General features: G+C 52.6%; 57 protein-coding genes and 3 tRNA genes (1 of these 60 cut by a window edge). 21 read left to right on the plus strand and 39 right to left on the minus strand.

The annotated features are described in order from the left end of the window. The first annotated feature begins 105 nt into the window (after window positions 1–105). Window positions 106–987: a DNA/RNA non-specific endonuclease gene (locus DBY68_RS23205; protein WP_304598574.1), complete on the plus strand. Its 882-nt coding sequence runs from the start codon at window positions 106–108 to the stop codon at window positions 985–987. A 2-nt stretch (window positions 988–989) separates the two neighbouring features. Next, on the plus strand, window positions 990–1,604 hold the full coding sequence (locus DBY68_RS02450) for an SMI1/KNR4 family protein (RefSeq protein WP_108474396.1): 615 nt from the start codon (window positions 990–992) through the stop codon (window positions 1,602–1,604). 166 nt (window positions 1,605–1,770) lie between these two features. On the opposite strand, the gene DBY68_RS02455 is transcribed toward DBY68_RS02450, so the two are convergent. Next, complete coding sequence (locus DBY68_RS02455) at window positions 1,771–2,235, minus strand: hypothetical protein (protein ID WP_108474395.1); 465 nt, start codon at window positions 2,233–2,235, stop codon at window positions 1,771–1,773. 447 nt (window positions 2,236–2,682) lie between these two features. Then, a complete protein-coding gene (locus tag DBY68_RS02465; protein ID WP_108474394.1) occupies window positions 2,683–3,318 on the minus strand; it encodes a TetR/AcrR family transcriptional regulator in 636 nt (211 codons plus the stop codon). Window positions 3,319–3,567: 249 nt separating this feature from the next. Here DBY68_RS02465 and bhsA point away from each other — a divergent pair, with 249 nt between their 5' ends. Further along, window positions 3,568–3,825: a multiple stress resistance protein BhsA gene (gene bhsA / locus DBY68_RS02470; protein ID WP_015964235.1), complete on the plus strand. Its 258-nt coding sequence runs from the start codon at window positions 3,568–3,570 to the stop codon at window positions 3,823–3,825. 100 nt (window positions 3,826–3,925) lie between these two features. Here bhsA and DBY68_RS02475 read toward each other — a convergent pair whose 3' ends face one another. Beyond that, window positions 3,926–4,891 (minus strand): L,D-transpeptidase family protein, encoded by a 966-nt coding sequence (locus DBY68_RS02475; RefSeq protein ID WP_108474393.1) that lies wholly within the window; start codon window positions 4,889–4,891, stop codon window positions 3,926–3,928. Between the two features lie 453 nt (window positions 4,892–5,344). On the opposite strand from DBY68_RS02475, the gene DBY68_RS02480 reads away from it, so the two are divergent. Then, window positions 5,345–5,641, plus strand: a complete 297-nt coding sequence (locus tag DBY68_RS02480; protein ID WP_108474392.1) for a hypothetical protein — start codon at window positions 5,345–5,347, stop codon at window positions 5,639–5,641. 127 nt (window positions 5,642–5,768) lie between these two features. Here the strand turns inward: DBY68_RS02480 and DBY68_RS02485 are convergent. From DBY68_RS02485 to DBY68_RS02495, 3 genes are all read right to left on the minus strand, one after another. Continuing rightward, window positions 5,769–5,845 (minus strand) — tRNA-Val (locus DBY68_RS02485). Window positions 5,846–5,849: 4 nt separating this feature from the next. Beyond that, window positions 5,850–5,926: transfer RNA gene (locus DBY68_RS02490), tRNA-Val, on the minus strand. A 4-nt stretch (window positions 5,927–5,930) separates the two neighbouring features. Continuing rightward, window positions 5,931–6,007: transfer RNA gene (locus DBY68_RS02495), tRNA-Val, on the minus strand. A 239-nt stretch (window positions 6,008–6,246) separates the two neighbouring features. On the opposite strand from DBY68_RS02495, the gene zinT reads away from it, so the two are divergent. Further along, the gene (gene zinT / locus DBY68_RS02500; RefSeq protein WP_108474391.1) at window positions 6,247–6,900 is read left to right on the plus strand and encodes a metal-binding protein ZinT; all 654 of its coding nucleotides are present in this window, start codon (window positions 6,247–6,249) and stop codon (window positions 6,898–6,900) included. A 33-nt stretch (window positions 6,901–6,933) separates the two neighbouring features. On the opposite strand, the gene mdtK is transcribed toward zinT, so the two are convergent. Continuing rightward, entirely contained in the window at window positions 6,934–8,307 is a 1,374-nt protein-coding gene (gene mdtK, locus DBY68_RS02505) for an MdtK family multidrug efflux MATE transporter (protein ID WP_108474390.1), read from the minus strand. A gap of 237 nt (window positions 8,308–8,544) precedes the next feature. Between mdtK and DBY68_RS02510 the strand changes: the two genes are divergently transcribed. Beyond that, entirely contained in the window at window positions 8,545–9,189 is a 645-nt protein-coding gene (locus tag DBY68_RS02510) for a riboflavin synthase (protein WP_015964246.1), read from the plus strand. A gap of 33 nt (window positions 9,190–9,222) precedes the next feature. On the opposite strand, the gene cfa is transcribed toward DBY68_RS02510, so the two are convergent. After that, a complete protein-coding gene (gene cfa, locus DBY68_RS02515) occupies window positions 9,223–10,371 on the minus strand; it encodes a cyclopropane fatty acyl phospholipid synthase (protein ID WP_108474389.1) in 1,149 nt (382 codons plus the stop codon). A gap of 297 nt (window positions 10,372–10,668) precedes the next feature. After that, window positions 10,669–11,853, minus strand: a complete 1,185-nt coding sequence (punC, locus tag DBY68_RS02520) for a purine nucleoside transporter PunC (protein ID WP_108474388.1) — start codon at window positions 11,851–11,853, stop codon at window positions 10,669–10,671. 109 nt (window positions 11,854–11,962) lie between these two features. Here punC and punR point away from each other — a divergent pair, with 109 nt between their 5' ends. Further along, window positions 11,963–12,895: a DNA-binding transcriptional activator PunR gene (gene punR, locus DBY68_RS02525; RefSeq protein ID WP_108474387.1), complete on the plus strand. Its 933-nt coding sequence runs from the start codon at window positions 11,963–11,965 to the stop codon at window positions 12,893–12,895. On the opposite strand, the gene purR is transcribed toward punR, so the two are convergent. Beyond that, a complete protein-coding gene (purR, locus tag DBY68_RS02530) occupies window positions 12,892–13,917 on the minus strand; it encodes an HTH-type transcriptional repressor PurR (RefSeq protein WP_108474386.1) in 1,026 nt (341 codons plus the stop codon). The two genes, punR and purR, sit on opposite strands and share 4 nt — an antisense overlap. A 294-nt stretch (window positions 13,918–14,211) precedes the next feature. Between purR and DBY68_RS02535 the strand changes: the two genes are divergently transcribed. Both DBY68_RS02535 and DBY68_RS02540 read left to right on the plus strand, forming a co-directional pair. Next, window positions 14,212–14,301, plus strand: a complete 90-nt coding sequence (locus DBY68_RS02535; RefSeq protein WP_015964251.1) for a YnhF family membrane protein — start codon at window positions 14,212–14,214, stop codon at window positions 14,299–14,301. Between the two features lie 161 nt (window positions 14,302–14,462). Beyond that, window positions 14,463–15,629, plus strand: coding sequence for an MFS transporter (locus tag DBY68_RS02540; protein WP_108474385.1), 1,167 nt, complete (start codon window positions 14,463–14,465; stop codon window positions 15,627–15,629). Window positions 15,630–15,668: 39 nt separating this feature from the next. On the opposite strand, the gene sodB is transcribed toward DBY68_RS02540, so the two are convergent. Further along, window positions 15,669–16,250: a superoxide dismutase [Fe] gene (sodB, locus tag DBY68_RS02545; protein WP_108474384.1), complete on the minus strand. Its 582-nt coding sequence runs from the start codon at window positions 16,248–16,250 to the stop codon at window positions 15,669–15,671. A gap of 122 nt (window positions 16,251–16,372) precedes the next feature. Then, entirely contained in the window at window positions 16,373–17,230 is an 858-nt protein-coding gene (locus DBY68_RS02550; protein ID WP_108474413.1) for a C40 family peptidase, read from the minus strand. Window positions 17,231–17,570: 340 nt separating this feature from the next. On the opposite strand from DBY68_RS02550, the gene DBY68_RS02555 reads away from it, so the two are divergent. Further along, on the plus strand, window positions 17,571–17,918 hold the full coding sequence (locus DBY68_RS02555; protein ID WP_015964255.1) for a Grx4 family monothiol glutaredoxin: 348 nt from the start codon (window positions 17,571–17,573) through the stop codon (window positions 17,916–17,918). A 70-nt stretch (window positions 17,919–17,988) separates the two neighbouring features. Here DBY68_RS02555 and rnt read toward each other — a convergent pair whose 3' ends face one another. The 4 genes from rnt to DBY68_RS02575 all read right to left on the minus strand — a co-directional run bounded on the left by rnt (window position 17,989) and on the right by DBY68_RS02575 (window position 20,979). Continuing rightward, window positions 17,989–18,633, minus strand: coding sequence for a ribonuclease T (gene rnt, locus DBY68_RS02560; RefSeq protein WP_108474383.1), 645 nt, complete (start codon window positions 18,631–18,633; stop codon window positions 17,989–17,991). Window positions 18,634–18,737: 104 nt separating this feature from the next. Further along, window positions 18,738–19,145 (minus strand): lactoylglutathione lyase, encoded by a 408-nt coding sequence (gene gloA, locus DBY68_RS02565; RefSeq protein WP_015964257.1) that lies wholly within the window; start codon window positions 19,143–19,145, stop codon window positions 18,738–18,740. Window positions 19,146–19,229: 84 nt separating this feature from the next. Then, window positions 19,230–20,327, minus strand: a complete 1,098-nt coding sequence (locus DBY68_RS02570; RefSeq protein ID WP_108474382.1) for an alkene reductase — start codon at window positions 20,325–20,327, stop codon at window positions 19,230–19,232. Between the two features lie 55 nt (window positions 20,328–20,382). After that, window positions 20,383–20,979, minus strand: a complete 597-nt coding sequence (locus DBY68_RS02575) for a TetR/AcrR family transcriptional regulator (RefSeq protein WP_108474381.1) — start codon at window positions 20,977–20,979, stop codon at window positions 20,383–20,385. Window positions 20,980–21,080: 101 nt separating this feature from the next. Here DBY68_RS02575 and DBY68_RS02580 point away from each other — a divergent pair, with 101 nt between their 5' ends. From DBY68_RS02580 to sodC, 3 genes are all read left to right on the plus strand, one after another. After that, window positions 21,081–21,347 (plus strand): DUF1289 domain-containing protein, encoded by a 267-nt coding sequence (locus DBY68_RS02580; RefSeq protein ID WP_199538645.1) that lies wholly within the window; start codon window positions 21,081–21,083, stop codon window positions 21,345–21,347. A gap of 48 nt (window positions 21,348–21,395) precedes the next feature. Then, window positions 21,396–22,292, plus strand: a complete 897-nt coding sequence (locus tag DBY68_RS02585) for an aldo/keto reductase family oxidoreductase (protein WP_108474379.1) — start codon at window positions 21,396–21,398, stop codon at window positions 22,290–22,292. 76 nt (window positions 22,293–22,368) lie between these two features. Continuing rightward, window positions 22,369–22,890, plus strand: coding sequence for a superoxide dismutase [Cu-Zn] SodC (sodC, locus tag DBY68_RS02590; protein ID WP_108474378.1), 522 nt, complete (start codon window positions 22,369–22,371; stop codon window positions 22,888–22,890). On the opposite strand, the gene DBY68_RS02595 is transcribed toward sodC, so the two are convergent. From DBY68_RS02595 to DBY68_RS02605, 3 genes are read right to left on the minus strand one after another with little or no spacing between them, the layout of a single operon-like run. Continuing rightward, a complete protein-coding gene (locus tag DBY68_RS02595) occupies window positions 22,883–24,907 on the minus strand; it encodes an FUSC family protein (RefSeq protein WP_108474377.1) in 2,025 nt (674 codons plus the stop codon). The two genes, sodC and DBY68_RS02595, sit on opposite strands and share 8 nt — an antisense overlap. After that, window positions 24,904–25,761 (minus strand): HlyD family secretion protein, encoded by an 858-nt coding sequence (locus DBY68_RS02600; protein ID WP_108474376.1) that lies wholly within the window; start codon window positions 25,759–25,761, stop codon window positions 24,904–24,906. Before DBY68_RS02600 ends, DBY68_RS02595 begins: the two co-directional genes overlap by 4 nt. 10 nt (window positions 25,762–25,771) lie before the next feature. Further along, entirely contained in the window at window positions 25,772–26,008 is a 237-nt protein-coding gene (locus tag DBY68_RS02605; RefSeq protein ID WP_108474375.1) for a DUF1656 domain-containing protein, read from the minus strand. Window positions 26,009–26,203: 195 nt separating this feature from the next. Between DBY68_RS02605 and slyA the strand changes: the two genes are divergently transcribed. Continuing rightward, window positions 26,204–26,644 (plus strand): transcriptional regulator SlyA, encoded by a 441-nt coding sequence (gene slyA / locus DBY68_RS02610; RefSeq protein ID WP_108474374.1) that lies wholly within the window; start codon window positions 26,204–26,206, stop codon window positions 26,642–26,644. A 46-nt stretch (window positions 26,645–26,690) separates the two neighbouring features. Here slyA and DBY68_RS02615 read toward each other — a convergent pair whose 3' ends face one another. Both DBY68_RS02615 and slyB read right to left on the minus strand, forming a co-directional pair. Next, window positions 26,691–28,055, minus strand: a complete 1,365-nt coding sequence (locus DBY68_RS02615) for a GGDEF domain-containing protein (RefSeq protein ID WP_108474373.1) — start codon at window positions 28,053–28,055, stop codon at window positions 26,691–26,693. A 244-nt stretch (window positions 28,056–28,299) separates the two neighbouring features. After that, window positions 28,300–28,767, minus strand: coding sequence for an outer membrane lipoprotein SlyB (slyB, locus tag DBY68_RS02620; protein WP_108474372.1), 468 nt, complete (start codon window positions 28,765–28,767; stop codon window positions 28,300–28,302). Between the two features lie 283 nt (window positions 28,768–29,050). Between slyB and anmK the strand changes: the two genes are divergently transcribed. From anmK to tyrS, 4 genes are all read left to right on the plus strand, one after another. Next, window positions 29,051–30,166 (plus strand): anhydro-N-acetylmuramic acid kinase, encoded by a 1,116-nt coding sequence (gene anmK / locus DBY68_RS02625; RefSeq protein ID WP_108474371.1) that lies wholly within the window; start codon window positions 29,051–29,053, stop codon window positions 30,164–30,166. Between the two features lie 97 nt (window positions 30,167–30,263). Beyond that, window positions 30,264–30,587 carry a C-type lysozyme inhibitor gene (gene mliC / locus DBY68_RS02630; protein ID WP_015964270.1) on the plus strand — a complete coding sequence of 108 codons (324 nt, stop codon included), beginning with the start codon at window positions 30,264–30,266 and terminating at the stop codon, window positions 30,585–30,587. A gap of 57 nt (window positions 30,588–30,644) precedes the next feature. Continuing rightward, window positions 30,645–31,301, plus strand: a complete 657-nt coding sequence (gene pdxH, locus DBY68_RS02635) for a pyridoxamine 5'-phosphate oxidase (protein ID WP_108474370.1) — start codon at window positions 30,645–30,647, stop codon at window positions 31,299–31,301. 124 nt (window positions 31,302–31,425) lie between these two features. After that, window positions 31,426–32,700, plus strand: coding sequence for a tyrosine--tRNA ligase (tyrS, locus tag DBY68_RS02640; protein WP_108474369.1), 1,275 nt, complete (start codon window positions 31,426–31,428; stop codon window positions 32,698–32,700). A gap of 105 nt (window positions 32,701–32,805) precedes the next feature. Here the strand turns inward: tyrS and gstA are convergent, their stop codons facing one another. The 13 genes from gstA to blr form a co-directional block, all read right to left on the minus strand. Further along, on the minus strand, window positions 32,806–33,411 hold the full coding sequence (gene gstA / locus DBY68_RS02645) for a glutathione transferase GstA (RefSeq protein WP_108474368.1): 606 nt from the start codon (window positions 33,409–33,411) through the stop codon (window positions 32,806–32,808). Window positions 33,412–33,562: 151 nt separating this feature from the next. Beyond that, window positions 33,563–35,068, minus strand: coding sequence for a dipeptide/tripeptide permease DtpA (gene dtpA, locus DBY68_RS02650; RefSeq protein WP_108474367.1), 1,506 nt, complete (start codon window positions 35,066–35,068; stop codon window positions 33,563–33,565). Between the two features lie 593 nt (window positions 35,069–35,661). After that, on the minus strand, window positions 35,662–36,297 hold the full coding sequence (gene nth / locus DBY68_RS02655; protein ID WP_108474366.1) for an endonuclease III: 636 nt from the start codon (window positions 36,295–36,297) through the stop codon (window positions 35,662–35,664). After that, the gene (locus DBY68_RS02660; RefSeq protein WP_108474365.1) at window positions 36,297–36,992 is read right to left on the minus strand and encodes an electron transport complex subunit E; all 696 of its coding nucleotides are present in this window, start codon (window positions 36,990–36,992) and stop codon (window positions 36,297–36,299) included. Before DBY68_RS02660 ends, nth begins: the two co-directional genes overlap by 1 nt. 3 nt (window positions 36,993–36,995) lie before the next feature. Further along, complete coding sequence (rsxG, locus tag DBY68_RS02665) at window positions 36,996–37,616, minus strand: electron transport complex subunit RsxG (protein ID WP_108474364.1); 621 nt, start codon at window positions 37,614–37,616, stop codon at window positions 36,996–36,998. Window positions 37,617–37,625: 9 nt separating this feature from the next. Next, window positions 37,626–38,678 (minus strand): electron transport complex subunit RsxD, encoded by a 1,053-nt coding sequence (gene rsxD / locus DBY68_RS02670; protein WP_108474363.1) that lies wholly within the window; start codon window positions 38,676–38,678, stop codon window positions 37,626–37,628. Beyond that, window positions 38,679–40,811: an electron transport complex subunit RsxC gene (gene rsxC / locus DBY68_RS02675; protein WP_108474362.1), complete on the minus strand. Its 2,133-nt coding sequence runs from the start codon at window positions 40,809–40,811 to the stop codon at window positions 38,679–38,681. Beyond that, the gene (rsxB, locus tag DBY68_RS02680; RefSeq protein WP_108474361.1) at window positions 40,804–41,379 is read right to left on the minus strand and encodes an electron transport complex subunit RsxB; all 576 of its coding nucleotides are present in this window, start codon (window positions 41,377–41,379) and stop codon (window positions 40,804–40,806) included. The genes rsxC and rsxB overlap by 8 nt, the downstream gene beginning before the upstream one ends. Continuing rightward, on the minus strand, window positions 41,379–41,960 hold the full coding sequence (gene rsxA, locus DBY68_RS02685) for an electron transport complex subunit RsxA (RefSeq protein ID WP_015964281.1): 582 nt from the start codon (window positions 41,958–41,960) through the stop codon (window positions 41,379–41,381). The genes rsxB and rsxA overlap by 1 nt, the downstream gene beginning before the upstream one ends. Before the next feature lie 77 nt (window positions 41,961–42,037). Next, a complete protein-coding gene (locus tag DBY68_RS02695; protein ID WP_108474360.1) occupies window positions 42,038–42,478 on the minus strand; it encodes a DUF2569 domain-containing protein in 441 nt (146 codons plus the stop codon). A 76-nt stretch (window positions 42,479–42,554) separates the two neighbouring features. Then, on the minus strand, window positions 42,555–42,770 hold the full coding sequence (gene ydgT / locus DBY68_RS02700; protein WP_108474359.1) for a transcription modulator YdgT: 216 nt from the start codon (window positions 42,768–42,770) through the stop codon (window positions 42,555–42,557). A 276-nt stretch (window positions 42,771–43,046) separates the two neighbouring features. Then, window positions 43,047–44,447: a GH1 family beta-glucosidase gene (locus DBY68_RS02705; protein WP_108474358.1), complete on the minus strand. Its 1,401-nt coding sequence runs from the start codon at window positions 44,445–44,447 to the stop codon at window positions 43,047–43,049. A gap of 116 nt (window positions 44,448–44,563) precedes the next feature. Further along, a complete protein-coding gene (gene blr, locus DBY68_RS02710; protein WP_108474411.1) occupies window positions 44,564–44,701 on the minus strand; it encodes a division septum protein Blr in 138 nt (45 codons plus the stop codon). A gap of 251 nt (window positions 44,702–44,952) precedes the next feature. Between blr and DBY68_RS02715 the strand changes: the two genes are divergently transcribed. Then, entirely contained in the window at window positions 44,953–45,993 is a 1,041-nt protein-coding gene (locus tag DBY68_RS02715) for an oxidoreductase (RefSeq protein WP_108474357.1), read from the plus strand. A 49-nt stretch (window positions 45,994–46,042) separates the two neighbouring features. Here the strand turns inward: DBY68_RS02715 and add are convergent, their stop codons facing one another. From add to malX, 3 genes are all read right to left on the minus strand, one after another. Continuing rightward, the gene (gene add, locus DBY68_RS02720; RefSeq protein ID WP_108474356.1) at window positions 46,043–47,044 is read right to left on the minus strand and encodes an adenosine deaminase; all 1,002 of its coding nucleotides are present in this window, start codon (window positions 47,042–47,044) and stop codon (window positions 46,043–46,045) included. Window positions 47,045–47,141: 97 nt separating this feature from the next. Then, window positions 47,142–48,314, minus strand: a complete 1,173-nt coding sequence (locus DBY68_RS02725; RefSeq protein ID WP_108474355.1) for a MalY/PatB family protein — start codon at window positions 48,312–48,314, stop codon at window positions 47,142–47,144. A gap of 66 nt (window positions 48,315–48,380) precedes the next feature. Then, entirely contained in the window at window positions 48,381–49,973 is a 1,593-nt protein-coding gene (malX, locus tag DBY68_RS02730) for a maltose/glucose-specific PTS transporter subunit IIBC (protein ID WP_108474354.1), read from the minus strand. A 172-nt stretch (window positions 49,974–50,145) separates the two neighbouring features. Between malX and DBY68_RS02735 the strand changes: the two genes are divergently transcribed. Next, window positions 50,146–51,174, plus strand: a complete 1,029-nt coding sequence (locus DBY68_RS02735) for a Mal regulon transcriptional regulator MalI (RefSeq protein ID WP_108474353.1) — start codon at window positions 50,146–50,148, stop codon at window positions 51,172–51,174. 137 nt (window positions 51,175–51,311) lie between these two features. Here DBY68_RS02735 and DBY68_RS02740 read toward each other — a convergent pair whose 3' ends face one another. Beyond that, window positions 51,312–52,871 carry a YdgA family protein gene (locus DBY68_RS02740; protein WP_108474352.1) on the minus strand — a complete coding sequence of 520 codons (1,560 nt, stop codon included), beginning with the start codon at window positions 52,869–52,871 and terminating at the stop codon, window positions 51,312–51,314. Between the two features lie 99 nt (window positions 52,872–52,970). Next, complete coding sequence (gene manA / locus DBY68_RS02745; protein ID WP_108474351.1) at window positions 52,971–54,149, minus strand: mannose-6-phosphate isomerase; 1,179 nt, start codon at window positions 54,147–54,149, stop codon at window positions 52,971–52,973. A gap of 228 nt (window positions 54,150–54,377) precedes the next feature. Here manA and fumA point away from each other — a divergent pair, with 228 nt between their 5' ends. After that, window positions 54,378–55,630 carry the 5' portion of a class I fumarate hydratase FumA gene (gene fumA / locus DBY68_RS02750; protein WP_108474350.1) on the plus strand. The gene runs 394 nt beyond the window's last position, so the window shows 1,253 of its 1,647 coding nt (coding positions 1–1,253); it begins with the start codon at window positions 54,378–54,380; its stop codon lies beyond the right edge, outside the window.

Below are 55,630 nucleotides of genomic sequence, written 5' to 3' on the forward strand. Positions count from 1 at the left end.
AGCTACGACGCCTTTGGCAGACGAACTGCAAAACGCTGCGTTATCCGGGCGGCGTGGAAACGAAGCCCGCACGCCATCAGCGAAGTACGCTACCGGTGGCTGGGCATGGCGCTTTCCGCCAGTGAGAAACGGTACGCGGACGGCAGCCTGGCGCTGCGGGAACAGTGGCACTACCGTGGCGGGTTTGAACTGCGGGCGAAGGAACGCCGGGCGGCGAATGATGACAGAAGCTATTTTTACCCGATAGTGACCGGCCCGGACGGCGCACCGCAGGAGATGTACAGCGCGAACGGGCAGAAGGTGTGGACGAAACACCGCAGCCTGTGGGGGCTGGCAGCGAACGACTCGCCGGATAACGGGCGTGAAAGCTGCGATGCGGGTTTTGCAGGGCAATGGCAGGATGAGGAGAGCGGGCTGTGGTATAATTTACACCGCTACTACGACGCCGGAACGGGGCAGTATTTAAGTCCGGATCCGCTGAAACTGAGCGGCGGGCTGAACACGCAGTCGTATGTGCATGACCCGGTGGGCTGGTGTGATCCATGGGGACTGGCAGGCTGCCCTCCTGATATAGAGTATGGTCCTCTTGATGAGTTAGGTAGACCAACAGGGGTAAAAGCAACGCTGACCAGAGATATGATGGGGACAGGGACGAAAGCTAATTCAGCAATTGAACCTCCTGGATGGTCTGGCAATGGCACAAAATATAATCAAGGGCGTGGGCATTTGTTAGGGAGACAGTTGGGTGGTTCAGGCGATGTCCCAGAAAATTTAGTAACACTTCAACAAAATCCTGTCAACTCACCCGTCATGCGGGATTTTGAGGGCCAGGTCCGGGTGGCTGTGGAAAAAGGAGAAACCATTGAGTATACCTCAACTCCTGTATATAAAGGAGATAACTTAGCGCCAAGAGGCGTGACCATTACAGCAAAAGGAGATCAGGGATTTAACCTTGATGTGACTATACTGAATCCAATAGGGAACTGACAATGTCTATTGATATGATAAAGAAAATAATGCCGCCACCAGCAGTTATTAATGAGAAAATAACTACTGATTGGGGACGGTTGGAATCTGAACTCGGTATTCAATTGTCTAATGATTATAAAAACCTTATTGACGATTATAATGGCGTCAATGACTGGGGGAAAGCAGAGTCTAGGCTAGGTATTTTGTTGCCAGAAGATTATAAATCCTTTATTGATGAATATGGGATAGGACGAATAAATGGATTCCTTTGGATCTTTAGTCCGTTTGTTGATAATCCATATATTAATTTAATCGAGCAAGCAAAGGAAATAAATTCGGCTCTTGCTGAGGTCAAACTTCATGGCGAAAAATTCCCATACAATTTTTTTCCATCGGAAGATGGTGTTCTCCCGTTTGGTATAACTGATAGTGGAGAGGTTTTATTCTGGAAATTAGAAAAAAATTGTAATTGGAAAATAGTTATAAATGAAAGTCGTGGACCTCTTTGTGATGAATTTGACTTAGGGTGGGCAGAGTTTATGGTTGAACTGCTATCAGCACGACTAGAGTCTTTGGTACTACCGAAAAAGGAATTTGCCCGTGTTGCTGATTTTAAATCACTTACGGATATATGAGTTTAATTACATCAGCTACGGAACATCAGTTCATCTACGATGCGGACTGTGACTGACAGAGGAACCGCGCGCGGATGGTCTGGCAGGAATGTTTGCGCTGAATGTATGCGGGTATTCTCCCGGATCTCTGCCTGCACTTACAGGCGAAAATCCGGGGATATCAATATTATGAATCGATCAGATCGTCGATAAAGACCACGCCATCAGCAGTACGCAACCAGCGTGGTGCTTTCAGTTTTGTTGCAAAGAACCAGACCAGTTCACACAACAATCCCGTCAGGGACTGTTCCGTTTCCGATCCCTGTATCTGTTCCGTCAGAATCTGGATCAGCGCCAGACAATACTGGCATAACTGTTCCGGGTCTGGCTCAAAGCGCGGAAACGAGGTCGGCAGATCATCAAGTGTCAGGCTGTCCACCAGATGGGGTGGAATGGGATCGTTCAGCGTAGGATGCAGAATAGCGAGACAGGCGCGAAGCCGCCCATATAGCGCCATTTTCAGCGCCGGATCGTGGCATTCAATAAGAGTTTCAGCGAAATGGTCACAGTGATCGGCCAGTTCGGTGAAATCGGTGGCGGAATTGAAAGGAGCGGACAGTAAATCATAATCAGGGGTGAGGACTGTAGCCATAAGGCAACCTCCGATAAGTAGACGTTAAAACCACCACCGAAGAGACCAATCTTACGGGTGGTGGAACCGGGCGGAGTTGGTCTTATTAAAGCTACTCTAGAAGGTAAATATCCGGGGATGTTACATCGATATTGATGCGGGGCTAGGGTTTTATAGTAAACGAAATAATGTGTTAGCCAGTTACATAGAAGAGAAAACGGGTGATTTTTACAAGCCCAGCACATCGAAAGGTGATTTGGCATAAGCGAATATGGTCATGTACAAATGCGTTGATATCTTCCGTTCGAGAGCCTTAGATGCCTTCCTACGCAAAATTCTCTACAAAAGACTTAGCGATATTGCAAACGATACAGTCGATGATGAGGACTAACACCAGCTGCCTGGCTTTTAATAAAGCGGGAGCCCGTCAACGCAGACTCCCTCATTCATCACAGTACGATCGAGTCCTCACTCACCCAACATATGCGGCCACAACCCCAGCGTCGTGCGGGTAATCTGCATCAATGTGTCAAAGCTTGCGCCTTCGCGGGCGCTAATCGACATGCCCTGCAATACGCAGCTTAAAAACAGCGCCAGCTCTTTCACATCTTTCCCGGCCGGAATTTCGCCTTTCTCCTGACGATGCTGTAAAAACTCGCGCAGCGTTTGTTCCTGAACGGCGTGGCGGGATTTAATGGTTTTCGCTATCTCTTTTGACGATGCCGCCAGCGCGGCTGAGGTGTTAATCATGAAACAGCCCGCAGGCGTGTCTTTACTGGTGTAGCAAGTCGCGACAGCGGTGAAGTAATCCTTCAGCGCCTCATCAACTGGCTTGTCATCACAGCAGAGCTTCGCTTCATGTTTTGCGGCGAAGTGAGCGATGTAGTGATCGAGAACGGCACGGAAGAGCCCCTCTTTATTCACGAATTCTGCATACAGGGTAGGTGCTTTTGCCCCCGTGGCCTCTACGAGATCGGAGAGTGACGTGGCTTCGTAGCCATGCTGCCAGAAAAGCGTCATTGCTTTATCCAGCGCAGCTTCCCGGTCAAATACTTTTGGTCGACCACGGCCCTTTTTAGCGCAACTTTGCGTCTCAGTTGTCATAGTGCCGTTGTACCTCTTTCGGTTTAAGTGAACGCTCATTATAAAAATAATCGCTTCAGGCTGCCAGCGGTGAATTCCCAAAAATAAATAATTCATATGGGTATGAAAAATAGGCTGATTTTAATTATTTAAATGATCGTTATAAAAATCATGTTGACGAGTGATCCAGATCTCATTATCATTACCTTATCGATCGTTAAGTTAATAAAGATTGCTCTACATCATAGTTCATCTGCATAGGTCATAATCATGAAAAACGTAAAAACTCTGGCTCTCGCCGCTGTTCTGAGTTCACTCTCATTTGCAAGTTTCGCTGCGGTTGAAGTTCAGTCCACCCCGGCGGATCAGCATAAAGTTGGTACCATTGCGGCATCAGCAGGCCCGAACCTGGCTTCTCTGGAAGATCAGCTGTCTCAGAAGGCAGACGAAATGGGCGCTAAATCGTTCCGTATCACTTCCGTAAGTGGTCCGAACAACCTGCATGGTACGGCTGTTATTTATAAATAAGCATTAACTCCCTCATTAATGCCGTTTTAAATAAGCCACTGCCACAAAAAAGCCCTGAGTGATCACATCACTCAGGGCTTTTGCTTGTCTGGAATCAGCGTTACATCGATTGCTCTTGCGCAATGTGATGGCGGGTGACGTCAACTGGCATGCCGGAGCGCAGCTCCATCGCATAGTTCATCACATCCGTATTTGTCTGTGTCTTTTCTTTAAACGCGCGCATCGTCTCATTCAGTACGATAGGCAGCGTTTTCGGGTCATCATCGATATGTTTCGATAGCGGCTGGTGAACTTCAACTAAATGTACGCCGCCAGGTTCGACCGAGGCTTTAATAGGCGTGTTGATGATATTCACTTTGGTCCCCGGGGTAACTTTCTCAAACAAGTTGCGAATATCACCGTCACGCAGGCGAATGCAGCCGGAACTGACGCGCATGCCGATACCAAAGTCGGCGTTGGTTCCATGCAGCAGATAAACGCCGCCCTGAGCCGCCAGGCGAATGGCGTGATGGCCCATTGGATTATCCGGTCCAGCTGGCATTACCGCCGGCAGAATAATGCCCTGTGCTTTATAACGCGCGCGAATATTTGCCGTGGGAGTCCAGGTTGGGTTGGCACGTTTGTCCGAAACGGTGGTCACCATGGTTGGGGTCACCGTATCACCGCCTAACTGACCAATGCCAATAGGGTAGACGGTTACTTTGTTGCTTCCTGGTGGGTAGTAATAGAGGCGCAATTCCGCGAGATTGATGACGATGCCTTCACGCGGCACGTCCGGCAAAAGCGTTTGCAGCGGAATCGTCAGCACGCTGCCCGCACGCGGAACGTAAGGGTCTACGCCCGGGTTTGCCTGCAACAGAGCAAGGAAACCGACGTTATACTTTTTAGCGATTGCCTCCAGCGAGCCCCCGTCATTCTCAACTACGTGATAGCGGTTCTCCCCGACGAGACGGCTGCCGTTGGATGGCAGCGGCCAGGTATTGGCGGAAACGGGCAGACTCCACGCTACGGTGGCGGCAAGCGCAATGCCCATTGCCCAGCGGGTAAAACGTCTTTGTTTACTCATCATGTTCATCCAGTTAACAAGTCGCTAAAACATAAACGGATATTATGATTGCTGAAAGTGTCGGGAAGTGAGGCGCGATTGCAAGTATGTGTAAATGTTTCGGATTAGCGGCTCTTTAAGCCAGGACTACCAGCCCGAGCAGAACGCTATTTTGACCATGAACTGCATTTCCCGCGGGTCATCATCATGTCGCAAATAATATGAGGATGAGATCTACGACACGTATCTGCGTCAGATCTCATTTTTGATTATCGAGAGAAGACATTGCGGGTAATACTATTTTCAGCCGTAAAAAATCACGCTACATTAATTCTGAGCTTGAGAAAATTCTTAAATGATTCTCAGTTTGTTGGGATGTGATGTGGGACGGTTGAAATAAACGCTTATCAATGATTGATGGGTTTTCGTTCACCGCGTCACCGGACTTTCTCACAGGACGTGAGGTATACACGGATGAAACGTACTCTTCAGTATGGCCTGATGGCCGCTCTCTTTGCATGCCCGCTATTAGCGAACGCTAATTCAGGGGTGATTCATTTCCGCGGCTCGATTGTTGAAGAAGCCTGCCGCGTCAATCCTGAGCGTGATGTAGTTCACGTCTCCTGTTTCCGTGACGGAAAGCAGCAGCGTGAAACGCAATCGTTACGTGAGGGCGCTCAATTTACAATGATGCAGCATCTCGCGACTGCACAAGTTTATAGCGTTGCAGACCATCCTGATTTACAGGTATTACAGATTACTTATCGCTGAACAACATTGAAGGCATCGTGGGTAATGGGCAAATCGTTGTTCATTACTCATGGTGCTTTTTATTTGTTCGAAATAACTAATGCGCAGAAAAAAAAAGGATAAGAAAAAGAGGGGAGAGAAAAGAGAATGGTGCGTTCGATTGGACTCGAACCAACGACCCCCACCATGTCAAGGTGGTGCTCTAACCAACTGAGCTACGAACGCATAATGGTGCGTTTAATTGGACTCGAACCAACGACCCCCACCATGTCAAGGTGGTGCTCTAACCAACTGAGCTATAAACGCAAAATGGTGCGTTCGATTGGACTCGAACCAACGACCCCCACCATGTCAAGGTGGTGCTCTAACCAACTGAGCTACGAACGCATTGTTGCCGTGACAACGGGGACGAATATTAGCGGCAGCCGCGGGATGTGGCAAGGGGAAAATGTGCAATTTCATGTGACTGGAGAAGTTTTACGCATATCTGGCGCATTTTTCTGCCGTTAAGGTTTAATCGTTGACCCACGGTGCTTCCGGGTGAGAGAGGTGATGACATTGTGCTCGTCTCGTGTTGATGTTTGATATGTTATAATATAACATTCATTTTTTTCGCGAATGAGGGAATGACGTTGAAGCATCTGGGGAAAATAACACTGACCATTGCTGCGCTGATAACGAGCAGCGCAGTGTCCGCACATGGGAATCACAGTCATGGCGTACCTTTGACGGTAGCCGAACAGCAGGCGGCAAACGGTATTTTCGAGGATAACGCGGTAAAAGATCGTGCGCTTTCTGACTGGGATGGCGTGTGGCAATCCGTTAACGGCCTTCTGCTAAATGGCGACCTTGATCCGGTATTTAAGCAGAAAGCAGCAAAGGAATCAGGCAAAACTGCCGAGCAAATCAAGGCTTACTACCGCAAAGGGTATGCCACCAATGTCGAAACGATTGGTATCGAAAATGGGGTGATGGAGTTCCATATAGGCGATAAGGTTAACGCCTGTCACTACCGTTACGCCGGGCATAAAATTTTGACCTACGCGTCAGGTAAGAAGGGGGTACGCTATCTTTTCGAGTGTCAGGATGCAGGTTCAGCCGCGCCAAAATACGTACAGTTCAGCGATCACACCATTGCGCCGCGTAAATCCGCCCATTTCCACATTTTTATGGGTAATACATCCCAGGAAGCGCTGCTAAAAGAGATGGATAACTGGCCGACCTACTATCCATGGCAAATGACCACAGAACAAGTTGTGGATGAAATGCTACATCATTAATGAAAAAGCCGCACGGAGGCGGCCTTCAAAGGATTAGCGCGAAGCTCGCTGCAATATCAGGCTTGACGGCTGACGCTGTAAAAAGCGCATTCTCAGCATCATCATAATCGCTGCAGAGGTCAGGCCGATAATAAAGCCGAGCCAGAAACCGGCGGGGCCCATTCTCTCAACCACCAGGTCGGTAAGCGCCAGCACGTAACCGCTTGGCAGGCCCAACACCCAATAAGCTATAAAGGTGATAAAGAAGATAGAACGCGTATCTTTATAGCCGCGTAGAATACCGCTGCCTATCACCTGAATGGAGTCAGAAATCTGGTACAGCGCCGCCAGCAACATTAACTGCGCTGCGAGCGTGACCACCTCGGGATTATCGTTATACAGCAGGGCGATATGCTCGCGCAGTGAGACGGTGAAAATGGCCGTCAGCACCGCCATGCAAACGCCGACACCCAGCCCGGTCCAGGCTGATGTTTGGGCATCGAGGGTAGAACCCTGGCCCAGTCGGAATCCTACGCGAATCGTGACCGCCGCGGCCAACGACATCGGCAGAACGAACATCAGCGAGCTAAAGTTCAGCGCAATCTGGTGGCCAGCGACATCGACAATACCCAGCGGGGACACCAGCAACGCCACCACGGCAAACAGCGTGACTTCGAAAAACAGCGCCAGCGCAATGGGCAGTCCGAGTGACGAGAGGCGCTTAAGTACCGCAATATCGGGTTTAACAAAACCCTTTTGATTGCGAATATCGCGCATGGAACCGGCATGTTTAACGTAATAGAACATACTGATAAACATTACCCAGTAGACCGCCGCTGTAGCAACGCCGCAGCCCACGCCGCCCAGTTCCGGCATGCCGAAATGACCGTAGATAAAGATATAGTTCACCGGAATGTTGACCAGTAAACCAATAAACCCCATCACCATACCCGGTTTGGTTTTTGCCAGCCCTTCGCACTGGTTACGTGCGACCTGGAAGCACAGATAGCCAGGTGCGCCCCACAACAGTGCGCGCAAATAGCCGACGGCTTTATCCGCCAGTGCCGGGTCGATATTATGCATCGAGCGGATGATATAGCCCGCGTTCCACAGAACAACCATAATTAACACGGACACCAGGCCCGCCAGCCAGAATCCCTGGCTAACCTGCGCTGCGATGCGCTCGCGACGGCCCGAACCATTGAGCTGAGCAATGACTGGCGTCAGCGCCAGCAGCAGACCGTGACCAAATAAAATGGCCGGTAACCAGATGGAGGTACCGATAGCCACGGCGGCCATATCGGTCGCGCTGTAACCGCCCGCCATCACGGTATCCACAAACCCCATTGCCGTTTGGGCAACCTGCGCAAGAATCACGGGGATAGCCAGAGCCAATAACTGACGCGCTTCGCTAAAATACTTCTGCACGTTAACACCTATATTTTTTGTTATTTGAGAGACAGAAAAGCCGCCTGAACAGGCAGCAAGAAGATAAAAAAGAGGATTGCCAGCTATTGTAGCGGGGATTTGCCATTAAGCCAGTCTAAAAATCGTCGTCTTTGCGCCGAGGCTGGCAACCTGTTTGGGCAACTGTTATTGTTCGTATCAGAAAATACGGTGTGGCTGTAAGCCCCGCCGGAGTAATTATCGACAGGAGTTAAGTGCATGTTTACTGGTATTGTGCAGGGCACGGCAAAAATCGTGTCCATCGATGAAAAACCGAATTTCCGCACGCACGTTGTTGAGCTGCCGGACTACATGCTGGATGGCCTGGAAACGGGTGCATCGGTAGCGCATAACGGCTGCTGCCTGACCGTGACCGAAATTAATGGCAATCAGATTAGCTTCGATCTGATGAAAGAGACGCTACGCATTACGAATTTGGGTGATGTGAATGTGGGTGATGTGGTGAACGTTGAGCGCGCGGCCAAATTCAGCGACGAAATTGGCGGGCATTTGATGTCGGGCCATATTATGACGACCGCTGAAGTGGCGAAAATTGTCACCTCCGAGAACAACAAGCAGATCTGGTTTAAAATCCAGGATCCCTCACTGATGAAATACATCCTGTATAAAGGTTTTATTGGTATTGATGGGATTAGCCTGACGGTCGGTGAAGTCACGCCAACCCGTTTCTGCGTGCACTTGATTCCGGAAACTTTGCAGCGTACCACGCTGGGGGCGAAACGTCTGGGGGATAAAATCAACATTGAGATTGACCCGCAGACTCAGGCCGTTGTTGATACGGTCGAGCGCGTACTGGCAGCGAAAGAAGCCGCAGCCATCGCGGCGGCGCAGCCTGAAGCATAAAAAAATCCCCCGGTTGATGCCGGGGGATTTTTACTAGCGTGCGACGCGTAAACCGTGTTCCACGCCGCGCGAGAAAACCACCTGCCAGAGATGAATATCACGCGCGCGAAATGCCCCCGCGCAGGCGTTGAGGTAATACGTAAACATCCGCTTGAACCGTTCCGAATAGTTGTCAGCAATTTCCGGCCAGCTCTCCAGAAAACGTTCATGCCATGCCATCAGCGTGGTGTCGTAATCCGCGCCAAAGTTGTGCCAGTCTTCCATCACAAAGTGTGGTTCACTGGCATCCGCGATGTGGCGTACGGAAGGGAGGCAACCGTTTGGGAAGATGTATTTGTTGATCCATGGATCGACGTTAAGGTCTGTACGTTTTGAACCGATAGTATGCAGCAGGAATAAACCGTCAGGTTTCAGGTTCCTGTCGACCACCGAGAAATAGGTGGCATAGTTTTTCGGCCCAACGTGTTCAAACATACCGACGGACACGATGCGGTCAAACTTATCGTTCAGGTCACGGTAGTCCTGAAGCAGAATCGTCACGTCCAGCCCTTCACAGCGCTGTTGCGCCATTTTCTGCTGTTCTGCGGAGATGGTCACGCCTACAACGCTGACACCATAATGCTCCGCCATATACTGCGCCAGCCCGCCCCAACCGCAGCCAATATCCAGCACGCGCATGCCGGGTTCAAGATTCAGTTTCTGGCAAATCAGGTTGAGCTTCGCCTGCTGGGCCTCTTCCAGAGTCTGGGCGTCTTTCCAGTACCCGCAGGAGTACTGCATAAAGGGATCCAGCATGCGGCTGAAGAGATCGTTGCCAAGATCGTAATGCTCTTTGCCGACCATCCAGGCGCGTTTTTTACTTTGCAGATTAAACAGGCGGGCAGCGGCGATGCGCAGCGTATCTTTCAGGTGGCGGGGCAGTTGATTTTCAAGGCCAGCGCGCAGGACTTTCTGAAAGAAAATGTCGAGACGCTCGCATTCCCACCAACCGTCCATATAGCTTTCGCCTAACCCCAGGGAACCTTCCTGCAAAACACGCTTAAAGAACTGGGGATTTTTGATCTGCAAGTCTGCGGGGGCGTTACCGTTAATTTCGATGCCTGCCCGGCTTAACAGTTCGTTGGTTATACGGTACCAGTCATCATTCGGTACGCTAACTTCTTCTATACACGATGAGCTCATAGCTTCTCCATCCCGACCCGGTGATCAGAACCTTAAAACAGCGTAGACGCTTTTTAGAGTTTGTGAGAACTCTCACGGAATTTCCGTGAGCCTGCTATCCGACGTAGCACAGAGGAAGGGAGATTTCCCTTGCCGAAAAGACCATCCATGGGGAATCGGGAGGCGTCCTGCTCCCGTTAATAAGTAATAACTATCGTAATTATGTGACACCGATTCAGTATAGGACGCAAAATCTACTGATTCAATTAAAAATCTTAGCAAACTAACTACGAGTCAATAACATTGATATTCATGATGTTAGGCGCGTGAAGTTTCTTCTGCTGAATTTTCCTCTGCGCCAGCCTGCATCTTGTAGCCTATTCCGGCCAGAACGACGGTGGCGACCATCACGCTGGTGGTTGCCAGCAGCGGGGCGGCAATCAGTGAAGAAACCACCAGGCTTGCCAGGAAGCAAAGACCTAATTGCAGCGTATTCTGTAATGCTGCCGCACGGCCTGTTGCCTGAGGGAACGGTCGCAGTGCGCGCGCTACCACAATCGGGTAAATGGCGCCGTTGGCCATTGCCATCACGCAGAACGGGATCAGCAGGGCGGTGAGCGAGACATGCGCGGTGAGGCCGACGCCCCAGGTGGCAAGGACGCTGACAGCGTAAATCAACAGCAGCCATGGCAGCAGTTTTGCGCCATCCCACTTTTGCAGTGCCGCGCGACAGCCATAACCACCGACGAGGAAAGCAATGGTTTGTGGCACATAACTCAGTCCAATCACGGTCGGGCTATATCCCATCGCATTCAGAATAAACGGTGAGCCCGTCAACCAGGCAAAGAAGCTTGCCGAGCAGGCCGCATACACCAGGACGTTACCGCGATAATCGCGACTGCGTAACAGCTTCATAAATGTCAGCTTATCGCCACTTACCGTGACCTTTTTGTGAGCGGGTTTCAGGCGCAACGCGGGGATCATCAAAATCAGGGTGATGGCAAAGAGCGTAGCAAAAATAGCCTGCCACTCGAAGTGGTGCAGGATCCAGCTTCCCAACAGCGGTGCCAGCGCCGGAGAAAGCCCGACCAGCGGCATAATGGTCGCGAAAATACGGTTAGTTCGCTGTGCCGGATAATAATCGGTCACCATCGCCTGCCAGGTTACCGCTGCGGCACATACGCCGACTGCCTGCACGAATCGCAGAATGAGCAGGGTGGTGGCATCGCGTACCCACAGCATTCCCAGACAACCCAGGGCAAAAATCGTCAGGCCAATCAGCAGGACAGGCTTGCGGCCATAGCGATCTGAGAGCGGGCCCCACAGCAGCTGTGCTACGGCAAACCCGGCAAGGAATAAACTCAGACTCGCGCTCACGGCGGCAGCCGGTGTTTGCAGATCGCTTTGAATCGCGGCGAAAGCCGGAAGATACATATCGGTGGCGAGGAAGCCTAAAACACTCAGGCCCGCCAGCCAGACTAAAAATCCTTTCCCAGGTTGCATAAAAACGCCTTTTTTGTACAGATGAGGAGGCTGAGAGTGTAGAGAGTGAAAACTGCCTTGTGAAACGCTAATATTTGCGTAGTGGTTTCAAAAATTTTGTGAGCAGAAAATGTGGTCTGAATATTCGCTGGAAGTTGTGGATGCTGTCGCGCGGAACGGAAGCTTTAGCGGCGCGGCAAATGAGCTCCACCGTGTGCCTTCTGCAATCAGTTATACAGTACGGCAACTCGAGGAGTGGCTGGCGGTTCCGCTGTTTGAACGTCGACACCGGGATGTGGAATTAACCCCTGCAGGGGCATGGTTTTTGAAAGAGGGGCGCTCTGTTATCAAAAAAATGCAGATCACCCGTCAGCAGTGTCAACAAATAGCCAACGGCTGGCGCGGGCAGTTGGCGATTGCCGTGGATAACATTGTCAAACCCGAACGCACACGACAGATGATTGTTGATTTCTATCGCCACTTCAGTGATGTAGAGCTGCTGGTCTACCAGGAAGTTTTTAATGGCGTATGGGATGCGCTGGCGGATGGGCGAGTTGAACTGGCGATTGGCGCGACACGTGCGATACCCGTAGGGGGGCGATATGCGTTCCGGGATATGGGCATGTTGAGCTGGCAGTGCGTGGTCGCCCGCTCGCATCCACTGGCACAAATGGAGGGGCCGCTCAGTGATGACGTGTTGCGCAACTGGCCGTCACTGGTGCGCGAAGATACGTCGCGTTCGTTACCTAAACGTACCACCTGGTTACTGGATAACCAGAAGCGGGTCGTGGTACCGGACTGGGAATCGTCAGAAACCTGTTTATCTGCTGGATTATGCGTTGGAATGGTGCCAGATCATTTTGCGCAACCAAAGATTGATAAAGGCGAATGGGCGGCACTGGCACTGGAAAACCCGTTTCCCGATGCCGCCTGTTGTCTGACCTGGCAGCAAAACGACAGTTCACCGGCGCTAAGCTGGTTACTCGACTATTTAGGGGACAGTGAAACGCTGAACAATGAATGGTTGCGAACGCCCGACTCGAGCGTCCGCAAAGACGCTTAACGGCGGTAATCGCGGAACGGGCCGTCGGCTACGGAACGGCGTTCAATCAGGCGCGGGTGCACTTCGATGGACTGCGACTCTTCGCGTTTGCTAACGATTCTGTCCATCAGCATATTGAAGGCGGTTTCCCCGAGGGAGTCCTTCGGCTGGTGGATAGTGGTCAGTGCTGGCGTAAAGAAACGCGAGTTGCGCACGTTGTCATAACCAATCAGCGAGATATCCTGCGGCACGCGCAGGCCCATTTCGTCTGCGGCGCACAACGCGCCCATCGCCATGATATCGCCGCCGCAGAAGATAGCGGTAGGGCGCGGATTCTGGGACAGTATTTGCTGCATCGCGCGGTAGCCGGATTCCGGCTCGAAATCGCCCTGCACAATCCAGTTTTCCGGCACCTTGATCATCATTTCTTCCATGGCTTTCATAAAGCCAGCCAGACGACCCGCGCCGGTGTTACGCTCCAGTGGGCCTGGGATCACGCCGATTTCGCGATGCCCACGTTCCACCAGATAACGACCAGCCATGTAGCCGCCTTCAAAGGCGTTATCAATAACCGAGTCGGTAAAGTCGGCTTTCGCTTCACCCCAGTCCATGACCACCATCGGAATATGGCGGTATTCTTCCAGCATTTGCAGCAATGATTCCGGATATTCTGAACACATCACCAGCAGGCCGTCCACGCGCTTCTGCGCCATCATTGAGAGATACGCGCGCTGTTTCTCAAGATTGTTCCACGCATTACCGAGGATCAGGGTATAGCCTTTCTGGAAGCAGTTCTTCTCAACGGCTTCAATAATTTCTGCAAAGTAGGCAGCTTCACTGCTGGTCGCCAACAAACCAATGGATTTGGTGTGATTGACCTTCAGACTGCGGGCCACGGCGCTGGGAGAGTAGTGCAATTCTTTGATTGCCGCCCACACCGCTTCACGCGTCTCTTCGGCGACAAAACGCGTCTTGTTAATCACATGTGATACAGTTGTAGTGGAAACGTTTGCGCGCTTCGCTACATCTTTAATAGTTGCCATTCCATCTCACTCCAGACCCGGGCCTGCCCCTGATCGATTCAATACGAAAACGTTTGCCTTCACTCACCCTGGCGCAATGTTATGAATTGCGGTTCGCCGGGAAAACGACACAGGACGACAGGAGGGGGTCAATGGCCGATACACTTTTTAATAAGCGTCGAATTTTGTCTTATCTTTGACAAAAGTGGAAGCGCAAAATCGGTTATTGCGTGAAATCCGGGAAGATTTTTGCGATTAAGTGTGCAAAAATGACATAGCTCACTTTTGGTGTGGGGATAATAAGGAGAAAAATTGATGAGTACCGAACTGAAGATGTCAATTACCACCACGGTTATTACGCTGGCGCTGATCGTTGCTGCCGCGCTGACCGCCGTCCTGCATTAACCCATCCTAAAGGGAGAGACGGCTCTCCCTCTCTTCGATTGTTATCAATTCAGCAAAAATATTTTGCTAATTTGTTCACTTCTGTTTTTTTGTGATTGATGTCATGCTTTTGCCATCTGTTGTCACGCCGCCTTGCGTTTGCGGCAAACCGGAGTCAAAGCATGAAAGTGAATTATCCCTTACTGGCGTTAGCCGTAGGCGCATTCGGAATCGGTACCACCGAATTTTCGCCAATGGGGCTATTACCCGTTATTGCCAAAGGGGTTGATGTCTCGATTCCCGCCGCTGGCATGTTGATCAGCGCTTACGCTGTCGGTGTGATGGTTGGCGCGCCGCTGATGACGCTGCTGCTTTCACATCGCGCACGGCGCAACGCGTTAATCTTCCTGATGGCGATTTTCACTTTGGGCAACGTCCTTTCCGCGATTGCACCGGATTACACTACGTTAATGCTGTCACGCATTATTACCAGCCTCAATCACGGTGCGTTCTTTGGTCTGGGATCGGTTGTTGCCGCAAGCGTGGTACCGAAAGATAAACAAGCGAGCGCCGTCGCGACCATGTTTATGGGGCTGACCATCGCCAACATCGGCGGCGTTCCGGCGGCAACATGGCTCGGAGAAACGATCGGCTGGCGTATGTCGTTCCTGGCGACGGCCGGGCTTGGCGTGATTGCGATTATTGGTCTGTGGCTGTCGCTGCCGAAAGGTGGGGCGGGTGAGAAACCGGACGTGAAGCGTGAACTGTCGGTGCTGGTTCGCCCGCAGGTACTGTCTGCGTTGCTCACCACCGTGCTGGGCGCGGGGGCGATGTTTACGCTCTATACCTACATTTCGCCGGTGCTGCACACTATCACAGATGCGACACCTGCCTTTATCACATTGATGTTGGTGCTGATTGGTGTAGGTTTCTCCATCGGCAACTATCTTGGTGGTAAATTTGCAGACCGTTCAGTCAGCGGTACCCTGAAAGGTTTTCTGCTGCTGTTAATGTTGATTATGCTGGCGATCCCGTTCCTGGCGCGCACGGAAATCGGTGCCGCATTCAGTATGGTGGTGTGGGGCGCGGCGACCTTTGCGGTGGTGCCACCGTTGCAGATGCGCGTAATGCGTGTTGCGCATGAAGCGCCGGGGCTTTCTTCTTCTGTCAACATTGGCGCGTTTAATCTCGGTAATGCGTTAGGTGCCGTAGCCGGTGGTGCGGTGATTTCTGGCGGGCTGGGTTACAGCTTTGTGCCGGTGATGGGGGCGATTGTGGCAGGATTGGCGCTGCTGCTGGTTTTCTTCAGCAGCCGCTCTCAGGGTGAAGAGGTCGTGGTAAGCCAGTAACAACAACGCAGAAGGGGAAACCCTTCTGCGTCATTTTCTTTATGCCGCCAGATTCTCAGCAACAAACTTCCAGTTTACCAGCGCCCAGAAGTGCTCCAGATAGCTAACGCGTGCGTTACGGTAATCAATATAGTAAGCGTGTTCCCACACATCGACCGTCAGCAGCGGTTTGGCATCCGTCGTCAGCGGCGTACCCGCGTTAGAGGTGGAGACAATTGCCAGGCTGCCGTCGGCTTTTTTCACAAGCCAGGTCCAGCCAGAACCGAAGTTCTTCGCGGCTGCATCGTTGAACTGCGCTTTAAACTCAGCAAAGCTACCGAAAGAACGGTTGATGGCTTCCGCCACGTCACCGGTCGGTTCGCCACCGGCATTCGGTGCCAGGCAGTGCCAGTAGAAGGTGTGGTTCCAGACCTGTGCTGCGTTGTTGAACACGCCGCCTTCGGAGGTGCGAATGATCTCTTCCAGTGATTTGCCCTCAAACGCCGTCCCTTTAACCATATTGTTCAGGTTGGTAACGTAAGTCTGGTGGTGTTTCCCATAATGATACTCGAGCGTCTCGGCAGAAATGTGCGGTGCCAGAGCGTCTTTGGCATACGGTAATGCAGGTAATTCGAACGACATTGCTACTCTCCTTTTTATAGTTAATATCCCCAGTAACCCTGTACTGAGTGTGGATAGAGTAGCAAATTAAAAGGTGTGATAAAAGAGAAGGTTACCCTGCCAGTTATGTGGCAGGGTAGGGGTTAGCGGATGGTTTTCGGCGTCATTACGCGGCGTGCGCCGACGTAGTGGCGATCCCAGTAGTCTTCACTGAGGGAGGTAATTTGAATATCGCGACCGGTACGCGGAGACTGAATAAACTTTCCACCGCCGATGTAGACACCAACGTGATCGGCGGTGCCGCGTCCACGAGTGCGGAAGAACACTAAATCGCCGCTCTCCAGCTCACCCCGGTCAATCGCACGGGCATCGCGCAGGTGATACATTTCGTTAGCTGTACGCGGAATACGGAACTTCACCAGATCTTTATAGGCATAATAAACCAGACCGCTGCAATCAAAACCGGTGCGCGGAGACGTGCCACCCCAGCGGTAAGGTTTGCCAATCTGGCCCATCAATTTGTTCATCGCAGTTTTTTGTGCTTTCTGCACGCGCGCCTTGTGCGCTTCAGCGATAGTTAACGGTTTGCTCTCCACCTTGCTGGTGGTACAGGACTTCCTGTGACCTTTTCGGGCAACGCATTTGGTGGTGACGTTTGCCGCTGCGGTTTTCATCGCGCTGCTCTTACTGCGGCGCGTTGAGGCCGTTCTGGTGGTGCTGGCGGCGCGCGCGGTGCGGGATGATTTGCTGGCGGTAGAGGCGATTTTTTTACTTGCCGTCGCCTTCGTGGTGGTTTTTTTACTGGTTGAGGCGGTGGACTTCTTCTTGCTGCTGCTTTTGCTGACGGTATTTTTCTTCTTCCGTTCGCTTCCCTTTGCGGAGAGCGATTTTTGCGCCGACGTGGCTTTCGTATGACCGGAAGCATGCGAGAGCGGCGAGAATGTTAATGATGAAAACAGCAAAGCACAGAGCGTGATCGACATTTTTTTTATTCGCGCCACTGAGCAATCCTCTGAGTATGGAGGCATAAAAATTCATGCCTGGGTATGATTTACAAAACTCATCAATTCTAATCCATATAAAGCAATAAAGTTAATAGCGATTTTGTATCTAAAATAGTGTTTCGTTAGCAAGTGCAAAAAAAAACAGCAATTGAAATACAATGAGCTAAAAAATGGACAGTTTTTTAGTCAGCAGGTTGCTAAAGTGACATTTCACAGGCATCTTCTGTGCTCAGACGTTAAAATAGTAAAGCGTGAATAAAATGTTATTTTCCGTCTGAGGTCTGAAACGCTACAATGTCAGACTACATGTGGTATTCGAAGTTAAGGAAGTAAGACAATGAGCACAACTGTTGAAACAATCCAACGTCAGATCGCTGAGAACCCCATCCTGCTGTACATGAAGGGTTCCCCGAAACTGCCGAGCTGCGGTTTTTCCGCACAAGCTGTGCAGGCGCTCTCTGCCTGTGGCGAACGCTTTGCTTACGTAGATATTCTGCAAAATCCGGAGATCCGCGCAGAGCTGCCGAAATACGCAAACTGGCCGACCTTCCCGCAACTGTGGGTTGATGGCGAGCTGGTTGGCGGCTGCGACATCATCATCGAGATGTACCAGCGCGGCGAATTGCAGCAGTTGATCAAAGAAACTGCTGCAAAATATAAAGAAGAAGAGCCAAAAGCGGAGTAATTCGCGAAAGGCGCTTTTGCGTCAGAGGGCACAAAAAAGCGACCTGGAACGGTCGCTTTTTTTATGAGATTTATTCTGCTGCTATTGGTAGCGGCCAGCCGCCCAGACGTTTCCAGCGGTTGACGATTTCGCAGAATAACTGCGCGGTTTGTTCCGTGTCGTACAGCGCGGAGTGTGCCTGCTCGCCGTCAAAGGCCATACCTGCTGCGATGCAGGCTTTCGACAGAACGGTTTGCCCCAGCGCCAGACCGCTCAGGGCAGCGGTATCGAAGGTGACGAAAGGGTGGAACGGGTTACGTTTCAGATTCGCGCGCTCAGCGGCGGCCATCATAAAACTGTGATCGAAGGTGGCGTTATGCGCGACCATAATGGCACGGTTGCAGCCCGCGTCCTTCAGGCCTTTGCGCACCATTTTGAAAATAGCATGCAGCGCATCATATTCGCTCACGGCGCCACGCTCCGGGTCAGTCGGATCGATACCGTTAAACGCCAGCGCTTCCGGTTGCAGATTCGCACCCTCAAACGGCTCAACATGGAAATGTGCAGTAGTGTCCGGCATCAACCAGCCATCTTCATCCATTTTCAACGTGATCGCTGCAATTTCAAGCAGAGCATCAGTTTTGGCGTTGAATCCGGCGGTTTCTACATCAATCACCACGGGATAAAAACCACGAAAACGGTCGCACAGACCATTCAGTTGCGCATTGTCGGACATTAGAATCTCTTAACCTGAAAAAAGTAGCGCGCATTATGGCAAATTTTGCCAGGGGATGCAGTAAAAGCGGATAAAAGAACGGACGCCGTAGCGTCCGTGGGGAATCAGTTGCCGAGGCCTTTGCCGGCATCTTTTTCTTCAATCAGTTCGATTTTATAACCGTCCGGATCCTCAACGAAGGCGATAACCGTGGTGCCGCCTTTTACCGGGCCCGCTTCACGCGTAACGTTGCCGCCGTTGTTGCGAATGCGTTCGCAGGCTTCAGCCGCGTTATCGACGCTCAGGGCAATGTGACCATACGCATTGCCGAGATCGTATTTATCGACGCCCCAGTTATAGGTCAGCTCAATCACGGCTTCGTCTTTTTCATCGCCATAGCCGACGAAGGCGAGGGAGTATTTGTATTCAGTGTTTTCACTGGTACGCAGCAGTTTCATACCCAGGACTTTGGTGTAAAACTCGATGGAACGTTGCAGGTCACCAACACGAAGCATGGTGTGTAATAAGCGCATAATTTCCTCTCACTGGATAATCATTATTCAAAACAAAACATTATTTTAGTATAGCGGCGGATCCCTGCCGCTATCAATGTGCGATTACAGGGTAGGGTAATCGGTGTAACCTTCGGCGTCGCCGCCGTAGAAGCTTTCCGGACGCTGAGGGTTGAGTTCCGCTTTGCGTTGCAGACGGGTCACCAGGTCCGGGTTGGCGATATACGCACGGCCAAAGGCAACGGCATCAATTAACCCTTTTTGAATCAGATCTTCGGCTTTTTCAGGAGTATAGGCGCCGGCACCAATAATCACACCCTGGAAGCGGGCGCGCACTTTCTCGCGGAAAGTTTCGCTATAGGGTTCGCCACCGGCCCAGTCTGGTTCAGACATGTGCAGGTAAGCAATCCCGCGTTTGCCCAGTTCCTCTATCAAATAGAGCGCGTCGGCTTCTTCGTTCGGGCCATTATCCAGGCTCTGGAAGGTACCAATCGGCGAGACGCGGATCCCAACGCGGTCGGCACCCCATTCTTCAATTGCGGCATCAACCACTTCCAGCACCAGACGGGCACGGTTTTCGACGCTGCCGCCGTACTGATCGGTACGGTGGTTAGAAGAAGGCGACAGGAACTGATGCAGCAGATAACCGTGTGCAGAGTGCAGTTCAACCAGGTCGAATCCGGCCTCACGGGCATTGGCGACTGCTTGACGGAAATCATTCACAATTCCCGGGATCTCTTCGGTTTCCAGGGCGCGCGGCATCGACGTCTCCACGCGAATGGCATGACCGTTTTCGTCACGCAGAGAAGTACGTGTCCCCGCGCTCAGAGCAGACGGGGCAACCGGAGCCTGGCCGTCAGGTTGCAGGCTTGAGTGGGAAATACGCCCGGTATGCCAGAATTGCACGGCAATACGCCCCCCTTCAGCATGAACGCCGGCGGTGATTCTCTGCCACGCAGCAATTTGTTCTGCACTGTAAAGACCTGGCGCGCCAGCATAACCTTTCGCCTGGGCGGAGATCTGCGTCGCTTCAGAGATAATCAGCCCTGAACTGGCACGTTGACGGTAATACTCGGCCATCAGCGGTGTTGGGATATCGCCCGGCTCAATGCTGCGTAAGCGGGTGAGCGGGGCCATAAAGACACGGTTAGGGGCAGTAACAGCACCCACTTTCAGTGGGGTAAACAGTTTTTCTTGCGACATGGTGACTCCTGAGTAGACCGGTCGTCTAGTAATTCGGTAAAATAAAACGCCCTTATTACGCGGGCGCGGCAATCATAATTTTGGCGTGAGCCAGCGCGCTTTCCAGCGGCGTTGAGCTCTTAGAAATCTTGGCCTGGAGGTTCGCGCCAAGCCAGAGTGAATAGAGCACTTCTGCCTGGGTATGCGCCTCGCCGTCGAAGCGTAAACAACCGTGACGACGGCCTTGTTCCAGCGCCTGCGCGAGCAGGTTTATGATTTCACTGGCGCCTTTATTCATTTCTGCACGCATGTCTTCCGACAGGTCGCACACTTCAGCGGAGAGTTTCACGGTTAAGCAGCCGCTAATCTTACCCTGCTGGCAAAACTGATTAACGGCCTGCTGATAGTAAGCCAGCAGGCGGTCGCGATACGTTCCTTCACCAGCGGCAAAATGTTGCGCGAGGCGCTGGTGGTAGTCGGCAAAATAGCGTTCAAGCATGGCGACGCCAAAGGCTTCTTTTGAACGGAAATAGTGGTAGAACGATCCTTTCGGCACTTCCGCCGTTTTCAACAGTTCGCTTAAGCCCATTCCAACAAAACCGCGCTGCATGCAAAGTTGCTCGCCGGTGGCCAGAATATGTTCGCGGGTATCATGTTCACTATGTTTGCTCATGGAAAAATAATCTAATAGACCAATCGGTCTAGTGCAAGTTTTTTTTCATCCCTCCCGTTGACGATAAAGTTGCACAGCCGGGCGTAAACGTCTTCAATGAGATGATATATCGAGAACAGGAGGCCAACGTGGCGGAGCAACTGGAATTTTTCCCGGTGCAGAGTCCGTGCCGGGGAATTTGTCAGAGTGATGAGCGTGGATATTGCCGTGGATGTATGCGCAGCCGCGATGAGCGCTTCAACTGGCAAAAGATGAGCGATGGGCAAAAGCAGGAGGTGTTACGCCTCTGTCGACAACGTTTGCTGCGTAAAATACGCGCAAACAAGACGGTCGATGCCGAAGAACCTCAGCAACCCTCACTGTTTTAAGGGCAGAATTGCGTATACTCATAGCAAATTTTCATTGAGGAAGCTGCTATGGTTCAGCGTATTACCCTGGCGCCGCAAGGCCCGGAATTTTCACGTTTCGTCATGGGATACTGGCGTTTGATGGACTGGAACATGTCCGCCCGTCAGCTCGTCAGTTTCATTGAAGAGCATCTCGACCTCGGGGTGACGACAGTCGACCACGCCGATATCTACGGCGGATACCAGTGTGAAGCCGCCTTTGGCGAAGCAATTAAGCTTGCGCCGCATCTGCGCGATCGTATGGAAATCGTCACCAAATGCGGTATCGCCACTACGGCGAAAACCGAAAACGTTCTGGGCCACTATATTACCGACAGCAAGCACATTATTAGTAGCGCAGAGCAGTCGCTGATTAACCTGGCGACCGACCGTCTTGACCTGCTGCTGATTCATCGTCCAGACCCACTGATGGACGCCGATGAAGTAGCGGAAGCGTTTCTGAACCTGCATCAGAGCGGAAAAGTGCGCCACTTCGGCGTCTCTAACTTTACGCCAGCACAGTTTGCGTTGTTGCAGTCGCGTCTGCCGTTTACTCTGGCGACCAACCAGGTAGAAATCTCGCCGATTCATCAGCCAGCCATTCTGGATGGTACGCTGGATCAACTCCAGCAACTGCGCATTCGTCCGATGGCCTGGTCTTGTCTGGGCGGTGGTCGCTTGTTTAACGACGACGAGTTCCAGCCGCTACGTGCTGAACTGGCGCAGGTCGCCACAGAGCTGAACGCCGCCAGTATTGAGCAGGTGGTTTACGCATGGGTGCTGCGTCTGCCCTCGAAACCGTTGCCCATCATCGGATCCGGCAAAATAGAGCGTGTGCGATCAGCGATTGAATCCCTGTCACTGGAGATGACGCGCCAACAGTGGTTCCGCATCCGCAAAGCGGCGTTAGGCTATGATGTTCCCTGAGTGATTTCCCCGGCTTCCGGTGAAAATCGTGTCCCTGGTTTACACTTAACGGGGACACGACAGTAACGGAGGCATCATGAAACGATTTACTCTGACGATCCTGGCGCTGGCTTTTTCAGCTGGAGCGCAGGCAGCGGGTGACAATGTCGAAATGAATCTTGTCACATCCCAGAGCGTCGGCCAGTCAATTGGTAGCGTCAAAATCAGTGAAACCGATAAAGGGCTTGAGTTTGCGCCCGATCTCAAGGCGTTGCCGCCTGGAGAGCACGGTTTTCATATCCACGCCAACGGCAGTTGTCAGCCAGCCATCAAAGACGGAAAAGCCAGCGCCGCGGAAGCCGCAGGAGGGCATTTCGATCCTGAAAACACCGGTAAACATGAAGGGCCGGATGGTAAAGGTCATCTCGGTGATTTACCGGCGCTTATCGTTGATAAAGACGGCAAAGCCACCACCCCGGTGTATGCACCACGCCTGAAGAAATTGGCGGACATTGAAGGCAAAGCGCTGATGATTCACGTTGGCGGCGATAACATGTCCGATCATCCCAAACCGCTGGGCGGCGGCGGGGCGCGCTATGCCTGTGGGGTAATTAAGTAGTTCGTTCGGTAATCGTTCCGGCTACCGGTGCCTGTTCCAGTTGTGAAAGTGAACAGTGCAGTCGCCAGATAATCGACGCCAGTTCACGGGCGGCGGGCTGGTGATGATGGGACAGCGCCTCGGAAATACGTTGTAATTCCTGTAATGACGTGGTGAGCGGGCGTTGCTGTACGCCGCGCTCGCTCATCACATCCCGCAGCAGACTAATACAAAGATCGCGTACCTGTGAAAGCGGGTCAGAGCGCGCTTCCCAGCTACGTAACTGCCACACGACGTGACTACAGTTCAACAACACTACGCCCCAGCGCAGCAGCCAGCGCCGAGCCAGTTCATCCTTACTGTTACTTAACTGACTGATATGATGATAAACCAACGACTCAAAATCGTGCTCGCTGTTGGTTGGGTGTCGGCTGAGTTGATCAACAAAGTGACGTCGTAACGCACGAATATGACGGCGGCTTTTGCGCGCATCGGAGCCGGGTTTCAGTACGGCAAACGCCATCCACGCCAGCCCTACGCCGAGCATTTTAGCCAGATTGTCATTTAAAAAATCGGCAAAGTCGTAGACCGGAGGATTGGTCACGGCAATAAACGAGCCCATAAAAACAATCAGTTGCCCCCATAATCCCGCGCGTTTGGGCATTTGTAATTTGAACAATTGCATCGTGGTCAGCAGCGGAAACAGGAAAAGCAGAAATTGCCACAGATCGGTGATCTGTACCATCAGGCCAAATTTCACCACAAAGCTGAAGAGCGAGAGCAGCACCAGGGTGCGCATCAATAATGTTAGGGAGTTAAACGGCGAAGGAGAGACGGAATAGAGCACGCAGCAGATAGCCGACAACGTGAGTGCCGCCGCACCGGATTCCCACTGGGTACTGATGGCCCAGGCGCCGACAGCCAGCAAAGCGCAGAAAGTCCGCACGCCGTTCCAGGCAGCTTCCGCGTGGTCCGTATGACGCATCAGTGCCGGGGCTGCAGGCACACGGAATTCCGAAATAGCGGTGGCGTTTTCCAGCCGTAAAAGCCAGCGGCTGCTGTCGAGGTAGACCCGGCAAAAATAACGTAATCGTTCCCAGAAGGCGCGATGACGGTAATCCTCTGGATCGGTCGGGGCCAGCGGCGCAATGATTCGCGCTACGGTGTAGACGTCACAACCAGGCCGTGCCAGCGCCTGTAAAAGTTGTTCGATCACCGGGCGAATATTTTCCGGTGGATTGGGCCAGTTGAGCAGCATGCGCCGCAGGCTGGAAATGACGCTGGTCAGCCGTAATTGTTGATGCAGAAGGGCATTCAGCAATGAATTTTGCTGGCGAAAGCGGTAATGGCTCCAGAAAGCCTGAATACGCAGCAGATTCATGGTGAGAATTTGGCCGATCACGCTTTCATGCGCGGTGCGGATGGCATCGGTAGTCACCGGTTGCCAGAGCAGGCTGGCGTGTTCCAGCAGGCGCGCATGCATGTTTTTAAGCGCGGTTAGCAGTGCGGTACCATCGGACGTGCTGGGCAGAATCATCATCATCAACCCGCCACATAAAATGCCGACAATGACCTCGCAAACACGCGCCTGAGCAATCGTCCACAGTTCGGTGGCATCGGCGACGTTGATCACCGGAAAAGCGATAATCGCGCAGGTATAGCCCGCCAGTTGAAAGGCGTAGGCCACGTTGTTGGTGAACATCGCGCACGCCCAGGTGCAAAAGCTTATCCAGCCCGCCATACAGACTAAAAACAGCCACGGATCGGTTAGGGTATGACCCGCAATAATCACCGCAGCCCAGGCTCCAAAGAGACTACCGGCGATACGGCCAAAACTTTTGCTGATAACGCCGCCGACGGTAGGGAAACTCACCACCGCCGCAGAGGTCATCGCCCAGTATGGTTCATCCAGTTGCAGGTAGTAGGCGATGCTCAGCGCCAGACACATGGCGATGCCGTTACGTAATGCGTATCGCCACTGTGCCGGGGTTGCCTTAAACCAGGGTAGTGACGCCAGGCTCAGACTCGGTAAGGTCATTTTTTGCTGCCAATCGACACGGAGCAAGTAGTCCCGGCGACCAGCACAACGTCATCCGGTAAGCTATCAAATTCGATACGCACCGGAACGCGCTGTGCCAGACGAACCCACGGAATATTGGGTTTGATATCGGCGACCAGGCTGCTGTCACTCTCCAGGCTCTGGTCGTAAATCGCACGGCCAATACTGTTAACGTGACCCTGTAGCGTTTTGCCGTTGCTGTAGAGCTGAATTGTGGCGCTATCGCCTGGCGAGATATGGCGCAGCTTGGTCTCTTCAAAATAGCCGACAACATAGAATGAATGACTGTCAATCAACGCAAACACAGGTTGCCCCTGAGTGGCGTAGTTCCCGACACGAGTAGAAAGGTTTGTAACCCAGCCATCGACGGGTGCTTTAACGAGGGTTTGCGTCAACTGCCAGCGGGCATGTTCCAGTTCTGCGGCAGCGGCATCCCCGGTGGCTTTGGCGGCTTTGACCGACATATTTGCGCTATCGAGATCTTCTGCTGAAATATAGTTATGCGGCAGGTTCTGTCGGCGTGTGGCCTCGTGGTTAGCTTTCACCAGATCGGACTGCGCTTTTGCCAGTTGCGCTTCAGCGTTCATTACAGCGATGCGCCAAGGCGTGGGGTCAATCTCAAACAGGACGTCACCTGCTTTAACAAACTGGTTATCCTTCACATTCAGCTTAAGGATGCTACCGGAAACCTGCGGGGTAATATTCACCTGCTCTGAACGAATTTTTCCGTCACGTGTCCAGGGCGATTGCATGTAGTAGTTCCAGCACAGCCAGACCGCGATAGCCGCCAGAGCAGCAACCAGAAGCGTAGAGAAATATTTTAATTTTTTCATTTAGATAGCTTCACCACAGGACTAAAATCAGCAACGCGCCGCAAACGGACAGGGCAAACAGCGAGAGATCCATCAGCAAGGGATGCCAGATATCGCCCGCGTACATCCAGTCACGCAGTTGCTGGTGTGCAACGAGCCAGATAAGAAAGCCGAGCAGGACGGCTTTAAATAGCGGTGGAAAATAGATAGAGGCACCCACCACGAGGTCTTGCAGCGGTAGTCCCGGGAGTTGAAGAATCGACTTCACAAGCAGAAATCCTTTGCAATTGAAGAGTTAAGACTCGATAGTGAGCGTAACGCTAACGAAATACAGACAACTTTAACACAGTGTAAATCATTGCTCTGCATCGCGCGTAGGCGGCAATACATTTGTTTTGAGTATTTAAATACTGCACACTATTCTAAAATCAGTATAATAACTTAGCAAGCTAATTATAAGGAGATGAAATTGGAATCGCCATTAGGTTCTGATCTGGCACGGTTGGTGCGCATTTGGCGTGCTCTGATCGACCATCGCCTCAAACCTCTGGAACTCACGCAGACACACTGGGTCACGCTGCATAATATTCATCAGTTGCCCCCTGAGCAGTCGCAGATCCAGCTGGCTAAAGCGATCGGTATCGAGCAGCCGTCGTTGGTACGCACACTGGATCAACTGGAAGAGAAAGGGCTTATCTCTCGCCAAACGTGCGCAAACGATCGCCGTGCTAAGCGAATAAAACTGACCGAAAAAGCCGAGCCATTGATTGAAGAGATGGAAGCGGTGATCAGTCAGACGCGAGGCGAAATTCTTTCGGGGATTTCGCCGGAAGAGACTGACCAACTGGTTGCGCTCATCCACAAGCTGGAACAAAACATTATCGACCTGCAATCCAGAGATTGATGTTGTTCGACAAAATCCCTGCCACAAGGCAGGGATTTTTTACCTCTTATTCCCAAACGACCACGCGGTTACGTCCAGCCTCTTTTGCCCGGTACATCGCTTCATCTGCCCGACGTACGCACTCTTCTACGTGAACGGATAGATCAGTGGCAGTGTAAACGCCCATACTGATGGTGATAGGTTCCGGCAATTGCGACTGGCTGCTTTCAGCATCCTGGCTGGCAATAGCAACACGGATACGCTCGGCAATGCCCTGGGCAACGCCTGAAGAAGCACCGACCAGTAGCAGGGCGAACTCTTCTCCGCCGATGCGCGCGGCGACATCATTTTGTCGCACGGAATCCTGCAGTACTTTTGAGACAAACTGAATCACCTTGTCACCCTGCAAGTGGCCATATTTGTCATTGATGCGTTTAAAGTGATCCAGGTCGCTGACAATCACCGAGATAGGGTGGCCAGGGGCGACTTTTGGCATCAATGCGGTGAACGTGTCATAGAAGTAACTGCGGTTAAAGAGTTGCGTCAGCGGATCGCGAATTGAGTTTTGATAGGAGTGCATGTACCTGGTGTTGGACTGGCGATAGAGCGTGAAGACATCGCAAAGCAACACCAGAATCAGAAACAGGGTTGAGATGGTCTCGAACAAACGGGCTTCATACCAGGTGTAACCCGCACTATGCCCGGAAGACATCAGCACAATCAGCGTAAAGATATAGCAGGCGCAGAAGAAGGCGCCGCTATACCAGAAAATATTGTTGAGCTGAGTAACAAACAGAATTGTCAGTAGAGCGATAATCCACAGGACTATTAATATCCATCCCAGCAAATTACCCCATAACTGCGTAAACTGATAAGTATTATTATCGACAAAATTGATGCTGAGCAATTCGTAATGGCTGGAGTAAAGCCAGGATAATATCAGCATGCTTAGCGTAAAAAGGAGGATGCCTACGAGAATAATCGCATGGATCTTAAATGTATGCATCTCACGTTTTTTTAAGGCATACAAAATGACGGCGAAAATAAAAAGAAATGCCATCATGATGTTGCGGAAAAAATAAAATATCAACGTGTCGTTATAGTTAACCCGAGTAAGCCCGGTACACATGAACCAGTCGGGGAAGCTGTCCAGTGTTCCCAGCATCAGGAGGGCCGACCCAGCGAATGCAAAGGCGATAGGCGTGAGGTAAAGACGATGTTTATCGCAGGAGTATTTCATGACCATGAAGGCGGCGATCATGGCATGAAAAACCATTAAAAACATAGTCAAAATAGGGAAAAGTAACGGCGCAATCGTAGGGGTACGATGAATTATCGCCGCAGAAAAATGATTGAGGATAACAATCCCCATTATACAAATGGTGAAGTAAACCAAAAAACGCTGTAACGGAAACTTCAATTTCATCAGCATAGACAACATTCCAATATTATTCGGAGTGAAAGTATTCACAGCTTCCCAGGGCATCCCGCCCGGCGGGATTAATCTTAGATGAATTTATCCGAAGGAATATTGTTTTTGCGCAAATAATAACATTGAAGAATGGCTTATTTATATTCACGCCATCAATATATCTAAAGGATTCCGGGGATAAGTAAGGAAATGTCAGCGGAGTCATGCAAGAAAGCGTGACCCGATTGGGCCACGCTGAAAATCATTAACGCGGGGAAACGGTCACCTGGCTGCCGTTGCTTGCCATTACGACACGCTGGCCAACAGAGAAACGGGTGTCACCCTGTTTCTGAACAACCATGATGGTGTTGCCGTCATCTTTACGAATTTCCAGCTCAACACCCTGGGTTTTGTTCATTGCACCCTGGACGCCCTGGCCGGCTACGCCGCCCGCGACAGCCCCTGCTGCGGTTGCCAGAGATCGGCCCGTACCGCCGCCGATGGTATTGCCGAGGAAACCACCCAGCACCGCACCACCGATTGCGCCAATGACGTTGCTATCATCACCGCCCTGAATTTGTACCGGACGCGTGTTAACGATAGTACCGTAAGTGACATTCTGGACCTGCTTGGCTTCGGAAGCTGAATAGACATCGCCGGACAGACCGCTGCTGCTTACGCACCCTGCTAACGATAAACCGATCATAGAAGCGGTCAAAACACGTAACATCATTTATGAATCTCCTGTTCACCAAGAAACGCTCATGCGAGCATCCGTATCAGGTAATTATATGGTATTTGCTCATCGCAGGTTATATATTCTGCATAACTATAGGCAAATAATAACGTGGAATAACTTAACCAACGTTAAACACTCCCCCTGAAAACCGCACATTTTTTGTCCATGCGCGCGTCTGCTGTATAAAATATCACTAAAAATTATTATTGCATCATAGCATTGGGCATTGCTTTATGGTGGAGTGTAATTCCACTGCTTATGCAACTAAGGAAGGCGTATGAAATCAGGCCGTTATATTGGCGTGATGTCCGGAACCAGTCTCGACGGGGTTGATGTTGTACTGGCGGCTATTGATGAAAGCAGCGTCGCGCAACTGGCCAGCCTCTCGTTCCCTATACCCATCGAACTGAAAGAGGCGGTATTGGCCGTTTGTCAGGGACAACAGCTGACGCTCTCACAGTTTGGTCAGCTAGATACGCGTTTGGGACGATTGTTCGCTGATGCGGTACAGGCGCTGATGACGCAGGAAAAACTTCAGCCCGAGGATATTGTGGCGGTGGGGTGCCATGGGCAAACCGTCTGGCATGAACCGACAGGTACTGCGCCACATACGCTGCAGATTGGTGATAACAATATCATCGCGGCGCAAACGGGTGTCACCGTAGTCGGCGATTTTCGTCGTCGCGATATGGCGTTAGGCGGCCAAGGGGCACCGCTGGTGCCCGCTTTCCATCATGCGTTGCTGGCGCATCCCACTGAGCGACGAATGATTCTGAATATTGGCGGTATTGCCAATCTCTCTTTGCTGATTCCCGGTCAGCCGGTTCGGGGGTTTGATACCGGCCCGGGCAATATGCTGATGGATGCCTGGATCTGGCGCAACCAGAAAAAACCGTATGACAAAGATGCGGCATGGGCCAGCGAAGGCAAAGTGCTCCTACCGCTGCTGCAGGAGATGCTTTGCGATCCCTATTTTGCCGCGCCTGCGCCAAAAAGTACCGGACGCGAGTACTTTAACTACGGTTGGATAGAACGCGTGCTTGGGCAATTCCCTGGGTTACGTCCTCAGGATGTGCAGGCGACGCTTGCAGAACTCACGGCCACGACTATCAGCGAGCAGGTGCTGCTGAGCGGTGGCTGCGATCGTCTGCTGGTGTGCGGTGGCGGTAGCCGCAACCCGATGGTCATGACGCGCTTGGCCGGTATGCTGCCGGGAACGGAAGTCGCCGCGACGGATGCGTATGGTATAAGCGGGGACGATATGGAGGCGCTGGCCTTTGCGTGGCTCGCCTGGCGTACCCTCGCGGGTTTACCGGGAAATCTGCCATCGGTGACGGGGGCTACGCATGAAAGCGTTCTGGGGGCTATTTTTCCGGCAAATCCCCGCAAATAAGAGTTTGCTGAAATCATCCTGGCGTGCCGCGCGATAAACTCAGAAAAAAGGGAGGGTTCGTACCTCCTGTGGACCAGGAAAGTCGTAAGGCACGCCAATGAAAAAATTACTTATCGCTGTTATCCCTTTAATGCTGGCTGGTTGCAGCACCTATAACCAGTTTATGGAACGGATGCAAACCGACACGCTTGAGTACCAGTGCGATGAAAAACCTCTCACCGTTAAACTGAATAATCCTCGCCAGGAAGTCAGCTTCGTTTATGACAACCAGCAGTTGCATCTGCCGCAGGGGCTGTCGGCATCCGGGGCGCGCTACACTGATGGTATTTACGTCTTCTGGTCGAAAGGCAACGACGCCACCGTCTACAAACGTGACCGTATCGTGCTGAATAACTGTCAGTTACAAAACCCTAAGCGTTGAGATTTTCACCCGGGCGGCGCACAATAACGCTACCCATTTCTGACAATCACAATCGCTATGTCCGATAACGACGAATTGCAGCAAATTGCGCATCTGCGCCGAGAGTATACCCGTGGCGGTCTTCGCCGCCGCGATCTTCCCGCTGACCCGCTGACGCTGTTTGAGCGCTGGTTGTCTCAGGCCTGTGAGGCGAAGCTTGCCGATCCTACTGCGATGGTGGTGGCGACCGTCGATGAAAACGGACAACCTTACCAGCGTATCGTTTTGCTCAAGCACTATGATGGAAAAGGGATGGTGTTTTACACCAACCTCGGCAGCCGCAAAGCGCATCATCTGGAACAGAATCCGCGTATCAGCCTGTTGTTCCCGTGGCATACGCTGGAACGTCAGGTGATGGTCACCGGCAAAGCAGAACGCCTCTCTACGCTTGAAGTGGTTAAATACTTCCACAGCCGTCCGCGCGACAGTCAAATTGGCGCCTGGGTATCAAAACAGTCGAGCCGTATTTCCGCGCGAGGCATCCTCGAAAGCAAATTCCTTGAACTGAAACAGAAGTTCCAGCAGGGCGACGTGCCACTGCCGAGTTTCTGGGGCGGGTATCGCGTCTCGATCGAACAGATGGAGTTCTGGCAGGGCGGTGAACACCGTCTGCACGACCGTTTTTTATACCAGCGCGACGCGAACGACTGGAAAATCGACCGACTCGCGCCTTAAGGGCAAAATTGTTGTGTTAAGCGCTGGTGCTGAAAGGGCTGGCGCTTTATTCTATATCCCTTTCGCGTCAGGCGAAAAAGTCGTGTACCGACAGAGGTGCAGTCGTTTATACATGGAGAATTTGATGGCAAGCAGTAACTTGATTAAACAATTGCAAGAGCGGGGCCTCGTGGCCCAGGTGACGGACGAGGAAGCGTTAGCAGAGCGACTGGCGCAAGGCCCGATCGCGCTCTATTGCGGCTTCGATCCCACCGCTGACAGCTTGCATTTGGGGCATCTTGTTCCATTGTTATGCCTGAAACGCTTCCAGGAGGCGGGCCATAAGCCCGTTGCACTGGTAGGTGGCGCGACCGGTCTGATAGGCGACCCGAGCTTCAAAGCTGCCGAGCGTAAACTGAACACTGAAGATACGGTTCAGGAGTGGGTGGATAAAATCCGCAAACAGGTTGCGCCGTTCCTCGATTTCGATTGTGGCGACAACTCAGCCATTGCCGCGAACAACTACGACTGGTTTGGCAGCATGAACGTGTTGACCTTCCTGCGCGATATCGGCAAACACTTCTCCGTTAATCAGATGATCAACAAAGAAGCGGTTAAGCAGCGCCTTAACCGTGACGATCAGGGCATCTCCTTCACCGAGTTCTCCTATAACCTGTTGCAGGGCTATGACTTTGCCTGCCTGAACAAACTGCACGGTGTTTCATTACAGATTGGCGGATCTGACCAGTGGGGCAACATCACCTCCGGTATCGATTTGACCCGTCGTCTGCACCAGAATCAGGTATTCGGCCTGACGGTTCCGCTGATCACCAAAGCGGACGGCACCAAATTCGGTAAAACCGAAGGCGGCGCGGTATGGCTCGATCCGAAGAAAACCAGCCCGTATAAATTCTACCAGTTCTGGATCAACACTGCCGATGCGGACGTTTATCGCTTCCTGAAATTCTTCACTTTCATGGACATTGAAGAGATCAATGCGCTGGAAGAAGAAGACAAAAACAGCGGTAAAGCCCCGCGCGCCCAGTACGTTCTGGCTGAGCAGGTTACCCGTCTGGTTCACGGCGAAGATGGTCTGGTGGCGGCAAAACGTATCACCGAGAGCCTGTTTAACGGCACCCTGAGCGCGCTGAGTGAAGCAGACTTCGAACAGCTGGCGCAGGACGGCGTACCCATGGTCGAGATGGAGAAAGGTGCTGACCTGATGCAGGCGCTGGTGGATTCAGAGCTGCAACCGTCTCGCGGTCAGGCGCGTAAAACTATCGCATCGAAAGCGGTTACCATCAACGGTGAGAAACAGTCTGACCCGGAATATACCTTCAGCGAAAGCGATCGCCTGTATGGCCGCTACACGCTGCTGCGTCGCGGTAAGAAAAACTACTGTCTGGTGTGCTGGAAATAATTCAGTACAACAGGAATGAAAAAGGGCGTGAGAAATCACGCCCTTTTTTATGTCTGAAGCAGTATCTTGCCGGATGACACTTACGCTTATCCGGCCGGGTTTATGTTATTTCAGACCTTCCGCCGCCATGGCTGCTGCAACGGCAGGCCGCGCGGCGACACGCGCCATATAGGCCGCAATATTTTTATATCCGTCCATCTCCAGTTTCACCGCAAAAGCCCAACGCAAAACGGTAAAGAGATACGCATCGGCAATGGTAAAGCGTGAACCGCTAATCCATTCGCAATCGGCCAGTTCGCTATCGATATAGGCCATTTTTTTATCCAGCAGCGCGCGCGCGGTCGGTTTGTAATCTTCCGGAGTATCAGGACGGAATAGCGGGGTAAAGCCCTTGTGTAACTCGGTGGCGATGAAATTAAGCCATTCCAGCGTCTTATAGCGGCTGATGCTGCTGACTGGCGCGAGCAACTGACGATCGGCAACGCTGTCGGCAATATACTGCATAATAGCCACGCCTTCTGTAAGAACAGTGTTGTCGTCCAACTGGAGTGTGGGAACCTGCCCTTTAGGGTTGGTTTGCAGGAAATCCTCCCCGGTTTCGGTCACTTTCTTTTGCAGGTCTACGCCCACGAGTGTGAAGTCCAGACCGCTTTCACGCAGCGAAATATGCGATGCAAGTGAACAGGCACCGGGTTTATAGAACAGTTTCATGGCTAACTCCTTCTGGCAGATGTCATCGGTTTTTTTATCTTGAGCCACACAGCGGTGACGAAGGGCATTTCGCTATGTTAGTGCCCGCGAGGATAAAAAAAAAGCCGCTAACTTGCGTTAACGGCTCAAATTCAAATGTTTCCCGATGACATTACGCGGAAGCGGTTTCCTGCGCAGTAACGGTTTTGTCGTCGTCCTGAGTCATACGATTCAGCTTCGATGCGGTCAGCAGCATCAGCAGGGCGATGATACCGGTGGCAACACCAATCTGCAGGAACACTTTACCGTAAACATCCAGAGACATCAGCGGATCGGTGACGTTTTCAGGAACAGCCATCAGGTTGGCGACGCGGCCAGCAATCAGCGCCGCACCGGCAGTGGTCAGGAACCAGCTACCCATAATGAAGCCCATCAGACGCTGAGGAACCAGTTGCGCCACCATCGCCAGGCCGAGACCGGAGATCATCAGTTCACCGATACTCTGCAGGCAGTAGCTCAGGATCAGCCAGTTCACAGAAACGATACCCGCGTCGGTGGCGAATTTCGCACCCAGCGGCAGCACCAGGAAGGCACCAGAGCACAGCACCATACCGATAGCAAATTTGTGCGGCATCGGCAGGCGGTCGCCCATCTTGTTATAGATAGCGGCCAGAATCGGGCTACCGATGATGATCCAGAACGGGTTGAGCGCCTGGTACTGTTCCGGTTCGAACGCAATACCCAGGATAGAGTGCTCAACGTTACGGATAGCGAAGAAGTTCAGAGAGGTCGGCATCTGGCTGTAAAGGACGAAGAACACAATCGCTTCCAGCATCAGGATGAATGCCACAATCATTTTACGGCGAGCAGCACCCTGCATCGCGAACGCTTCTTTACCAAAGATAACTACGATACCCAGCGCAACCACGCCCAGCACCATACGTGCGATATCCTGGTTGTGCAGCAGCCAGGTCGCGATAGTGACCAGGATAACAACGCCGACAATAGTCAGCAGCAGGTTACGGTAGTTGATTGGCTCAAAGTCAGGTTTAGAACCGTACTGTTTCACCCAACGCTGGCAGAACGCGAAGTTGACGACGGTAATCAGCATGCCCACAACGCTCAGTGCGAACGCCACGCTCCAGCCGAATTTCGCTGCCAGCCATGGGGTTGCCAGCATAGAGAAGAAGGAACCGATGTTGACGGACATGTAGTACATGGTAAATGCACCGTCCAGACGCGGATCATCTTTTTCGTAGCAGGTAGAGAGCAGGGAGGATGGGTTAGCCTTGAACAGACCGTTACCAACCGCAATGGTCGCCATACCCATATATACGATAGCCGCGTCATGACCAGACCACGCGACCAGCGCATAACCAATCGCCAGCACAATTGCGCCCAGCATAATAACGCGTTTCGTCCCCAGAATTTTGTCGCCCAGCCAGCCGCCGATAGCGACTAAACCGTAGACCAGGGCACTGAAGGAGGAGAACAACGTAATCGAATCGGCTTCGGACATACCCAGTTGTTTAACCAGGTAGACAGCCATAATACCTTGCAAGCCGTAGTAACCAAAACGTTCCCAAAGTTCGATCGAGAAGATCAAATAGAACGCTTTCGGTTGTTTAAAAGCGTTCAAACTTACGCTTTCAGTTGGTTTATTGTTTGCAGTAGACACATATACCTCTTTTTTTACATCCCATCTTAACGGGGCGTTACTGGACGGAAATTCGTATCGACATCCGCCTTTATAGTTATTCTGGAGGGGAAACGGGGAGTAATGTTCACTATCCGGTGCTTTCGCACAAGGGTTTTGTAATACCCTGTTACAAATACGTAAGGTACTACAAATGACCATATATATAAATGTTATTCAGATTTAAATTTTCTGCATTGCCAATAGGTAGCGTTTTACTCTGCCTGGCACGGGGATAAACGGCGTAGTGACCATATCTTCTACTGATTTGCTTTGGAAGTAGTGATATAGCCTGGATTCTGAAAAATAACTGGTTGATCGTCTCGTGTCATCAGGGTGACACATTGAATTGATGGGCGTTATATGAACAAAGGATAACATTGAGATAACACAATGTTACCAGAGTGTACAAAACGCAAAAGCTATAGAAAATTCAGGTGTTAAAAAAAGAATTAACCAGAAAAACTGTTTAGGGCAGGGTATTCACACCAGTAATGCTCTGGATTCTAATGATTAACATCGAAGCGGCGGGAATTTAACGGCGACGCGGTGAGGAAACGCGCCGCCTTACACAACTAAATGTCGACTTTCTCTTTGTATTCACAGAGATCTTCGATGATACAGGAACCGCAGCGCGGTTTACGGGCGATGCAGGTGTAGCGGCCATGAAGGATCAACCAATGGTGACAGTCGACCTTAAACTCCGCCGGCACCACCTTCAGAAGCTTTTCTTCAACCTGCTCAACGTTCTTGCCCGGAGCAAATTGCGTGCGATTACAGACGCGGAAGATATGGGTATCAACCGCGATAGTTGGCCAGCCAAAGGCGGTATTGAGCACCACATTTGCCGTTTTGCGCCCCACGCCAGGCAGCGCTTCCAGCGCCGCGCGATCTTCCGGAACCTCTCCGTTGTGCAAATCAATCAGCATCCGGCAGGTTTTTATCACATTCTCAGCTTTGCTGTTAAACAAGCCGATAGTCTTGATGTAAGACTTCACGCCATCCACGCCGAGTTCCAGCATCGCCTGCGGCGTATTCGCCACAGGATAAAGCCTGGCTGTGGCTTTATTAACGCTCACATCCGTAGCCTGTGCTGACAGCAGAACCGCGATCAGCAACTCGAAAGGGGAGTTAAAATTGAGTTCGGTGGTCGGATGCGGGTTGTTGTCCCGCAAGCGGCTTAAAATCTCCAGCCGTTTTACTTTGTTCATCAGGCCTTCTCAGCAGTTTCAACGCCGACGTCCATGGCGGGCACGGCTTTCGCCTTGCGTTGTTTCGTCCGTTCATCAATCAGATATTTAATCGCCAGCAGCATGCCGAGACCAATAAAGGCACCTGGCGGGAGCATTGCCAGCAGGAAGGGCGTATCCGTATGGAACACTTCAATTCGCAGCGCTTTCGCCCAGTTACCCAGCAGGCCGTCTGCGCCGTCGAACAGCGTACCATTACCTAATAACTCGCGTAGGGAGCCCAGCACAAACATAGTGCAGGTTGCGCCCATGCCGATGGCAAACCCATCCAGTGCCGATAACGCTGGCCCTTTTTTGGCCGCGAAGGCTTCGGCACGCCCCACGACGATACAGTTGGTTACGATCAGCGGGATAAAAATCCCCAGCGACTGGTAGAGGCCGAAAGCATAGGCGTTGATCAGCATTTGCACAGCGCTCACTACCGACGCGATAATCATCACATAAATAGGGATTCGAATCTCTGCAGGCGTCCAGCGACGCAGGCAGGAGATGGCAAAGTTGGTTAACGTCAGAACCAGCGTAGTCGCCAGGCCAAGGCCCAGCGCGTTGGTCGCCGTTGACGTCACCGCCAGAAGCGGGCACATCCCCAGTAACTGTACCAGTGCAGAGTTGTTCTTCCACAGCCCCTGGACAATAACCTCTTTGACTTCGCTCATGGTTTACTCTCCACAGGCCTGCAGGTTAGAAAGTTGATTCGGTAACGTTTGAGCATACAGCCCGGCACGTTTTACCGCATTTACTACTGCGCGAGGCGTAATGGTCGCGCCGGTAAACTGATCGAACTGGCCACCATCCTTTTTCACCGCCCACGTTGCGTCGCTCTCGCCAGCGATGGTTTTCCCGGCAAAATGAGTTATCCAGTCGGAAATTCGCAGCTCAATTTTATCGCCCAGACCCGGCGTTTCGTGATGCTCTGTGACACGACTTCCCAGCACGGTGCCGTTGAAATCGGCGCCGACCAGTAATTGAATGGCGCCGGAGTAGCCATCCGGTGCCGTAGCTTCCATCACAGCGGCGACAGCCTGCTCACCCTGACGTGCGATATACACTCTATGCGTGCCTTTCCCCAGCGCCGGCGCGCTGACCAGATAGCAGCTTTGCAGCAAATCGTTATTATAGTGATCCGCCGGTAGCACCTGCTCAAACAGCGCGTTCTGCTGTTTAGCCGCCTGATCGGCGATGGTATTTTTGGTCAACTGGTCGATTGCCGCCGTCAGGCCGGTAGAGCCTGCGGCAAACAGAGCCAGGGTTATCCCATGTTTACGCATCGTTTTTAACATCATCAATCCTCAGCGATGGCCGTAAACGCGCGGGCGCGTATAGTAGTCGATCAACGGTACGGTAATGTTTGCCAGCAATACGGCAAAAGCAACGCCATCCGGATAACCCCCGAAGCTGCGAATCAGCCACACCAGCAGGCCTGCCAGCGCGCCGAAAATCAGGCGTCCACGGTTGGTGGTAGAGGCGGTCACCGGGTCGGTCAGAATGAAGAATGCACCCAGCATGGTGGCGCCGGACAGCAGATGCATCTGCGGCGAGGCGACGTTTTCCGGGTTAAACAGCCAGCCAAGTGTGGCGCAGACTGCCAGGCTCAACAGGAAGCTCACCGGGATGTGCCAGCGAATAGCGCCTTTCCACAGTAAAAACAGCCCGCCCGCCAGATACGCCAGGTTAACCCATTGCCAGCCAATGCCCGCCAGCGCACCGTGATAAATCGACGATTGCATAATGCTCTCGACAGAATGACCCGCATGACGCGACGTTTTGAAAGTATCCAGCGGTGTGGCCTGACTGATGCCATCTACGCCCATTTTCAGCGCGTTCATGTCCTGGCCCGCAGCCGTGTGGCCAGTGAAAATCACCTGTAATGCGTCGATAAAACCCGGCGTGTTGGCTGCAATTTCATGCGGCGGCAGCCAGGAGGTCATCTGCACCGGGAAGGAGATAAGCAGTACAACATAGCCAATCATCGCCGGGTTAAACGGATTCTGCCCTAAGCCGCCATAGAGTTGTTTAGCGATGATCACCGCAAAGGCGGTGCCCAGTACCACCATCCACCATGGGGCGAATGGCGGAATACTGATGGCCAGCAGAATGCCGGTCAGCCAGGCGGAGTTATCCGCAAGCGTTGCGGCAATAGCCTGCTTACGCAGACGCAATACAAATGATTCCGTAGCCCAGGCCGTTAATGAGGCCAGCAGAAGCTGAATCAGGGTTCCCCAGCCGAAAAACCAGCTTTGCACCGCAATGCCGGGCAGGGCGGCCAAAATCACCAGCATCATGATACGCGACGTCTGGCGATGGTTATGGGTATAAGGAGAACTCGCTATCTTGAAAACCATTTATTCCTCGTTTACAGCTTGCGCGGCTTTTTTGGCCTGAACGCGGGCAATAGCTGCTGCCACGGCAGCTTTGCGTGGATCATCATTGGCAGCCGACTCATTTGCGGCCTGTTGTTCGGCTTTACGCGCTTTGGCCCGCGCAATAGCGGCTTCAACGGCGGCCTTACGTGGATCAATGGCATCCACTGTTGCCGCAGGTTCACTGGCTGCTTGCTGCTCTGCTTTACGCGCTTTGGCCCGTGCAATAGCGGCTTCAACGGCAGCTTTACGTGGATCAACGGCTTGCGTTACCGCAACAGGCTCACTGGACGCTTGCTGTTCCGCTTTACGCGCTTTGGCGCGGGCGATGGCGGCTTCAACAGCGGCTTTACGTGGATCAACGGCTTGCGTTACTGCAACAGGCTCACTGGCCGCTTGCTGTTCCGCTTTACGCGCTTTGGCGCGCGCGATGGCGGCTTCAACGGCGGCCTTGCGCGGATCAACCGCATCACCGTTTTCCGATGGTTGTTTTTCTGCCTGGGCAGCACGGGCTTTCGCCTTACGTGCTTCGCGAGCTGCAATCACGGCGCTGTTATCGGGCAGTGCGCCCGCTTTGATGATGATCGGCTGCGTGGCCTGCTGTTGTTTCTCTTTCACACGTGCCAGTGCCGCGTTGATCGCATCCTGATCTTTCGCCGCGGGCTGTACGGCTGCTTTTTTATGGCGTTCGGCACGCGCCAGTTTTTCACGCTCAAGGCGATTCTGACGTGCTTCGAAGCGGGCTTTCGCTTCCGCGGCGCGCTGCTCTTCTAGACGAATCGCAGAGATTTCCGCTTTTTCCTGACGGAAATACTGCACCAGTGGAATGCTGCTCGGACAGACCCATGCGCAGGCACCGCACTCGATACAATCAGCGATATTGTGCGCTGTCGCTTTATCGTGCTGCTGGCCCTTACTGAACCAGTAAAGCTGTTGAGGCAGTAGATCGGCCGGACAGGCGTCCGCACAGGCGCTACAGCGGATACAGCCTTTTTCTTCTTCAGGCTCGCCCATTTCGGATGGCGATGGTGCCAGCAGGCAGTTGGTGATTTTAACCACCGGAACGTCCAGCCACGGCAGGGTAAAGCCCATCAACGGGCCGCCCATAATCACAAGCTGTTCAGCGGAGGGGCAGAAACCCGCGTCTTCCAGCAGATGGCTGACCGGCGTGCCCAGACGCGCCCAGACATTACCCGGGCGACTCACGGATTCACCGGTTAAGGTCACCACGCGTTCGGTTAATGGTTCACCGTCAATCACTGCGCGTTTCACTGCAAACGCGGTACCGACGTTTTGCATCAATACGCCAATGTCGGATGAGCGTCCGCCGTGCGGAACCTGCTTGCCGGTAAGAATTTGCGTTAATTGTTTCGCGCCGCCGGAGGGATATTTGGTGGGAATAACGCGCAGACTGATATCATGCGCGCCCGCCAGCACCGCACGCAGCATCGAAATAGCCTGCGGCTTGTTATCTTCTATGCCAATTAAAATCTGCTGCGGTTGCAGAATATGCCCCAGGATTCGAATACCTTCGATGACCTGCGCCGCACAATCCTGCATCAGTCGGTCATCGGCCGTGATATACGGTTCACACTCTGCCGCGTTGATAATCAGCGTGGTGATTTTATCACCGCCGCCGCGCAGTTTTGTACCGGTTGGGAAGCCAGCACCACCCAGCCCCGCGACGCCGAACTGATGAATACGCTCGATCAATTCTTCGCGTGAACGATTCTGATAATCGTGCCAGCCGTCGCGCGCAATCCACTGGTCTTCGCCATCGGCATCAATAATGACGCTCATTTCCGGCAATGCGGAGGGGTGTGCCGTGGCGTGCGGCTCAATGGCGACGATGGTTCCGGACGTTGGCGCGTGTACGGGCAGCATTCGCCCCCAGCCGCGCGTCAACGGTTGACCACGCAGCACGCGATCGCCGGGTTTTACCGACAACTCGCCTTCAGCACCAATATGTTGCTTCAGAGGAATGACGAAACGCTGCGCAAGGGGAACCTGACGCAGCGGCGTGCCATTAGACTGAGTTTTCATTTCCGGTGGGTGAATCCCCCCATCGAAATCCCAGATTTTCTCTTTTCTGAACGCGGAAAATAACTTAAGCATGTTGTTCCACAGGAATATTACGTACCGGGATACTTTGCAGATCCCATTTCCAGCTGTCGGTTGTGGTGGCGACCGGACGCAGTTCAATACACTGTGTCGGGCAGGGGGCAACACAGAGGTTGCAGCCGGTGCAGAGGTCGCTCATCACCGTGTGCATCGCGCGGGTTGCGCCGACAATGGCGTCAACCGGGCACGCCTGAATGCACTTGGTACAACCGATACAGTTGTTTTCGTCGATCACGGCCAGCATCCGTACCGGCTCCTGAACGGCGGTATCGCCATCGACAGGTTGCGGATCGACGTTGAGTAATTCGGCAATTTTCAGCATTACCGCTTCGCCACCGGGGGCGCAGCAGTTAATTTTTTCACCGTTGCTAACTGCTTCGGCATAAGGGCGACAGCCCGGATAGCCGCACTGCCCGCACTGGCTTTGCGGTAAGAGTTGATCAATTTTTTCGACAACCGGGTCGTCTTCCACCGCGAAACGGCGTGAGGCGTATCCCAGTATGACGCCGAAAATCAGCCCTAAAACGCTGATTGCGGCGACGGCAATCCAGAAGGTCATCATTACAACTTCACCAATCCGCTAAAGCCCATAAACGCCAAAGACATTAACCCTGCGGTAATCAGCGCAATAGCATTACCGCGAAACGGCGCAGGCACATTCGACACCACCAGGCGTTCACGAATAGAGGCGAACAGTACCATCACCAGCGAGAAACCCACGGCGGCAGAAAAGCCATACAGCGCCGACTGCAAAAAGTTATGGCCGAGGTTAATATTGAGCAGCGCCACGCCAAGCACCGCGCAGTTGGTGGTGATCAGCGGTAAGAAGATGCCCAGCAAGCGATAAAGCGCCGGGCTGGTTTTGCGCACCACCATTTCGGTGAATTGCACTACTACGGCAATGACCAGAATAAAGGCCAGCGTGCGCAGATAAATCAGATTAAGCGGAATCAGGATCCAGGTATCGATAAGCCACGCGCAAATGGACGCCAGTGTCATGACGAAAGTGGTCGCGAGCCCCATACCCATCGCGGTTTCCAGCTTTTTGGACACGCCCATAAACGGGCACAGCCCGAGGAACTTCACCAGGACGAAGTTATTTACCAGTACGGTACCGATAAAGAGCAATAAATAGTCAGTCATCATTCGACCTGTAACAAAAAAAGCCGCCTATTATCGACGAAAGTGCGTTCATCGACAACTGGGCAAGAGTGTGGTTATTAAGGGTTCACAAACGTACGCTTCACGCGGGATGAGCGTTTGAGATACGGCACAATCAGCGCCGCAGCGGCTAACGGCAACAATAATTGGCGCAGCGCGATGGTATCGGAAACCGGTGCGAATGCAAACGCCTTAAGCGCCAGCAATAATGAGACCAGTAACCAGATAATATAGTGCTTAGGCACATTTTTACGGCGCTTAAAGAAAGCCATGGTCAGCCACAATGTGTAATACCACATGGCAATCACGAACGCTAAAGAAAGCACCCACAGGGCTAGTTGCGTGCTGCTTTGTGCCTTTAACAGGCTCAGGATCTGCGGATTAAGCAGGGCGTTAACGAACATCAGCAGTTGCAGACTGATGCTGAGCAGCGCTACTAACAGCCACGCCAGTGGGCCGAGCAGCCATCCACCAATTCGTTCTGCGGAGTTTGACGACATTTCGTCTCCTGATTATCAGCGTCAGTTATAAATATGGCGGTGGAGTATAAGCAACTGACGCTGATGATAACAATAGTTACTGCACGTAATGCCAAACGGATTTCGGCACCTGGCCGATATCGAACAAACGACCGCCAGAAACCAGCTCAGCCCGACGATGATCGGCAGCGCGATACATATTGATTAATTCATTGGTGTCGGAAAGGGAATAGTTAAGATGATCATAAAGCTTTTCGAGATTTTCCAGCGAGCTGACTTTGCGGAATTTCAGTAAATAATCCAGGACGGTCATTTGTAGGTATCCATTTTATAATGTTAAATCACGCAGGGCCTGAAGGGGCGCAAAAGCGCAACACCGCAAGGGCGTATCGCTCAGTTTGACAATCAGTTTATCGACACCCGTTTTTATTAAGAGTTCAGCCCACAATGGGCACACTCTCTTCAGGACGCTGTAATTATTTGGGTTAATAATGACAAATTCAAGAACAGAAAATGGCGTTATTGATATATCGCAGGAAATGAGGATATCACGAAAAGTGGTTGGGCGCCGTTCGGCGCCCACAATGGATTAACGGATGCTGCCGTGGCTACTAATGACTTCTTTATACCAGTAAAAGCTTTTCTTGCGCTTACGGGCCAGGTTTTGCTGATGATCGACATAAACAAAACCGTACTGTTTTTTGTAACCGTTGAGCCAGCTTAGCAGGTCGATGAATGACCATGGATAATAACCACGCACATCGGCACCTAACGCAATGGCGTTTTCCAGCGCATCAATATGCATACGTAAATAATCAATACGCGGCTGGTCAACGATGTCGCCGTCCACAATTGGGTCTTTCGCGCCAAGCCCGTTTTCCGTGATGTAGATAGGAATAGCCCCATAGCGCTCTTTGATCATCATAATGCCGTCGGTCAATCCTTGTGGCCAGATCTCCCAGTCCCAATCTGTGTACACGCCGTGAGGATTACGGACAAATTTAAACAAGCCTTTAAAACCAAATTCGCCACCGCTATTTTTCTCACCGCTATGATTAGACTGTGTTTGCGTCTCACCGGGGTTGGCGGTCACGGTCTCACGACGATAGTAGTTCAGACCAATAAAATCGCAGCGGTTATTTCGCAATAATTCATCATCTCCAGGCGCAAAGCGCGGCACGCCCCATAGGGCTTGTGTTTGAGCGAGAAGCTCAGCCGGGTAAGTGCCTTTCAGTACTGGATCGTATAGCCAGTGGGTATGAATGGCGTCAGCCAGTTCACTGGCGGCGGTATCTTCTGGCGAATCGGTAAGCGGCGTATGGGGTTGCAGGACGTTAACGAAGCCAATCTGGCCGTCAATATGCATTTCCCGGAAGGCTTTTACAGCCATGGCATGCGCGATAAATACCTGATGGCAAGCCTGAATCGCCCGCGCCGGATCTTTCACCGACGGCGGATGGCTGCCGGTAATATAACCGTGACCGATAAAGACAATGGTTTCGTTAAACGTCGCCCAATGCTTGACCCGTGAACCGAAGCGGGCGTAACACAGACGCGCGTACTCTTCGAAGGCTTCCGCCGTTGAGCGGACTTCCCAGCCGCCTTCATCCTGCAACGCCTGGGGTAAATCCCAGTGATAAAGCGTAATCATCGGCACAATATTGTGCGCCAGCAGGGCATCAATCAAATCGCTGTAAAATTTTACCCCGGCTTCATTTACCTCGCCGCGACCATTCGGTAATAAACGCGGCCAGGAGATGGAAAAACGATAGCTCTGCAGGCCCATTTCCGCCATCAGTGCGACATCTTCCAGCATGCGGTGATAGTGGTCTACCGCAACGTCGCCATTTGTTCCCTGATAGGTTGTGCCGGGCTGGTGCGAAAAAACGTCCCAGATAGACAGCCCTTTGCCGTCTTCATTGTATGCGCCTTCGACCTGGTAGGCCGCGGTTGCAGCGCCCCAGAGGAAATCTTTTGGAAAAGCAGCCATGAAACTCTCCTTATCTGTGCAATAAGGTGAGTGTAAAGAGGGGAATGATTGGGTTGCAACCGGTTTCAGAAACCGGTTACACAGTTGCGATCGCCGTCACTGTTCAGCGAACGGACTTATTTCTTTTGAGCCGCCGCAATCGGTTCTGGCGGTTGGTAGTTATCAATGTGGTGTGCGATAACAAGAAGCAGAACCGAGACGCCAAGCACGCCCCAACCGATCAGTTCAACGATCCGTGTAAAGACAGTAGACATAGTAATTAAGACAATTTCGACAATATTAATAATACGGACGAAGATCTTACCTCGCCTGGCGCGCAACGCAAGTCCTCAGCAGAAACGATTCATCTCTTTTGCTTTTTTTTCCGATTATTCTCCACCTCTGTACACCATAATGTTATTAATCTGTTGTTCATCACCGCAATATGTTGTGAAATAAGAAATCGATTACACGGCGACGGGTACATCACCGGGTCGGGCAAAAACAGCACAAATAAGAGGCTATTATGAGTGACAGTATTCGTGTCGGATTAATTGGGTATGGTTACGCCAGCAAAACGTTTCATGCGCCGCTTATCAGCGGAACACCGGGGATGGAACTGGCTGTGGTGTCCAGTAGCGACGCCGACAAAGTTAAAGCCGACTGGCCGAATGTCAGTGTGTTCTCTGAACCTAAACACATTTTCGCCGATCCTACTATCGACCTGGTGGTGATCCCTACGCCAAACGATACCCACTTCCCGCTGGCAAAGGCCGCGCTGGAAGCGGGAAAACACGTGGTGGTTGATAAACCCTTCACCGTGACACTGTCACAAGCACGCGAACTGGACGCCATCGCCAGAAATCAGGGGAAACTGCTGTCAGTGTTCCATAACCGTCGCTGGGACAGCGATTTCTTAACGGTGAAGTCGTTGATTAACGAAGGCCGACTGGGCGAGGTGGCCTATTTTGAATCGCACTTTGACCGTTATCGGCCGCAGGTGCGTAATCGCTGGCGCGAGCTGGCTGGCCCGGGTAGCGGCATTTGGTACGATTTAGGCCCGCATCTGCTGGATCAGGCAGTGAATCTTTTTGGTTTGCCGGTCAGCCTGTCAGTCGATCTTGCGCAGTTACGTCCTGGCGCGCAGGCGACGGATTACTTTCATGCGGTGCTGGCGTATCCACAACGCCGTGTGGTTCTGCACGGCACGCTGCTGGCTGCTGCCGAAACCGCGCGGTACATTGTGCACGGTTCGCGCGCAAGTTACGTGAAATACGGCCTCGACCCACAGGAAGAACGCCTGAAGAACGGTGAACGTCTGCCGCAGGAAGATTGGGGCTATGACATGCGCGATGGGGTACTGACGCGTGTAGAAGGTGAAGATCGCGTTGAAGAGACGCTGCTCACCACACCGGGAAACTACCCGGCTTATTATGCGGCGATTCGTGATGCGTTAAACGGCGTGGGTGAGAATCCGGTTCCGGCAAGCCAGGCGATTCAGATTATGGAATTGATTGAGCTAGGCATTGAATCTGCGAAACACCGCGCGGTGCTTTCTCTGACCTGATGACGGGAATGAATAACGGGCGCACAGCAAATAGTGTGCGCCCGTTTTTTTATGCGCTTTGTACGCGTGCGCGCAGCGCGGATTTTTCGGCTTCCGACAGGAAAGCGATGTCGAGTCCGTTAATTTGCGCCTGACGAATTTGCGCAGGCGTCAGCCCGGCAGCCGGTGCTGCAACGCGGTATTCGTGTTGAATATCAATTCCCTGAACTGCCGGATCATCGGTATTGATGCTCGCCAGCACGCCGTGCTCCAGGAAGGTTTTGAGCGGGTGCTGGGCCAGTGAGGGAACCGTGCTGGTCTGGATATTCGACGTCAGGCAGGATTCCACGCCGATACGCTGTTTCGCTAAAAATTCCATCAGCGCTGCGTCTTCAACGGCTTTCACCCCGTGACCGATGCGTTCTGCACCCAATTCACGAATCGCCTGCCAGATGCTTTCCGGGCCAGCCGCTTCGCCGGCGTGCACGGTAATGCGCAGACCTGCATCACGTGCGCGGTTGAAGTGGCTCAGGAACAGGCTACCCGGGAAACCGAGTTCATCACCCGCCAGATCCAGCGCGGTAATACCGTCACGATGCGCCAGCAGGGCGTCCAGTTCACGCAGGCAGGCGGTTTCGCCGAAGGTGCGGCTCATGATGCCAATTAATCGCGCTTCAACGTTGAAATCACGGCAGCCTTCACTAACACCTGCAATCACGGCTTCCACCACGCCTTCAACCGGAAGCTGGTGAGTCATCGCCATATAACCCGGAGAAAAACGCAGCTCAACATAGTGCAGGCCGTTACGCGCCGCATCTTCGATATTTTCGTACGCTACGCGGCGACAGGCATCGAGGTCGGCAAGCACTTTGACGCCCCAGTCGAGTTTGCTTAAAAAACTCACTAAATCGGGCTCATTACTGGTGACCTGCACATGCGGAATTAATGCCTCAAGGCTGGAGGCAGGAAGGGTTAAATTGTGCTGACGGCCAAGATCGAGAATAGTTTGGGCGCGAATGTTGCCATCAAGGTGGCGATGAATGTCAGTGAGGGGGAGCGTAGTATCAATCATGGTCGCACTCTTTTTTAGATTAAGTGCGCGCTATTATAAAAACATTTCACTGCAAAAAGCTATTTGCGCAACGAAAAATTATCGTTGCGCAAAATCGTTAGCGTAACGTGTTGATGGCCGCAATCAAACGTTCGACGCCTTGTTCTAGCTTCGAGCGAGGGCAGCCAGCATTGAGGCGAATAAAACCGTTACCTTCTTCGCCATAGGTATAACCCGGCATGATGGCCACTTTTTGCTGTTTGATCAGCACATCCTGTAGCGCGTTGTCGTCAATGTTTAGTGGACGCAAATCGACCCAGGCCAGATACGTTGACTCGGGCATCGCCCAGTTCAGTTCCGGGAATGCGGTATTCAGCGTCTGCGCGATGTAGCGCATATTATCCTGTAAATAGTTGCGCAGAGCATCCAGCCAAGGCTCGCCTTCGCGGTAGGCCGCGATGTGCGCCACGAGTGCTGGTACCGACGGGGAAGAGAGGCCGTCGCGGCTTTTCAGTGCAAACAGATAATCGTTGCGCGCGATCTCGTCGGCTATCAAACCATAGGCCCCGGTGAAGGCCGGAATATTGAAGCTTTTTGAACCCGATGTGAACAGCGCCCATGGGCTGCGCGCCACGTCGCACCACGGAATATGCGAGTGTTTTCCCCACACCATATCCATGTGGATTTCATCGCTGATGACCCGCACGCCATGCTTCTCGCACAGCTCAGCCATCGTGTTGAGCTCATCGCGCGTCCACACTTTCCCGGTGGGGTTATGCGGGCTGCACAACAGCAAAACTTTGTTTTGTGGCTGTGCCAGCGCCGCTTCCAGTTTTGCCATATCGCAAATCCACTGGTTCTCGGCTTTCTCCAGCGGTACGCCGACAATCGTACGCTGATTACCGGTAATGGTTTTGAAGAAGGCATCATATGCGGGTGTGTGTACCACAACGCCATCCCCGGGCGCGGACCACTGGCGAATCATCTCCGCCACCATATAGATGACGGACGGCCCGTAAACAATACTTTCCTCGTCGATCACGCTATGAAAACGGCGGGAGAACCAGTGCACGATAGCGGGGGGAAACGCATCGTTTTTCCAGCGGCTGTAACCGAAGACACCGTGCGCCAGGCGTTTGGTCAGCGCATCGAGAATACAGGGGGCGGTGGCGAAATCCATATCGGAGATGGTAAACGGCAGGAGGTCGGCGTCACCAAAACGGTCGGCAACATAATCCCACTGGGTGCACCATGTGCCATGCCGGTCTATCACCGTTGAGAAGTCAAACATGTGAAATCCTTAACTGTCAGCGAGGACGCTATTTTGCCCCTGCGCGAGGCAGGGGCAAAGGGCGTTTTATGCCTGAACGGTATTCATCAGCACCGCAATCTCGTCTTTGACGGATTGTACCTGTGGGCCAATCACCACTTGAAGGTTGTGCTGGTTAAGCTGTACGACACCGATCGCGCGGTTAGCTTTCAGCGCTTCTACGTCGACTTTTGACATATCCTCGACGGATAAACGCAGGCGGGTGATGCAGTTATCCAGAGAAACAATATTTTCAGCACCACCGAGAGCCGCAAGAATGGCCGGGGTGTTGTAACCGGATTTACCGATAGTCCCGGCGACTGCTTTTTCGACGGCACTGCTGGTTTCGATATCGCGACCCGGCGTTTTGATGTTAAAGCGCGTAATGGCGAAGCGGAAAATCGCGTAGTAGGCGACGAACCAAATGGCAGCCACCACTGGCACCATATACCATTTGGTGGAGAGGCCGTGCAGAATGCCGAAGACCACGAAGTCGATAACGTTGCCGTCCGTGTTGCCAATCGTCACGCCAAGAATCGCCATCATGGTGAAGCCCAGGCCAGTCAGCAGCGCGTGAATGACGTACAGCACCGGTGCCACGAACAGGAACAGGAATTCCAGCGGTTCAGTGGTGCCGCCCACGACGCAGGCGATCACGCCGGAAATCAGCAGCCCTTTAATTTTGTGACGGTTTTCCGGGCGAGCGCAATGGTACATCGCCAGTGCCGCACCCGGCAGTCCACCGAGGAAAGCAGGCATTTTACCCTGAGACAGGAAGCGCGTGGCGCTTTCGGAGAAGCCGTGAGTTTCCGGGCAGCTTAACTGCGCCTGGAAGATGGTCAACGCACCGCTGACAGAATGACCGCAGACATCCATCGTGCCGCCCGCTTCGGTAAAGCGAATCAGTGCGACCAGAATGTGGTGCAGACCAAAGGGCAGCAGCAGACGTTCACCGGTACCAAAAATCATCGGGCCAAAGTCGCCCGCGCTGTTGATAACATGACCCAGCGCATTAATACCCATCGCAAACACCGGCCAAATCAGCGGGATGACCAGACCAACCAGGCCTAATACAACGGTGGTGATAATCGGAACAAAACGGGTGCCGCCAAAGAACGCCAGCGCATCCGGCAGGCGGATGGTGTGGAAACGTTCATGCAGCAGCCAGACGATGATCCCGGCGATCACCGCGCCAAGAATACCGGTGTCGATAGACTGAATACCGAGAATATTCTGGATGTTATTGGCTTTCAGAACCGCGGCATCGGTGGTGGGAAGAATACCTTTAGCCGTCAGCCAGAAGTTGACCGCCAGGTTCATGACCGCGTAACCGACAAAACCGGCGAAGGCGGCGACGCCTTTGTTTTCTCGTGCCAGACCCAGCGGGATGGCGATACAGAACATCACCGGCAGGAAGCTAAACGCGAAAGATCCGACTTTGCTCATCCAGATAAAGAGCGCCTGCAGGAACGGGGTGTCGAGCCACGGCAGGAGCGTGAGAACGTCATGGCTGCTGAGGGAACTGCCGATCCCCAGCATGATCCCGCAGAAGGACAGCAGGGCGACAGGAAGCATGAATGTCTTGCCAAGCTGTTGAAAGAACTCCCACAATGTGACTTTTTGTGCTGCTCTGGTCGTCATCGAACGACTCCTTGTACAAAAAATGGGTTAAAGAGGTTGTGGAGCGCAAGATAAAACGTTTTACCCAATTTTAGTGCGAGTGAAATCACATAATGAAATGATGATAACGTTTATAAAGTATCTTATTAGGTAAAACGTTTTATCGATCACTTAAAAGGAATCGCCAGTCCTTATGGCAATTGCAAAAAAAGTCACGATTAACGATGTCGCTCTGGCCGCTGGTGTATCAGTGAGTACAGTCTCACTGGTGCTCAGTGGGAAAGGGCGGATCTCCAGCGCGACCGGTGAGCGGGTGTATCAGGCCATCGACCAGTTGGGGTTTGTGCGTAACCGCCAGGCAGTGTCGTTGCGCGGCGGGCAAACCGGCGTCATTGGGCTGATTGTCGGGTCACTGTCGTCACCGTTTTATGCGGAGCTGACCGCTGGACTGACGGCGTCGCTGGAGTCGCAGGGCAAAATGGTTTTTCTGACCCAAAGCGGGCGCAAAGGTGAGAACATGCTGGCGCGCTTTGACGCGCTGGTGGCGCAGGGTGTGGATGGTGTGGTGATCGCCGGGGCGGTGGATCAAGCCAGCGAGCTGCGCGAGAAAGCGGAGGCGTCGAACATTCCGCTGGTGTTCGCTTCTCGTGCGAGTTATCTCGATGAGGTGGATTTAATTCGCCCCGATAACATGCAGGCGGCGCAGGTGGTGACCGAAGATCTCATTCGCCGTGGGCACCAACGTATTGCCTGGCTGGGTGGACAGAGCGCGTCGTTAACGCGCGCCGAGAGGGTTGGCGGCTATTGCTCAACGCTGATTAAATTCGGCCTGCCGTTTCACAGTGAATGGGTCGTTGAGTGTGAATCCAGTCAAAAGCAGGCGGCAGACGCCATAACGTCGTTATTGCGCCATAACCCAACCATCACCGCCGTGCTGTGCTACAACAATGTCATTGCGATGGGGGCCTGGTTTGGCCTGATGCGTGGCGGGCGCCAAAGCGGGGAAGGCAGCGTCGAGAGCTATTTTGATCAACGCGTTACGCTGGCTGCCTTTGCAGAAGTGCCGGAAAGTGCGTTAGATGACGTGCCGTTAACGTGGGTGACAACGCCTGCGCGTGAGATGGGTGAAAGTGTAGCGGAGCGAATTTTGCAGCGCATTGAGACCGGGCAGACGTCGACGCGTAATGTGATCATGCCGCCAAGGTTGGTGGCCAGAAAATAGTGCGAAATTGCCTGATTTCTGCAATATAGTGAATTTACACTGTTTTGTAGGCCGGATAAGGCGTTTACGCCGCATCCGGCAAGAACAACGCACACGTTGTCAGAAATTTAAGCCCCTCGAATGAGGGGCCTGATAGTTTACTGTGCCGGTGCCGGTGCCGGTGCCGGTGCCGGTGCCGGTTCGCTCGGCGCGACTGGCGGCTGCGGTTCATCCTGCTGGATGGCAGGAGCCTGCAAACCAAACATTCCCGCAAAGTCGTCCAGCGGCATCTTATTACCATTGAGGGTCACCTGACCGTTGGCATACTGCAGGCTGGAGGTCACCTGGTTGTCTTCCGTGGTGGTCAGACGGAACATCTGGCCCATCGCGGCGAAGCCTTTCACCTGCTGGCTGGCCAGCTTCTCGGCTTCTTCCTGCTGATACCCTTCCAGCTTCGCAATCTGGGTCATAAATTCGGTCGCCATATCCATCGGGATAACCAGCTTACCGTCGATTGATTTCACCAGCGTGTCCACCTGCTGCGCCAGCGTTTGTACCGGCTGAGTGGCCTGCGCGGGATCTTTAAGCAGCAACGACAGATTCAGGGTGGTTTCACCTTTGGCGTTTTTCCAGCTGAGCGGCGCGACGGTGATTGACGGATCGCCCTTCAGCAACACCGGTAGTGCGCTAAAGAACGCTTCGGTAATTTTTTCCTGGTACAGTTCCGGGTTGCTTTGCAGTTCCGGCTGAGCCAGTAGCGCCTGCGCCTGGGCATTATACTGCTGGCTAAACTGGTGCCATGCCTGGCCGTCAATATTGCCGACTTTCAGCGTCAGTTTGCCGCTACCCATGTCCTGGCTTTGCAGCTTCAGGCTCTTCACTGCGTAATCGAGCTGGCTGTTCACTTTTTTGCCGTCAGCAGAAAGGTCAGATTTACCATCCAGCGTCATGCCTTCCAGCACGGTTAGCTCTTTACCTTCTACGGAAACCGCCACTTTATCCAGGCTGATTTTCTGGTTGCCGACGCGCTCGTCGAAGCTCGCCAGTTTGCTGCTGCCTTCGGTTTTCAGATTATTGAAAGTGAGCTGTACCTTCTGATTGTACTCGTTCACTGCATTGACCAGACCGCTTTCCGCTTCGCCGGTGAGCGACACAACGTTACCGTCACGGTCTGCCGAAAGTTCAAAATCACCGCCGCTGAACGCCACTTTTTCAGCGTCTTTTTCATAGTTCAGCGGTTTGAGATTGATAGCCGAGTGGGTATCACCGCCATAGCTAATACGGGTGTCTATCACAAACGGCGTTTCGCCTTTGGCGATATCAAACAGCGGCTTAGTCACGTCATTGTTCACCAGAGTGGTATTCACCGAGGCCATAGACGGAACGAGATTAAAGCGTTTTAACGCCGCCAGCGGGAACGGGCCGTGATCGACATCCTCGTTAAGCACCACGCTCTGGCCCGGTTTCAGCAGGGCTTTATCTGCGCCAGCGATAGGCTTAACCACCATTTTCAGTTGGCTGCTAAAGATGCCGCGCTGGTAATCCTGATAGCTCAGCTCCAGGCCTGCTTCCGGTGCGGTACGTTTCAGTTGGGCATTGGCCTGCGCCACCATGTCCGCAAAACGACTTTCCAGCTGTTTCCCGGTGTACCAGGCACCACCTGTCCAGATAACCCCTAACGCAACAACAACCCCAACAGCGACCAGCGATTTTTTCATAGCATTTATCCATAAAATGAAACCGGGCGAAATCATATCGCCCGGTTATGTCATAAGGCTGTGTTTAAGATTAGCAAGCCCACGTTAAAACTTCAGTATTTACTTCAGCTTATTATAGACGCGTGCCAGTTTGCCGTTGCCGCTTACCTGAATCGGTGATTCCGCCGCGTTGATAAACGCGGATTCGCCTGGCTTCAGGTGAAGAGATTCCCCCCCTTTACTGATGAGCGCTTCGCCTTCCAGACAAAACAGGATGGCGGCGCTCTGCTGGGCGATAGCTGTCGGCTGTGTGTTGAGATCGTGCAACGAAAACGCGAAGTCATCGACCGGAATTGGAAAGTCCAGTTCAGGGCCGTTTTTCACCGGTTGGGTGAGCAGTTCGGCCGCGGGCTTGGCCTCAAACTTCACGTTTGCCACCAGTTCCGGGATATCAATGTATTTCGGCGTCAACCCGGCCCGCAGTACGTTATCCGAGTTGGCCATCACTTCCAGCGCGGTGCCCTGGAGGTAGGCGTGCGGCGTTTCGGCAAACAGGAACATCGCTTCGCCTGGTTTCAGTTTCACCACGTTCAGCAGTAGCGGCGAGAACAAACCGCTGTCGTCCGGGTAAAATTCTGAAATGACACGGATGGTCTGCCAGGGTTCGCCCTGTTGGCTCGCAAGCGCGGAACGCAGGATCGCCAGTGCGCGCGCTTTCTCTTCACCCTGCATGTTAAGCAGGCTGGCAAAAAGTTCGCTCAGACGCTCGCCATTCGGCTGTTCGAGGAAATGAGCAATGGCGTTATGCGCTCCGGCTACCGGTTGCAGCAGTGAAACAATCTCGTTGAACTCGCGAAAGGCATTCATCGCCAGGAAAGGCGTCAGGGCAAAGACCAACTCCGGCTTATGGTTCGGATCTTTGTAGTTACGTTCAGGCGCGTCCATGGCGATACCCGCCGTATTCTCTTTAGCGAAGCCAATTTCCGAGGCGCGTTTATTCGGGTGTACCTGAATCGAAAGCGGCTGTGCGGCGCACAGTACTTTAAATAAAAACGGCAGCTCGCCAAAACGCTCGGCGACCTCGCGGCCCAGCAGCGTCGCTTTGTCGGCGTCAATCACGTCGCGCAGTGAACGTACGGTTCCCTGATTATCGGTGATTTTTGAGCTGCTCTTCGGATGCGCGCCCATCCAGAGTTCTGCCATCGGCAGATTGTCCGGGTTGGCGATGCCGTAGAGTTCCGTTAACGAACTTTTACTGCCCCAGGCATAGTTTTGCACTGAGTTGATGAGTTTTTGCATTATCAAGCCCTGTATCAATGTGGATTCTTTGGCGGTATTAAAGCAATAAATGCGCTATGGCGTCACCGGAAAAAATAAAAAGTCGTACTAGTCTCAGTTTTTGTTAAAAAATTGTGTACGATAGGGTGACTCGCTTTTGAGCCGGGCAAATGGATATGTGCTCTGCATGTTTGCCCTACATTCCCAAATGGGTAGAAAACATCACCTGAAGCAGTAAGTGAGAATACAATGTCGAACAAACCTTTTTACTATCAGGATCCTTTTCCACTGAAAAAGGATGAAACCGAGTATTACCTCCTCAGTTCCGATTACGTCAGCGTTGACGAGTTTGCCGGCCAGGAAGTGTTGAAAGTTGACCCGCAAGCCCTGACGCTCCTCGCAAAACACGCATTCCATGATGCCTCTTTCATGCTCCGCCCCGCCCACCAACAGCAGGTTGCCGATATCCTCAGCGACCCGGAAGCCAGCGAAAACGATAAGTACGTTGCGCTTCAGTTCCTGCGTAACTCTGATATCGCCGCGAAAGGCATCCTGCCCACCTGTCAGGACACTGGCACGGCGATTATTGTTGGTAAAAAAGGCCAGCGCGTGTGGACCGGTGGCGGTGACGAGGCAGCGCTGTCACGCGGGGTGTATGACACCTTTATTGAAGATAACCTGCGCTATTCGCAAAACGCACCGCTGGACATGTACAAAGAGGTGAACACGGGCACCAACCTGCCTGCGCAGATTGATCTCTACAGCGTCGATGGTGACGAATACAAATTCCTGTGCATCGCCAAGGGCGGCGGTTCCGCTAACAAAACCTATCTTTATCAGGAAACCAAAGCGCTGATCACGCCGGCGAAACTGAAAAATTATCTGGTTGAGAAGATGCGCACGCTGGGTACTGCGGCTTGTCCGCCGTATCACATCGCGTTCGTGATCGGCGGGACATCTGCCGAAACAACCCTGAAAACCGTGAAACTGGCCTCGACCAAATATTACGATGGCTTACCGACGGAAGGGAACGAGCACGGTCAGGCGTTCCGCGATATCGAACTGGAAAAAGAGTTGCTGATTGAAGCGCAAAACCTTGGCCTGGGCGCGCAGTTCGGCGGCAAATACTTTGCTCACGACATTCGCGTGATTCGTCTGCCGCGTCACGGCGCATCCTGTCCGGTGGGCATGGGCGTATCCTGCTCGGCTGACCGTAACATCAAGGCCAAAATTAACCGTGATGGCATCTGGATTGAAAAACTGGAGAGCAACCCGGGGAAATACATTCCGGAATCGCTGCGTAAAGCGGGCGAGGGCGAAGCGGTAAAAGTTGACCTGAACCGCCCGATGAGCGAAATCCTTAAACAGCTTTCGCAATATCCGGTTTCTACGCGTTTGTCGCTTTCCGGCACCATTATCGTGGGGCGCGATATTGCGCACGCCAAACTGAAAGAGCGCATGGATCGCGGTGAAGGCCTGCCGCAGTATATTAAAGATCATCC

It is taken from the genome of Pseudocitrobacter sp. RIT415 (genome assembly GCF_003057695.2).
GTDB classification, from domain to species: domain Bacteria; phylum Pseudomonadota; class Gammaproteobacteria; order Enterobacterales; family Enterobacteriaceae; genus Pseudocitrobacter; species Pseudocitrobacter faecalis.

What these genes read in the sequence shown, in the direction of transcription:
- rnt (WP_108474383.1), bottom strand. Translation starts at nt 18,633, where the DNA reads ATGTCCGACAATGCGCAACTGAATGGTCTGTGCGACCGTTTTCGTGGT.
- DBY68_RS02540 (WP_108474385.1), top strand. Translation starts at nt 14,463, where the DNA reads ATGAAAGTGAATTATCCCTTACTGGCGTTAGCCGTAGGCGCATTCGGA.
- sodB (WP_108474384.1), bottom strand. Translation starts at nt 16,250, where the DNA reads ATGTCGTTCGAATTACCTGCATTACCGTATGCCAAAGACGCTCTGGCA.
- tyrS (WP_108474369.1), top strand. Translation starts at nt 31,426, where the DNA reads ATGGCAAGCAGTAACTTGATTAAACAATTGCAAGAGCGGGGCCTCGTG.
- slyA (WP_108474374.1), top strand. Translation starts at nt 26,204, where the DNA reads ATGAAATTGGAATCGCCATTAGGTTCTGATCTGGCACGGTTGGTGCGC.
- ydgT (WP_108474359.1), bottom strand. Translation starts at nt 42,770, where the DNA reads ATGACCGTCCTGGATTATTTACTGAAATTCCGCAAAGTCAGCTCGCTG.
- DBY68_RS02585 (WP_108474379.1), top strand. Translation starts at nt 21,396, where the DNA reads ATGGTTCAGCGTATTACCCTGGCGCCGCAAGGCCCGGAATTTTCACGT.
- anmK (WP_108474371.1), top strand. Translation starts at nt 29,051, where the DNA reads ATGAAATCAGGCCGTTATATTGGCGTGATGTCCGGAACCAGTCTCGAC.
- DBY68_RS02715 (WP_108474357.1), top strand. Translation starts at nt 44,953, where the DNA reads ATGAGTGACAGTATTCGTGTCGGATTAATTGGGTATGGTTACGCCAGC.
- malX (WP_108474354.1), bottom strand. Translation starts at nt 49,973, where the DNA reads ATGACGACCAGAGCAGCACAAAAAGTCACATTGTGGGAGTTCTTTCAA.
- slyB (WP_108474372.1), bottom strand. Translation starts at nt 28,767, where the DNA reads ATGATGTTACGTGTTTTGACCGCTTCTATGATCGGTTTATCGTTAGCA.
- nth (WP_108474366.1), bottom strand. Translation starts at nt 36,297, where the DNA reads ATGAACAAAGTAAAACGGCTGGAGATTTTAAGCCGCTTGCGGGACAAC.
- rsxC (WP_108474362.1), bottom strand. Translation starts at nt 40,811, where the DNA reads ATGCTTAAGTTATTTTCCGCGTTCAGAAAAGAGAAAATCTGGGATTTC.
- DBY68_RS02455 (WP_108474395.1), bottom strand. Translation starts at nt 2,235, where the DNA reads ATGGCTACAGTCCTCACCCCTGATTATGATTTACTGTCCGCTCCTTTC.
- DBY68_RS02595 (WP_108474377.1), bottom strand. Translation starts at nt 24,907, where the DNA reads ATGACCTTACCGAGTCTGAGCCTGGCGTCACTACCCTGGTTTAAGGCA.
- cfa (WP_108474389.1), bottom strand. Translation starts at nt 10,371, where the DNA reads ATGAGCTCATCGTGTATAGAAGAAGTTAGCGTACCGAATGATGACTGG.
- DBY68_RS02580 (WP_199538645.1), top strand. Translation starts at nt 21,081, where the DNA reads ATGATATATCGAGAACAGGAGGCCAACGTGGCGGAGCAACTGGAATTT.
- DBY68_RS02695 (WP_108474360.1), bottom strand. Translation starts at nt 42,478, where the DNA reads ATGTCGTCAAACTCCGCAGAACGAATTGGTGGATGGCTGCTCGGCCCA.
- manA (WP_108474351.1), bottom strand. Translation starts at nt 54,149, where the DNA reads ATGCAAAAACTCATCAACTCAGTGCAAAACTATGCCTGGGGCAGTAAA.
- purR (WP_108474386.1), bottom strand. Translation starts at nt 13,917, where the DNA reads ATGGCAACTATTAAAGATGTAGCGAAGCGCGCAAACGTTTCCACTACA.
- DBY68_RS02510 (WP_015964246.1), top strand. Translation starts at nt 8,545, where the DNA reads ATGTTTACTGGTATTGTGCAGGGCACGGCAAAAATCGTGTCCATCGAT.
- rsxB (WP_108474361.1), bottom strand. Translation starts at nt 41,379, where the DNA reads ATGATGACCTTCTGGATTGCCGTCGCCGCAATCAGCGTTTTAGGGCTG.
- DBY68_RS02575 (WP_108474381.1), bottom strand. Translation starts at nt 20,979, where the DNA reads ATGAGCAAACATAGTGAACATGATACCCGCGAACATATTCTGGCCACC.
- zinT (WP_108474391.1), top strand. Translation starts at nt 6,247, where the DNA reads ATGACGTTGAAGCATCTGGGGAAAATAACACTGACCATTGCTGCGCTG.
- blr (WP_108474411.1), bottom strand. Translation starts at nt 44,701, where the DNA reads ATGTCTACTGTCTTTACACGGATCGTTGAACTGATCGGTTGGGGCGTG.
- DBY68_RS02465 (WP_108474394.1), bottom strand. Translation starts at nt 3,318, where the DNA reads ATGACAACTGAGACGCAAAGTTGCGCTAAAAAGGGCCGTGGTCGACCA.
- punR (WP_108474387.1), top strand. Translation starts at nt 11,963, where the DNA reads ATGTGGTCTGAATATTCGCTGGAAGTTGTGGATGCTGTCGCGCGGAAC.
- rsxD (WP_108474363.1), bottom strand. Translation starts at nt 38,678, where the DNA reads ATGGTTTTCAAGATAGCGAGTTCTCCTTATACCCATAACCATCGCCAG.
- DBY68_RS02475 (WP_108474393.1), bottom strand. Translation starts at nt 4,891, where the DNA reads ATGAGTAAACAAAGACGTTTTACCCGCTGGGCAATGGGCATTGCGCTT.
- DBY68_RS02450 (WP_108474396.1), top strand. Translation starts at nt 990, where the DNA reads ATGTCTATTGATATGATAAAGAAAATAATGCCGCCACCAGCAGTTATT.
- gloA (WP_015964257.1), bottom strand. Translation starts at nt 19,145, where the DNA reads ATGCGCTTATTACACACCATGCTTCGTGTTGGTGACCTGCAACGTTCC.
- bhsA (WP_015964235.1), top strand. Translation starts at nt 3,568, where the DNA reads ATGAAAAACGTAAAAACTCTGGCTCTCGCCGCTGTTCTGAGTTCACTC.
- mliC (WP_015964270.1), top strand. Translation starts at nt 30,264, where the DNA reads ATGAAAAAATTACTTATCGCTGTTATCCCTTTAATGCTGGCTGGTTGC.
- sodC (WP_108474378.1), top strand. Translation starts at nt 22,369, where the DNA reads ATGAAACGATTTACTCTGACGATCCTGGCGCTGGCTTTTTCAGCTGGA.
- rsxG (WP_108474364.1), bottom strand. Translation starts at nt 37,616, where the DNA reads ATGTTAAAAACGATGCGTAAACATGGGATAACCCTGGCTCTGTTTGCC.
- pdxH (WP_108474370.1), top strand. Translation starts at nt 30,645, where the DNA reads ATGTCCGATAACGACGAATTGCAGCAAATTGCGCATCTGCGCCGAGAG.
- add (WP_108474356.1), bottom strand. Translation starts at nt 47,044, where the DNA reads ATGATTGATACTACGCTCCCCCTCACTGACATTCATCGCCACCTTGAT.
- DBY68_RS02480 (WP_108474392.1), top strand. Translation starts at nt 5,345, where the DNA reads ATGAAACGTACTCTTCAGTATGGCCTGATGGCCGCTCTCTTTGCATGC.
- DBY68_RS23205 (WP_304598574.1), top strand. Translation starts at nt 106, where the DNA reads ATGGCGCTTTCCGCCAGTGAGAAACGGTACGCGGACGGCAGCCTGGCG.
- DBY68_RS02735 (WP_108474353.1), top strand. Translation starts at nt 50,146, where the DNA reads ATGGCAATTGCAAAAAAAGTCACGATTAACGATGTCGCTCTGGCCGCT.
- punC (WP_108474388.1), bottom strand. Translation starts at nt 11,853, where the DNA reads ATGCAACCTGGGAAAGGATTTTTAGTCTGGCTGGCGGGCCTGAGTGTT.
- DBY68_RS02570 (WP_108474382.1), bottom strand. Translation starts at nt 20,327, where the DNA reads ATGTCGCAAGAAAAACTGTTTACCCCACTGAAAGTGGGTGCTGTTACT.
- DBY68_RS02555 (WP_015964255.1), top strand. Translation starts at nt 17,571, where the DNA reads ATGAGCACAACTGTTGAAACAATCCAACGTCAGATCGCTGAGAACCCC.
- rsxA (WP_015964281.1), bottom strand. Translation starts at nt 41,960, where the DNA reads ATGACTGACTATTTATTGCTCTTTATCGGTACCGTACTGGTAAATAAC.
- DBY68_RS02600 (WP_108474376.1), bottom strand. Translation starts at nt 25,761, where the DNA reads ATGAAAAAATTAAAATATTTCTCTACGCTTCTGGTTGCTGCTCTGGCG.
- DBY68_RS02725 (WP_108474355.1), bottom strand. Translation starts at nt 48,314, where the DNA reads ATGTTTGACTTCTCAACGGTGATAGACCGGCATGGCACATGGTGCACC.
- DBY68_RS02740 (WP_108474352.1), bottom strand. Translation starts at nt 52,871, where the DNA reads ATGAAAAAATCGCTGGTCGCTGTTGGGGTTGTTGTTGCGTTAGGGGTT.
- DBY68_RS02660 (WP_108474365.1), bottom strand. Translation starts at nt 36,992, where the DNA reads ATGAGCGAAGTCAAAGAGGTTATTGTCCAGGGGCTGTGGAAGAACAAC.
- gstA (WP_108474368.1), bottom strand. Translation starts at nt 33,411, where the DNA reads ATGAAACTGTTCTATAAACCCGGTGCCTGTTCACTTGCATCGCATATT.
- DBY68_RS02705 (WP_108474358.1), bottom strand. Translation starts at nt 44,447, where the DNA reads ATGGCTGCTTTTCCAAAAGATTTCCTCTGGGGCGCTGCAACCGCGGCC.
- DBY68_RS02615 (WP_108474373.1), bottom strand. Translation starts at nt 28,055, where the DNA reads ATGCTGATGAAATTGAAGTTTCCGTTACAGCGTTTTTTGGTTTACTTC.
- DBY68_RS02535 (WP_015964251.1), top strand. Translation starts at nt 14,212, where the DNA reads ATGAGTACCGAACTGAAGATGTCAATTACCACCACGGTTATTACGCTG.